Raw genomic sequence first — 55353 nt, forward strand, 5'->3', positions numbered from 1 at the left:
GTCTTCGGCATCATCAAGTCGGTACTCGGTTTTCGTCAGTTCTCGCTGCGCGGACTGAACCGGGTGAGCGGCGAATGGACGCTGGTGTGCCTGGCGTGGAATCTGAAACGCATGGCCGTATTGCGCCCGACATCCGCCCGAAAGGCCTGAAAAGCGAGCGGCAGGGTGCGTTTTCAGGATATTGGGCGTAAAAAGACGTCATTATGCGCCGCTGCGCACCATGCTGGTGCAAAAATCTGCCGGGGCGGGTCGCACGCCTCACCTGCCGACGGCAAGCCCGACAGGCTGCTAGAAAAATTTTTTCTTGAGCCAGCGATTTAAAGATTTAAAAATTTTGGGCGCAGCGGAGGCCAAGGCAGTGGCAGCGACTTCTTTCACCTCATCCCATGCACGACCGGCGAATTCTTTTATAGACTCCCACATGCCGGTCGCTGCTCCATCGATAGCGTATTCGCTTACTACATCTTCTTCAGCCTCTCGTGTGATTGAATACTTTTTTTCATTTGGAATCTTATCCACAATGAGATCCACAAGCTTTGTGATATTGTACTTTCTTCCTTTCTTGGATACTGCAACCGAGATGATGATGTTGGGAGAGATATCAAAGCGCCTTGCTACATCCAGTACTTTTCTATCAATGTTGACAACTTGAGTTCCGCCTGGTTGGTAGTTGTTTGTGTCCCAGTCGTCCATGTCATTGGTTTTATCAGCTTGAGTGATGACAATAAGTATAGGTGGTTTCTCTTTTATGTCAGTTTTTTTGAAGATTTCGTTATAAGCATCGAGGGCAGAAGCATAATTACGGTCGTCAGCTTTTATAAGCCAAAGTACAAAATCCAGATCAGCAAGATTGTTTTTATAATATCTCACGTATTCTTTTTGGCGCTCGGGGTCTTCACCTATGCCCGGCATGTCACGCAGGATGATGCCACCTGTCTGGCCTCTCTCACCTATTCGTATATCTTGGGCCTCTCTGGTACAACCCTCTACGTCGTCTACATTGGCAACATCTTTACCAAAAATTGCATTGCATAGGCTGGACTTGCCGACGCCTGAATTTCCGAAGAGCCCAACTGTTGGGGTGTAGTTTGTGATTTCTCTTATTTTTTCATTTATTTTATTTGAAATTTCTTCTTTGTTTTGGTGGTTCATGGATGTATTTCTCTGAGTCGCTTCTTGGTTATGATGATTCATGTAGCCCCCTTTTGTTGATAAACGTGAAATTTTGGAGAACTAGTGACTTTTATCCAAAAGTCGTTGCTTTGCAGAAAGAACAATACCAGTAATTCGGTTTCTTCTCATGCATCGTCCAGTTGCTGCAATTTGGACATTTCTTACCTTTTGCCATAATTAGCCTCGTTTTCGTAAAATTTCATTGCTTGGTTAAGATTGTCAAGAATCGTTACAGTCCACCTCGCCGGCTCATACACCCTGATATGGCTATTCAACCCGAACACCCACCACAGCGTCTCCTGATCATCCCTGACTTTCGCCCGTAACCGATGCCAGTCGCTATCCGGCAGTGTCTCGATCTGCTGTTCATGGCCAAGTGGGGTTTCCCTCAGAATCCACGCAATATCAGGTGATATATCGGCGACCAGCTCTACCTCCTTTAACGATCCGGGTGCGTTGAAGTTGCTGCTCAAAAAGTGGTCGATATCGAAGCAGGCATCGTTGTTGGCCGAGCTGTCCAGGCACTCGGCCTGTTGAATTCGGTGCAGCGCGAACTGGCGTCTGTCGTCGTAACCCTCGACGCTGGCAATCACATAGCTGATGGCGTGGCGTGTGATGAAGCCAAGGGGATGAAGCTCGAGTGTTTTGACCTCTTCCTTGCTGCGACTCAGGTAGTTGACGCGCAGGCGTTTGTGTTCCAGTAGCGCCGTCGACACCTGCTGCCATACCTCGCTGTCGATAGGTGCCGGCTGGAGCGCCTTGCCGTTGGGCAGGGTGCGCACGCGTCGCGCCCAGTCCGCCAGTTCGTTGCGCGCGGAGCAGTCAAGGTAGCCGCGGGCACGTCGAAACTGCGGTGCCAGCAGGTCGAAGACGCTCTGCGGTAGCACGGAGGCGAGGTGGCCTTCGGCCAGGTGAAGGGCCAGCGCCGTGGCCGGGTCCATGTCGCGTAGCTCGAGCGGTGCCCCCTGGGTAAGGCTCCAGCGGTAGGGGGTAATGCTCTCGTCGCACAGCAGCGAAAAGGGGACCGAAAGCCTGTTGAGATCGCGTTGCACGGTGCGCATGTCGATGGCGAAGCCGCGTTCGCGCAGTTTCTCCAGCAGGGTAGTGGTGGCGATATAGCCCGGATAGGTGGGTATCAGCCGCAGCAGGGCAAAAAGCCGTAAAAGGGTGTCCCTGTTCTGTGACATGCCATACCTCTGAACCTTGATGGGAGTATTTGGAAGCTATCAGTACGGGGCGACAATTTATGTCGCGCAATGAGCAGTAGCAGTACTCCCGGTTCGGCTTTAACGAAAATTTATGGCGACACCGGGTGCCGTCGAAAGGGTGTAGCGTGATGCTGTTACCTAACGTTACGTGGCATGATTGGAGGCTGAATCGATGAAAAAACAGAACGGCGTGGCGCTATCGGCCGGATTGCTGATGATAAGCGGTATGGTAGAGGCGCAATCCCCCTCGCTGGATGACGTATTCAACGGCGATATGTTGAATACCAACCTGCGCTATTTTGAATCGGCCGCGGGTATTGCGCGGGAGTCGTGGGGAGACCGTCATGTCTATCGAATAGTGGGGTGCCGACTGCCTGACGATGTGCGGCAACGCCTATGACCCCAGTGTATACGCCTACTGGGAGGGGCCGCGGGCCGCCGGTTTTATCAATATGGTGACTGGCGTCGAGCTGGTCGGCGATAAGGCGATTGCGGCTGCCGGCGAGTGGCAGCAGGTCATGGAGAGCCAAAGGGGTAGTGACTATGTCATTGACCTGGGCTTTGCCTGTGAATATACCTTCGATGAGGCGGCGGCGCGTCTTTTCCGCGATGTTCGTATCAGCCGGGTGATCATCGGCGGTGGCGTGGAAGGCCCGCAGTGCGGATAGACGATCACAGCCGGAACTCGTGCCCAAGATAGACATCGCGCACGTGCTGGTTGCCGAGGATGGCGTTGGCGTCGCCCTCGGCGATAATCAGGCCGCTGCCGACGATGTAGGCGTTATCGCAGATATCCAGCGTTTCGCGCACGTTGTGGTCGGTGATCAGTACGCCGATACCGCGGTTGCGCAGCTGGCGCACGATGCCCTTGATTTCGCCCACCGAGATGGGGTCGACACCGGCGAAGGGCTCGTCCAGCAGGACGAAGGCCGGCTCGATCGCCAGCGCGCGGGCGATCTCGACGCGCCGGCGCTCGCCGCCGGAGAGGCTCAACCCCTTGTTGTCGCGGATGTGAGTGATGCTGAACTCTTCCAGCAGCTGTGCCAGCCGCTCGCGGCGCCCGTGACGGTCGAGATCCTTGCGGGTCTCGAGAATCGCCATGATGTTGTCGGCCACCGACAGTTTGCGAAAGATCGAGGCCTCCTGCGGCAGGTAGCCAATGCCGGCGCTGGCACGTTGGTGCATGGGGCTCTTGCTCAGATCGTGAGCATCGATCGCCACGTGACCGGCATCGGCCTTGACCAGTCCGACGATCATGTAAAACGAGGTGGTCTTGCCGGCACCGTTGGGGCCGAGAAGGCCGACGATCTCGCCCTGGCGGATCGACAGGCTGATGTCCTGCACCACGCGCCGACCCTTGAAACTCTTGGCCAGATGGGAAGCGTGCAGTGTCTTCATTGTGCGCTGCCGTCCTGCTGCCCGGCCGGTGTCAGCTGCATGCGTACTCGTCCATCGCCGCCCTCGGACTGCTCGTTGCCTCGCGCATTGACCCGACGGGTATCCAGAAAATATTCAACATAGCCGCCCGTGAAGATGTCGCTGCCCTGATGCAGCTCGGCGTTGCCGATCAGCTCCACACGTCGTTCGCCGGCATGATAGACGATGCGGTTGCCCCAGCCACGCGCCAGCGGATCGTCGGGCGCCGGGCGCTGTTCGATGTAGGCGCGCCCGTCCTCGCCTCCGGTGGCGGTCATTTGCGACAGTCCGCCGCTCTCGGCGCGCTGCAGTTCGACCCGGTTGGCGCGCAGCTGCATGCTGCCCTGGTCGACTTCGACGGCACCGGTATAAACGGCGGTGCCGTCCTGGTCGCTGATTTCAAGGGCATCGGCGCTGATATTGATCGGCTGGTTGCGGTCACTCTCCAGTGCCAGCGCAGGCGTGCCGGAAAGCGCCAGCAGGGCGAGAGTGGAGCACAACAAAGAGCGCATCATGGCGGTTGTCCCTGGTTTGAAATGATGAAAAGCGGCAAACGCCTCAGGGCGTGGTGCCCGGGTAGTAGCCGTGCACGTTACCCTCGATATGCAGGCGGTCCTCGTCGAGCAGTGCCTCGAAGCGATCGCCGCGGGTACGCTGGCGGTTGTCGATAAAGGTCGATTCGCTGTCACTCCAGGCGCGGCGCTGGTCGAGATTATAGTGCAGCACATCGGTTTCCAGTCGCCACCCCTCGTCGGGCTGGTGCAGCACGGCGTTGCCGGCCAGCTGGAAGGTATTACCATCGGGTCCCAGCCTGGCTTGCTGACCGTCGGCCTGCCAGCGCCGCTGCTGGTCGTCGAGCAGTGTAAAGTGGGGCGTACGGGCGCGGGTGATATCATCGTTGGGCGTATGGGTCAGTCGTGGACTCTGCATGGTCTGTGCCGGCCTCCCCTGGGTGTCGAAGCGGGTATATTCCACGCCTTCCAGGTAGTAGTCCGGTTCGCCTTCACTGCTTTCGGGCACGGGAGGAGGTGACATCAGGTTGCCGCGCTGGTCGATCAGGGTGAGCACGCCGCCCAGCAGCAGTATCAGCAGGCCGAGTGCCAGCCGGTTGCGGGTGCGTACAGAAAAGGGTCGAAATCTGCCGATCATGAGACTTCCCGTGGCCTGTTCAATATGACTTTTGCTCAGCGTCGCTGTCCGCTGCTGTCTCGAAGCCGGCGATAATGTCATCCAGCTCGCCGCGCGCTGCCAGCAGCCATTCACACAGCTCGCGCACCGCGCCGCGACCGCCGCAGGCCGTCGTGACGATGTCGGCGCGTTGCTGAATATAGTCGGGGGCATCGGCCACCGTCACGCCCAGACCCGACAGCATGATGGCGCCCAGATCGGGCAGGTCGTCGCCGCAGTAGCAGGCGTGACGGGGCTCCAGACCACGCTCGTCGAGCAACGCGGTCAGCGCGGCGGCCTTGTCGTCGCGGCCCTGAATGACGCACTCGATGCCAAGTTCGCGGGCGCGGCGCTCGACTGCCGGTGAGCGGCGGCCGGTAATCAGGGCCACGTCGATACCCCGTGCCATCAAAAGTTTCAGCCCCAGGCCGTCGCGCACATGGAAGATGCGGTCACCACCCGGGTCGTTGCCGCCACCATCGTAGCGCAGTGCGCCATCGGTCAGTACGCCGTCGACATCGAGTGCCAGCAGGCGAATAGCGCGGGCATTTGTGGCTGCATCGGGTGGGACGGAAGACGTCGTCATGCCTGGATTGTCCTGTGTAATGAGCCTGGTGTGGTGTCCCACAAATATCATCCCATCATATCGGCCCATGGCGCCGCCATGCGGCGTTGCTCGTCGTTGCCATAGACCCCACCATGACGCTTCCTCGCGCCTTGCCTGACAACGCCATGCCGCCGATATGTCCTGGCGTTACTTGGGGGACACCACACTAGACGATGCCGCTGCGCAGCAGGTCGTGCATCTTCAGAATACCCTGCGGTCGCTGCTCGGTATCGACCACTACCAGCGTCGTAACGCGATGCTGCTCCATCACGCGTATGGCCTCGGCGGCGAGTGTATCGGCCTCGATGGTCAGGCCGCCAAAGGTCATGACTTCATCGATCGTCAGACGTCGCACATCGCCATGATGGTCTATAGTGCGGCGCAGATCGCCGTCGGTGTAGATGCCGCTCAGCCGTCCTTCGGCGTCGACAATGCAGGTAAAGCCGTGCCCCTTGCGGGTCATCTCGATCAGCGCGTCGCGCAGTGACGTGCCGTGGTTGACCAGCGGCAATTCTGCGCCGGTATGCATCAGATCTGCTACCTTCAGCAGCAGCCTTTTGCCAAGGGTGCCGCCGGGGTGTGAAAGGGCGAACTCTTCGGGACTGAAGTCGCGCGCTTCGAGCAGGGCAATGGCCAGCGCGTCGCCCAGTGCCAGGCTGGCAGTGGTCGATGAGGTGGGGGCGAGATCGAGCGGACAGGCTTCGCGCTCGACGCTGACGTCGAGGTGCGCGTCGGCATGGCGCGCCAGGGTCGAACCACTATGGCCGGTCATGGCGATCAACCTTGTACCCAGGCGCTTGAAAAGCGGTAGCAGGGCGGTGATTTCGGCAGTTTCGCCGGAGTTGGAGAGGGCCAGTACCAGGTCGCTTTCGACCACCATGCCCAGATCGCCATGGCTGGCCTCGCCGGCGTGAACGAAAAAGGCCGGCGTGCCGGTGCTGGCGAGCGTCGCGGCAAGCTTGCGGGCGATATGGCCGGATTTACCAATGCCGGTCACCACTACCCGGCCATGACAGGCCAGTATCAGCCGGCAGGCGTGCTCGAAGCTCGCATCGAGACGCGCCGCCAGCGCCGCCAGCGCCTGCTGTTCGAGGTCGAGGGTGCGTCGGGCGCTGGCAAGGAAGTCGTGATCGCTATCGGTCCGGGTTGTCATGGCGCCGATTCTGACCCCGGCAGCGATCCGGCACAAGTGCGAGTGAAGGCGCGATGCATTGACACATATTCACACACTGCCGAAAGGGTGGCGCCATCAAGGCTGGTGGTGCCGGAGTGAATTCGGATACGATGTTCGCTAACCTATTCCCGGTCTTTCAGACAGGAGTCGTATGGCCGACTCAACACTGGTAGAAGTCGACAATCTGCATTTTTTGCGGGGGGAGCGGCCGATCTTTTCGGGCGTCGACCTGGCGATTCCAAAGGGCAGGATTACGGCCATCATGGGGCCCAGCGGTACCGGCAAGACGACGCTTTTGAAGTTGATCGCCGGTCAGCTCACGCCCGATGAAGGGCGCATCAGGGTCGCCGGCGAGGATGTCCACCGGCTTTCCCGCCAGGCGCTGTTTCGTATGCGCCGGCGCATGGGGATGCTGTTCCAGAGCGGTGCGCTGTTTTCCGATCTGTCGGTTTTCGAAAACGTCGCTTTTCCGCTGCGGGTACACACCGAGCTGCCGGAGCAGATGATTCGCGACGTGGTGCTGATCAAGCTGCAGGCGGTGGGGCTGCGCGGCGCGCGCCATCTGATGCCCTCGGAGCTCTCCGGCGGCATGACCCGGCGCGTGGCGCTGGCGCGAGCGGTGGCGCTCGACCCCGATCTGATCATGTATGACGAGCCCTTCGTGGGCCAGGACCCGATCTCGATGGGTGTTCTGGTAACGCTGATCCGCAGTCTCAACAGCGCCTTCAACATGACGGCGATTATCGTCTCCCACGACATCAAGGAGACGCTGTCGATCGCCGACCATGTCTATGTCATCGCTGACGGACGGGTCATGGCCAGCGGCTCGCCGAGTTCGCTGCGCGATTCCGAGGATCCCAGGGTCAGCCAGTTCATTCGGGGCAAGCCGGATGGTCCGGTGCCCTTTCACTATCCGTCGGAGAGTTTTGCCGACGATATTTTTGCAGCTTCGGAGACGCCATGATGTCGCCCTTGATTGCACTGGGACGCCGGGCGCTCGATCTGTTGGAAGCGCTGGGACGCAGCGCGATCTTTCTGGTCCAGTCGCTTTGTTGCCTGCCGCGCCTGCAGGGTTTTCGGCTGTGGGCGCGGCAGATGTACTTCGTTGGCGTGCTGTCGCTGCCGATTATCGTGGTGTCGGGCCTTTTTATCGGCATGGTCATCGCGCTTCAGGGCTACCTGGTGCTGTCGGGCTTCGGTGCCGACGAGGCGCTCGGCCAGATGGTGGCGCTGTCGCTGCTGCGTGAGCTGGCACCGGTGGTCAGTGCGCTGCTGTTTGCCGGTCGAGCGGGCTCGGCGCTGACCGCCGAGATCGGCCTGATGAAGGCGACCGAGCAGCTCTCCAGCATGGAGATGATTGGTGTCGATCCGCTGCGCAGGGTGATTGCGCCACGGCTGTGGGCAGGGTTCGTGTCGATGCCGATTCTGACCGTGTTTTTCAGCGTGATCGGTATCATGGGCGGCTATCTTGTCGGTGTCGACTGGCTCGGCGTCGATGCCGGCTCTTTCTGGGGCAATATGCAAAACAGCGTGGCGTTTTTCGATGACGTCCTGAACGGCATGGCCAAAAGCGTTGTCTTCGGGCTGGTGGTGACCTGGATCGCGGTATTCCAGGGGTATGACCTGGTGCCCACATCGGAGGGTATTTCGCGTGCCACTACCCGCACCGTGGTGTTCGGCTCGCTGGCCGTTCTGGGGCTCGATTTCATTCTGACCGCAATGATGTTTGGAGATTTTTAATGAAGCGTTCCGGAACACTCGAGGCGGGCGTCGGCGCCTTTGTGCTGGCCGGCCTGCTGGGGCTGATCTTTCTCGGGCTGCAGGTGAGCGGGATGAGCTTCGGTCAGACCGATCGCAATTTCACCCTCTATGCCAACTTCAGCAATATTGGCGGTCTGCAGGAGCGCTCGCGGGTCACCATGTCAGGTGTCACCGTGGGCCGGGTGACCGATATTTCGCTCGATCCGAAGTGGCTCGATGCCAGGGTCACCATGCAGATCGATTCCGACGTAGGCAAGCAGCTGTCGCAGGACTCTTCGGCTGCTATCCTGACCTCGGGACTGCTGGGCGAGCAGTACATTGGCCTGACGACCGGTGGCGCCCCCGAAATGCTGAAAAGTGGCGATACCATTCGTGATACGCAATCGGCGCTGGTGCTGGAGCACCTGATCCAGCAGTTTGTGTCGAATATGTCCAAATAGTCGAACACCAACGAATCAAAGTGGTCCAATTCGGGTAGTCATGTTGGCGGCCGAAGTGGCCGCCTCATTCAAAGGAGAGGCAGGATGAAAAGGATATCCACCGCTATCGTCATGGCACTGTCGCTGATGTCGGCCGGCTTTACGGTTAATGCTGTCGCCGCCGACCAGAGTCAGCCGAATCAGTCAGGTCAGTCGAGCCAGTCACCGCAACAGCTGGTGCAGCAGAGCGTCGACAATCTGATGAGCAAGCTCGACAATCGCCAGCAGTACTACCGCAGCCACCCCGAGGAGCTCAAGCAGGTGGTGCGGGACAATATCGTGCCGCTGATCGACTGGCAGTATGCAGCTGCCAGCGTGATGGGCAAATATTTTCGCGCAGCGACGCCCGAGCAGCGCAGCCGCTTCCTGAATGTCTTCCGTCAGACGCTGGTCGATACCTACTCTCAGGGGTTGGTGACCTTCGACTATCAGAGCGTCAACGTGCTCAGTAGTGACCAGGATCAGCGCTACCAGGATCAGGCCAGCGTCGACATGGAGGTGGTCGGCACCGACGGTCAGCGTTATCCGGTCTCCTACACCCTGCGCCAGAGCAACGGGCAGTGGAAAGTGGTCAACGTGGTGGTCAACGGCATCAATCTGGGGCTGACCTTCCGCAATCAGTTCGAGCAGGCGATGCAGAACAATAACCGTAATATCGATGCGGTTATCAACGGTTGGGCACCGGAAGTCGATCTCGAAGAGGGTGGCAACCAGCAGGCGCAGGGCTGATGAGCGAACCGATCTATCAGGACGATGATACCGAGCTGACAGTCAGCGACGATACGCTTCGTCTGAAGGGGGCGCCTGCCTTCGATAACGCCGCGGCACTTGCCGCGGCGGGAGCGCGCTGGCTGGAGCGTCACCAGCAGGGTTCGGTCTCCTTCAACGCCTGTGACGTGCACGACGTCAGCAGTGCCACCCTGTCGGTCCTGCTGGAGTGGTTGCGCATTACCCGCCGCAAGGGCATCGAGGTGGACCGCATACGACTCTCCGACCGCATGCGCGAGCTTGTCGAGCTGGCCGAACTCAACGATGTTTTTCCTTCCCGCCATACCTCCTTCGAGTGCTCACCGGCCGTCGAGGCTGCGGCTTCCCGGTGACTTCACGCCATTCGCGCATGACGGCGTTTTTCATTTACCATTGCCGCTATTGAGATGGCACCTGCGAACCCTGCCCATGTCAAAAACGAGGGCAGGGTTTGCATGGCCTTCACCCAACGGTTAGTAAAAGGAGCCCTCATGCAGCCCGAAGACGTCAAACGCCTGTTGGAAGATCGCATTTCGGAGTGTGAATTCCACATTCAGGGAGAGGGATGCAATTTTCAGGTCACCGCTATCGGTGACATCTTTGCCGGCATGACGCCGGTCAAGCGTCAGCAGCTGATCTACTCTGCGCTCTCCGAGGAGATTGCCAGCGGCGCGCTGCATGCCATTACGATCAAAACCTTCACGCCGTCGCAGTGGGCCGAGACGGCCGATGCCGATCGCGCCTGACTGCTGCCGGAAACCCTCGAATGGATAAATTGATCATCAGCGGCGGTCGGCCACTCTCCGGCGAGGTCTGGAGTTCGGGCGCCAAGAATTCAGCGTTGCCGATTCTGGCCGCGACGCTGCTGGCCGACGAGCCGATCACTATCGGCAATCTTCCCCATCTGCAGGACATTACCACCACCCTCGAGCTGTTGGGCCGTATGGGGGTGGAGCCCATGATGGGCGAAAAGATGAGTATTCAGCTCGGCGGGCGGGTGACGCACTGTCATGCGCCCTACGATCTGGTCAAGAAGATGCGCGCCTCGATTCTGGTGCTGGGGCCGTTGCTGGCCCATTTCGGGACCGCCGATGTGTCGCTGCCCGGTGGCTGTGCTATCGGCTCGCGACCGGTCGATTTGCATATCAACGGTCTGCAGGCGATGGGTGCCGATATCCGTGTCGAGGGCGGCTACATTCGCGCCCGCACTGACGGTCGGCTCAAGGGCGCGCATATCGTCTTCGATACCGTGACCGTGACCGGTACCGAGAACCTGCTGATGGCGGCGACGCTTGCCGAGGGTCGTACCGTGCTGGAAAATGCCGCCCGCGAACCGGAAGTGGTCGATCTCGCCGAGTGCCTGATCGCCATGGGCGCGTCTATTCAGGGGCACGGTAGCGGCACCATCACCATCGACGGTGTCGAGCGGCTTCACGGCTGTCGCTACGATGTCATGCCCGACCGCATCGAGACCGGCACCTTTCTGGTCGCCGCTGCGGCAACGCGCGGGCGGGTGAAAGTGCGTAACGCACGGGCCGACATCATGGAAGCGGTACTGCTCAAGCTCGAGGAGGCCGGCGCCGAGATCGACACCGGCGACGGCTGGATCTCGCTCGACATGCAGGGTCGCCGGCCGCGGGCGGTCAACATTCGCACCGCGCCCTATCCGGCCTTTCCGACCGATATGCAGGCACAGTTCGTGGCGCTCAACGCCGTTGCCGAAGGCAGCGGCCGGGTGGTGGAAACCATCTTCGAGAACCGCTTCATGCACGTGCAGGAAATCAACCGCATGGGGGCGAATATCACGCTGGAGGGCAACACCGCCATGGTGACCGGCGTTGAGCAGCTTGGTGGTGCACCGGTCATGGCAACCGATCTGCGCGCCTCGGCAAGCCTTGTCATCGCGGCGCTGGTGGCTGAAGGCGAGACGGTGGTGGATCGTATCTACCATATCGATCGCGGCTATGAATGCATCGAGGAGAAGCTTCAGCTGATGGGTGCGCGGATTCGTCGCGTACCGCGCTGAGAGGTTCTGATTATCACCGACGCCGTGGCGTCGTTATCCGGCAGTTTTCGAGACCCCATGAGTAAACCCCTGATTCTGGCGCTCTCCAAGGGGCGCATTCTCAAAGAGACGCTGCCGCTGCTGGCCGAAGCCGGTATCGAACCGCTGGAGCCGCTCGACAAGAGTCGCAAGCTGCTGTTCGAGACCACTCTCGATAACGTCAGACTGGTGATACTGCGTGCCGTCGATGTGCCCACCTATGTCCAGATGGGCGCCGCCGACGCCGGGGTGGCGGGCAAGGATGTCCTGCTCGAGCACGGCGCTCGCGCGCTCTACGAGCCCCTCGATCTGAATATTTCGCGCTGCCGTCTGATGACGGCCGGCATCGAGGGTGTGACGCCTGATCGCGCCAGGCGCCGGGTCGCCACCAAGTTCGTCAATATCGCACGGCGCTACTATTCGGGGTTGGGCATCCAGGCGGAGGTCATCAAGCTGTATGGCGCCATGGAGCTGGCGCCGATGATGAATCTGGCCGACGAGATCGTCGATATCGTGGATACCGGCAATACCCTGCGCGCCAACGGCATGGTGGCGCGTGAACTGATCGCCGATATCAGCACCCGACTGGTGGTCAACAAGGCCTCGATGACGGTTCAGCACGCGCGGCTGGGGCCCTTGATCGAGCAGCTGCGCGAAGCCGTGACGCGGCGCAGCGGCGAAGCCACCGGGCCCTGAGCGGCAGCCTTTTCTTTCGACTTTTCGATCCGACCGCGGTGGAGTCGCGCCACCGATGAGGGAGTCAGCGGTGAGTACAGAGCAGGTTATTCGGCGTCTCGATGCCGGTCAGCAGGACTTCGAGCAGTGTCTTGACGCACTGCTCGACTGGGAAAGCGTCTCCAGCGCCGAGGTGCAGCGCAGCGTTGACGATATTCTCGACGCGGTGCGCCGCCGCGGTGATGCGGCGCTGATCGAGCTGACGCAGCGCTTCGACCGGCTGGCGGTGGAGAGTATGACGCAGCTGACGCTCGGCGCTGCACGGCTGGAGGCTGCCTGGCAGGCGCTGCCCGTCGAGCAGCGCGAGGCGTTGACGGTGGCTGCCGATCGCATCCGCGCCTATCACGAACACCAGAAGCCCGGCAGTTGGTCCTTTGAAGAGGCCGACGGCACCCTGCTGGGCCAGCAGGTCACACCCCTGGATCGCGTCGGTGTCTATGTCCCCGGCGGCAAGGCGGCCTACCCCTCGTCGGTGCTGATGAACGTCATTCCGGCGAAGGTGGCCGGCGTGGCCGATATCGTCATGGTGGTGCCCACACCCGACGGCGTGGTCAACGATCTGGTGTTGGCGGCGGCCCGCGCCGCCGGCGTCGACCGGGTGTTCACCATCGGCGGTGCCCAGGCGGTGGCGGCGCTGGCGTTTGGCACCGATACGGTGCCGGCGGTGGACAAGATTGTCGGCCCCGGCAATATCTACGTGGCAACCGCCAAGCGCGCCGTTTTCGGCCGTGTCGGCATCGACATGATTGCCGGCCCGTCGGAGATTCTGATTATCTCCGACGGCGATACCGACCCCGACTGGCTGGCGATGGATCTCTTCTCCCAGGCCGAGCACGACGAGGATGCCCAGGCGATTCTGATCAGCTGGGACGACGCTCACCTGGCTGCGGTGGAGGAGAGCATCGCGCGACTGCTGCCGACGCTTGAGCGTGCCGATATCGTGCGTGAGTCGCTCTCCCGGCGAGGTGCGCTGATTCACGTCGGCAGCGAGGCGCAGGCAGTGGCACTGGCCAACCGCATCGCCCCCGAGCACCTGGAGCTTTCGGTGGCCGAGCCGCAGCGGCTGGCCGAGCAGGTGCGGCACGCCGGCGCTATCTTCATGGGGCGCTATACTGCCGAGGCGCTGGGTGACTACTGCGCCGGTCCCAATCACGTCCTGCCCACCTCCGGCACGGCACGCTTCTCGTCGCCGCTGGGCGTATATGATTTCCAGAAGCGCTCGTCGCTGATTCAGTGCTCGCCGCAGGGCGCCTCGACGCTGGGCCGCACCGCCTCGGTGCTGGCGCGCGGCGAATCGCTGACCGCTCACGCTCGCTCGGCGGAGAGTCGTATCAGGGAGGAGTAGGGCATCCGCCAGCGGTAAGCGGTTCAGCTGTCGCTGTCGCTCGGTGTCGGCATCATCGAGCGTGCCGGGCGCTCGCCCACGGTGATGGTGACGCTCAGACGCTTGCCATCGCGATAGAGCTCGAGCGGCAGCTTTTCGCCCGGGGCGATATTGGCGATATCCACCATGGCGCTCTGGGCATCCAGCAGGGGGCGGCCATTGACCGATAGAATTACATCGCCGGTTCTGACCCCGGCCTGGTCCGCCGGGCCGCCCTCGACCACATCGGAGACCACCACGCCCCGTGGTGCATTGATGTTGAATGACGCCGGCAGACCGGGCGTGACCTCGCGCGCCTCGATGCCCAGCCAGCCGCGAATGACCCGCCCATGTACCACCAGGTCGTCGAGAATGTCGTGCGCCAGGTTGGTGGGTATGGCGAAGCCGATCCCCTGGGAGCCGCCGCTGCGCGAGAAGATGGCAGTATTGATGCCCACCAGCGCGCCGTCGGCGTTGACCAGCGCGCCGCCGGAGTTGCCCGGGTTGATCGCCGCGTCGGTCTGAATGAAATCCTCGTAGGCATTGAGCCCCAGGTGGCTGCGACCGGTCGCGCTGATGATGCCCATGGTCACCGTCTGGCCCACGCCGAAAGGGTTGCCGATGGCCAGCGCGATATCGCCGACGCGGCTGTTGTTGGAGTCCGTCAGCCCGATCACCGGCAGATTGTCGAGATCGATATGCAGCACCGCCAGGTCGGTCTCGGGGTCGGTGCCGATCACCGTGGCGATGGTCTCGCGGCCGTCGCGCAGCGCTACCTGGATTTCGTCGGCGCCGCTGATGACATGGTTGTTGGTAAGAATGTAGCCTTCTTCGCTGACGATAACGCCGGAGCCCAGGCTCGACAGCATGCGGCGCCGGCCCGACTGGCTGTTGCCGAAGAACTGCTCGAAAAAGGGGTCCGACATCAGCGGATGCTGGTCGCGCTCTACCAGTCGCGACGAGTAGATATTGACCACGGCAGGTGCGGCCTTTTCAACCGCGGTGGCGTAACTGGCGGCGCCTTCGCTGCGCTGCAGGGGCGGTGCGTCGCGGGTCGAGGGCGGATCACGTTCGACCGGCGTTGCCGGAAGCTGGACCGGTTCGACGACCGGGCGTTGGCTGACGGTTTCACCGCCACTGCGTTCGCCGCCACCGATCATGCTGGGCATGTAATCGAGCAGCACCAGGGCAAGCAGAACACCGCAGATGACGGGCCAGATCAGTGGCAGCAACAGTCGGCGCATGACACCATTTCCCCGCAGGGCGCTGAACCATGGCTCGGCGGGGAGTCTGCCGCCGTTCCCGGGCAGGCGCTCGGTCGCCGAGCGGTTCAGCACCCTGTATGTATGAATTGTCTTTCACAAGAACTTGTGCCGAAAGGGCATTGCTGCCCCGAAAGGCGTTGAGTCTATCACCCGGCCGGCTGCGCTGTCGTCGCGGGCCGGCACGGTTACTTCATGGAGGAGCACATGGCCGAGCGCGACACCCTGCTTGCCGATATGAACGGGTTGCTGACACCGCAGCGCTTTCGCGACTACACCGCCAACGGCCTGCAGGTCGAAGGCAGGGAGGAGATCAAGCGTATCATGAGCGGCGTCACGGCCTGTCAGTCGCTACTCGACGAGGCGGTCGCCTGGCGGGCGGATATGGTGATCGTCCATCACGGCTATTTCTGGAAGAACGAGCCGGTCGCGGTGACCGGCATGAAGCGCCGTCGACTGGCGACACTGCTTCAGCACGAGATCAACCTGGTGGCCTGGCATCTGCCGCTGGATGCCCACCCGAAGCTGGGTAACAACGCCCTGCTGGCCGAGCGCCTGGGCTGGCAGATCGAGGGCGTGCTGGATGGCGAGATGGGCCAGGGCCTGCTTTACCATGGCCGTGCCGGAGGCGTGGCCCATGACGCCCTGGCAGCGCGCATGACCGAGCGGCTGGGACGTCAGCCGCTTGTCATTGCCGCTCATGACCGACCCATAGAACGCATTGCCTGGTGCACCGGTGGCGCTCAGGACATGATTGCCGAGGCGGCACAGGCCGGTGTGGACGCCTTTGTGTCGGGCGAGGCCTCGGAGCGAACCACACACATGGCACGGGAGATGGGAGTCAGTTACTTCGCGGCGGGGCATCACGCGACCGAGCGTGACGGTATCAGGGCGCTGGGGCAGAGGCTGTCGGAACGCCACGGCGTCGAGCACCGTTTTGTGGATATTGACAATCCTGTCTAGGCTGCTGCCGGAAGGGCAGCAGCCGTTGTCGTTGGGTGTAACAGCAATCAATAGCGCTGTGTGCGGGAGGTCTCCTCCTCGCCTTGAGGCTTCTCCAGACCGTAGCGCTCATCGAGCGTGCCGTTGCCGTCGGCGTAATCCCGTGGTGCGTGCAGCGACTCGCTCGGGTCGCTGGTGCGGCGCTCGTGATCGGTCTCGGGATTGTGTTGCAGGACAGGCGCGGCCGTGTTGTTGCCGAATTTCACGAGGCTGCCGTGCAGACGCTGACGCAGCCTTTCGCTCTGGCGTGTCAGCTCATCGGCCAGCTCGGCGGCCTCGACCAGATGACGCCCGCTGCCTTCGCGCTGCTGTCTGAGTTCCAGCTCGGTTTCCGCCAGCCGCTGTTTGAGTCTCTTGTTGGTGGCCGCGCCACCGCTGCTCATGCGGTGAATCAGGATGCCGATGGCGACACCCGCCAGCAGTGCCACGGCTGCGATTACCCAGTCGATATTGCCTTCGTTCACCAGCCTTCCCCTGATCGGTTATGACGGCCACGCCGGCCGGCGTGGCAGTTTGGGTAAACGCTGCATAAATGCCTGCGCCAGCGAATCGCTGCGTTGCGTGGTACTGGTGCGCCAGCCCGGTCGAACACTCGCCCAACCCCATGTTATGTCTCGTGTTCTGTGTTCCACGCGCGTTGCGCTTCATCTCGCTCGTCGATTTATTCAGCGTTTCCCCGGGTACGCTATTATAGAGGGCGGTCGCGCGTTTCGGTCAATGCATGATGCTGGCCGTTCGCCGCCTTGATCGTTATACAATCAGACTTTTGCACACTTTTTTGCAAGGCACATCCCTCCATGTCCAGACTTCCACCGCTCGAGCAGTACAAAAAGGATCTGCAGCGCGACGATTTCCATTACGATCCGGCGCAGGAAAAAACGGTCGAGCATCTGCAGCGCCTTTACGATGAGCTGACCTCCAGGCCGCGCCCGCAGCCCTCGGTACAGGGCGCCGATGAGGGCGGCGGTCTGAAGTCGCGAATGTCGGGGCTTTTCGGCAAGCGTCAGGCACAGGCGCCCAGTGCCCCGCAACAGCCCGACATCAAGGGGCTCTATCTGTGGGGGGGGGTAGGGCGTGGCAAGACCTGGCTGGTCGATACCTTTCACGACAGTCTGCCGTTTGACGACCGCATGCGGATGCATTTTCACCGCTTCATGCAGCGCGTGCATCGCGAGCTGGACGTGCACAAGGGGCAGAAAAATCCGCTGACGCAGATTGCCGTCAAGCTGGCCGGTGAAGCGCGGGTGATCTGTCTCGATGAGTTTTTCGTCAAGGACATCACCGATGCCATGATTCTGGGCAATCTGCTCGATGCGCTCTTTGCCCAGAAAGTCGTACTGGTCACCACGTCCAATATTGTCCCCGACGAACTCTACAAAAACGGCCTGCAGCGCGATCGTTTTCTCCCCGCCATCGATCTGCTCAATCGCCACTGCGAGGTGATCAACGTTGATGGCGGTATCGATCATCGTCTGCGTACCCTGACCCGTGAGGAGATATTTCACACGCCCGCTGATGACGACGCCGAAAAAGCACTGGCAGAAAGCTTCGAGCGTATTGCGGGCGAGTCGGCGCAGGCCGCTTCGCTGCGCATCAACGGTCGCTCGCTTGCGGCAAAAGGGAGTCACAACGGCGTGGTGTGGTTCGATTTCGATACCCTGTGTGATGGCCCGCGCAGCCAGAACGACTATATCGAGCTGTCACGTGAGTATCACAGCGTATTGATCTCCGCTGTGCCGGTGATGGGCGCCAGCGTGGAGGACAAGTCACGCCGCTTCATCAATCTGGTCGATGAGTTCTACGATCGCGCGGTCAAGCTGGTGATGTCGGCCGAGGCGAGCCCCGAAGCGCTCTACAGCGGCGGCCAGCTCGAATTCGAATTCGAACGTACCGTTTCAAGGCTGCAGGAAATGCAGTCGAGCGAGTATCTGGCCCTTGCCCACAAGCCCTGAAGCAGCTTGTGTGGCGTGCAGCGGGGCTGTACAATGCGCGCTCGCTTATCGTTGTCACGTGCTGCGTGGCAACCAAGAAAAATAGGGATTGGCCGAACGAACCGCGTTCGCTTTCGTGCCACAACCATGGTGATTTACACATGAAAACCTTCAGCGCCAAGCCGCAGTCCGTGCAGCGCGACTGGTACGTCGTCGACGCTGCCGACAAGACCCTCGGGCGTCTGTCGACCGAGATTGCTCGTCGCCTGCGGGGCAAGCACAAGCCCGAATATACGCCGCACGTCGATACCGGCGACTACATCGTGGTCGTCAACGCCGAAAAGGTGCGGGTTACCGGCAAGAAGAGCTTTACCAAGCAGTACTATCGTCATACCGGCTATCCGGGCGGTCTGCGCTCGATGAACTTCGAGCAGATGATCGATCATGCTCCCGAGCGCGTCATCGAGATCGCCGTCAAGGGTATGCTGCCGAAGGGCCCGCTGGGTCGCGCCATGTATTCCAAGCTCAAGGTCTATGCCGGCAGTGAACATCCTCATGCCGCACAGCAGCCTCAGGCACTGAATCTTTAAAGGAACCCCGATCATGGCACAGCAGCAGTACTACGGCACCGGCCGCCGCAAGACCTCTACCGCGCGCGTTTTCCTGCGCCCGGGCAGTGGCAACATCATCGTCAATCAGCGTGAGCTCAACGAATACTTCGGTCGCGTGACTGCCCAGATGGTAGTGCGCCAGCCGCTGGAGCTGACCGAGCTGGGCAGTCAGTTCGACGTCTACGTCACCGTACAGGGCGGCGGCGGGTCGGCTCAGGCCGGCGCCATTCGCCACGGTATTACCCGTGCGCTGATCGACTACAACGCAGATCTGCGCGCACCGCTGCGCAGCGCCGGCTACGTGACGCGCGATGCGCGCATGGTCGAGCGCAAGAAAATCGGTCTGCGCAAGGCGCGTCGTCGTCCGCAGTTCTCCAAGCGTTAATACGCTGCGCTCCTCGCGTCAACGCCCGGGCTATATACCCGGGCGTTTTTGTATGTTCCATCAGGCGAACATTCTGCGGGCCGCTTTTGGCGTTCAGGACTGTTCCCGGCGATATCGTTTTTTGTGCGTTGCCGTCGAGACTCTCCGGGTATCGTAGCGGCGCTCGATGTCATGCTGTCAACGCACCGGAGTGCGGGGCCGTTCGGTCATCGTTGCAATTCGGCCCCGGAACGCCATGGCGGCGTGTTATCATCCGACTCGTGATCAAAGTGAGGAATCTATATGGGTGTTGTGGCCAAGCGATCGTCGATGACGTTCTATACCGGCAGTAACGACCATTACAGCCATCGGGTCAGAATCGTGCTGGCTGAAAAGGGGATCACCGTCGATATCGTCGAGGTGACCGATGAGAAGCGTCCCGCGGAGCTCGCCGATCTCAACCCCTACAACAGCGTGCCGACGCTGATCGATCGCGACCTCGTCCTCTACGAGTCAAAGGTCATGATGGAGTATCTCGACGAGCGTTTTCCGCATCCGCCGCTGTTGCCGGTTTACCCGGTGGCACGTGCCCAGAGCCGCCTGTGGATGCATCGTATCGAGCGCGAATGGTGCCCCATGGCCGAGACCATTCTCGCGGGCAGTGCCTCGAAGAAGGAGGTCGAGCAGGCGCGCAAGGAGCTGCGTGAAAGCCTTGTCGGTATCAGCCCTATCTTCGAGGATATTCCGTTTTTCATGAGCGAAGAGTTCTCACTGGTTGACTGCTGTCTGGCGCCTATCCTGTGGCGCCTGCCGCTGATGGGGATCGAACTTCCCGAGCAGCGTGTCAAACCGCTGATGAACTACATGCAGCGTCTTTTCGAGCGCGACGCCTTTCGCGCTTCGCTACTGGAATCCGAGCGCGAGCTTCGCGGCTGAGTGCGCAAGGGCGATGGCCTGACGGCTATAGTATGAAAAGCGTCGGACTTCGAACGACTCTGCCAGTATGCTTCAGTGAGGTAAGACCCTATGCAATCCAGCCGACCCTATCTGATTCGCGCCCTGTATCAGTGGCTGCTTGATAACGATAGCACGCCCTATGTGGTCGTCGATGCCGAGCAGCCGGGTGTGGTAGTGCCGGAACAGTTCGTGCAAAACGGCCAGATCGTGCTCAATATCGGCCCCGGCGCGGTGCGCGAGCTTTTCATGGAAAACGACATGGTGGCTTTCAACGCGCGCTTCAGCGGCCAGCCGATGACCGTCGAGCTGCCCATAGAGGCCATCGTGGCAATTTACGCGCGGGAAAACGGCGTGGGCATGGTCTTTGGCCAGGAGCCCGTAATGCCGGAAGGCGAGGCGACATCGGAGGGTGATGACGCCGGCGCGGGCGGCGAGGCGCATCTTGAGAGCGTCGAGCGTGCCGATGACGAAAAAAGTGGCGAAGAAGAAGACCATTCGGGCGACGATGATGGCTCGCGGCCGAAGAAAAAGCGTCCTTCGCTAAGGGTGATCAAGTAGCCCCCTGCCATGATGTTGCGTTACCAGCGGGCCCGTCTGTCGACGGGCCCGCTGCTGTTTGTCGCGTGGAAAGGCAGTGACGAGAGGCTCAGGCCTGGTCGATATACTGAAACACTCTGACGATACCTTCGACACCGCCGGTGTCTGACGCCAGGTTGACCAGATACTCCGCTTCGGCGGGGCGCACCAGCCCCATCAGATAAACAGTGGCGTTTTCGGTCATGATGCGCACGCGGTCGGGGTCAAGACGCCCGCCCGCGGCCAGCCGCGTTTTGATCCGGGCGGTAATCCAGGTGTCTCTCAGGCGGCGCTGGGTTGATGTGTTGGGGCCGACAGTCAGCTCATTGCGCAGATGACGCACGCCCTGGGTGTTGGCGGCCAGTTCGTCGGCGATCTGTTTCAGGCGCTCTTCCGGCACCTGGCCGGTCAGCAGGGTCAGGCCGTTGTAGACATCGACATTGATGTGGGCGTTGTCGAAGGCCTCGCTGTCGCGAATGCGATCCCAGAGTGCGCGAGCCGTCTCGGTATCCTGCGCGATGGCATAGTCGGTGCGGGTGCCATAACCGGAGCTGCCGGTGATCGAACTACAGCCGCCGAGCAGCAGCATCAGACCGAGAAGGAGGGTGGCGGAGGCGAATTTATTCATTGCTGCCGAAAAGCTGATGGTCGATCAGATCGCACAGGCAGTGAATGGCCAGTAGATGCACTTCCTGAATGCGGGCGGTGACGGTGGCCGGAACGCGAATCTCGCAGTCTTCCTGGCTCAGCAGCGAGGCCATGTTGCCGCCATCCCGACCGGTCAGGGCGATGACCACCATGTCGCGATCGTGGGCGGCCTGAATCGCCTGGATGACATTGGCCGAGTTGCCGCTGGTCGAGATGGCCAGCAGTACATCGCCGGGCTGGCCGAGAGCGCGGATCTGTTTGGAGAAAACATCGTTGTAGCTGTAATCGTTGGCGATCGAGGTGATCGTCGAAGTGTCGGTGGTCAGCGCCAGAGCGGGCAGGCTGGGCCGTTCACGCTCGAAACGATTGAGCAGCTCGGAGGAGAAGTGCTGCGCATCGCCGGCGCTGCCGCCATTGCCGCAGGCGAGAATCTTGCCGTCGTTGACCAGGCACTGGACCATGATCCGGCTGGCAGTCTCGATATGAGGCGGCAGCACTTCGCTGGACCAGGTCTTGACGTCGATACTGGCGTTGAACTGCTCGGTGATACGGGCCTGAAAATCCATGGAACCTGTCGTCGATGAGTGCGTTGAAAAGGCAGGGGGTGGGCATAACGGCCGCATTCGACAGGAGGGTGCTCTAGAAAGCGTCGAAGGCGCTTTTGACCCAGTCGAATGTCAGCCGGTCGGGCGGCTCGCCACTAACCCCCACCGCATCGAAACGGCAGGGGCATGATAACCCCGAGGCGAGCAGATATAAATGCGCCGTACGGATCAGTCGACGCTGCTTGGCGGCGGTAATGGTCTCCAGCGGACTGCCGTGACGCTGGGCAGCACGATAGCGAACCTCGACAAACACCATGAACTCGCCGTCACGCATGATCAGGTCGATCTCGCCGCCGCGGCTGCGAAAATTGGCGCTGACCGGTACGAGGCCCTGTCTTTCGAGCCAGCGCGCAGTCAGTGCCTCGATATCGTGGCCGCGCTGACGCGCACCCGGCCTGCGCGTGGCCATGGTGCGCCTCAGGGCAGCAGGCCATCGGAGAGCAGCGTCGGCCGGCCGTCGCGGAACTGCGCCCATGGCAGGATGCGTACGATTCGGCCATCGCTGCGCGGTGCCAGCTCGCCGGTGGCGCCGTGCATCTCGAAGCCGCCAATGGCGTTCATGACCGGCAGTCGCCGCGCCAGCTCGAAGGCATCGACGCCCATCGCCTCCAGCTTGAGCATATCCGGAGACTGTTCGTCGCTGCTCAGTAGACTCTCGCGGGTGGTATTGAAGGGCAGGGCCTCGACGCCGCCGCTGGCCGCTTCGGGAATCGCCCAGGGAATGTCGACGAACATGACACCGTCCAGATCGTGATCCAGCCGCGGTTGGGGAGTGCCTTCGTAGACGTGCGAGGTGGCGTAAACCGGCAGATCGGGGGCACCGTAATACTCGAGTGTTGGTGGCACCTGACGGGCATAGGCAGGCAGCGCCAGCATGAACAGCATATCGGGTGTGCCGCGACCGTCGCGCAGTGCACGGCGCACCGCTTCGGTCGCCGAGCCCGAGGGGGTGTAGTTGACCATGCTGACGACATCGCCCCCGGCCTGTCGGAAAGCGTTGTTGAAAGCGCCGGCAACCCGCGAGCCCCAGTCGTTGTCGGGCACCATGACGGCGGCACGGCTGTGGCCGTCGCGGCGTGCGCGTTCGGCCGCCTGGCGCGCTTCATCCTCGGCTGAAAGGCCATACTGGAACAGGTTGGCGGCACTGTTGCGCTCGTTGGTGCCGTAATTGAGCGCCAGCGTGGGCAGCGGCACCTCGCTACGGCTCTCCAGTTCGCTGACCTGCGCCTTTTCAAGCGGGCCGACCACGGCCTGGGCTCCGGCCATGGTGGCGCGCGCATAAAGGCTGTCCATCGACTGTCCCTGACTGTCGATCATTACCATTTGCGGCGGGTTGTCGCCGCGCTGACGCAGTGTCTCGGCCCGGGCCTGCATGCCGTTGCGCACCGCCGTGGCGATCGACGCCAGCGAGCCGCCCGAAGGCAGCAGCACGGCGATGCGGCTGATTTCCTGGCCGCGTAGCTGATCGAGCTGGCTGAGGTCGGTAGGCAGCCTTCTTGAAGCCGGATGGCGTGGATTGTTCGACTGCCACTGGCTGATGGCACCGGAGAGGGTGCTGATACTGCCGCCCTGACGGCGCTGCAGGCGCGCCAGTTCGACCCAGCCGGCAGCCAGCGTGCTCTGCTCGGCCAGCGCGCTCAGCTGGCGCTCGTCGAGATGGCCGAGCTGGCGCCAGATCATATCGTTAAGGCCCGGATCGTCGCTTCGCTGCTGTAGTTCGATCAGGGTGCCGGCGGCTTCCATGGGGCGGTTTTGCAGGCCCAATGCTTCACCGCGGCGTTGCTGCAGCACGATACGCTGATCCGGCGACAGGGCCATATTGCCATCGACAATCGAGGTCGCCTCCAGCGCGGTGGCGCCATCGTTTTGCTGCAGCGCCGCCTGTGAGGTGATCAGCGCCCAGCGTACCCGGGCATCGCCGCTCAGCGCCGAGCGGTCCAGGCGCTGTGCGACCTGCAGCGCCTCGGCGCTGTTGCCACGCTGGAGCAGTTGATTGGCGGCCTCCAGCCGGGTATTGGCGGCGGTGCTGCCCTGCTGCTGCTGCGCCTGGCGCAGCAGCTCATCGGGAGTAGGGCCGCTGTTGAAGCTGTCGATAACTCCTGAAGTGCCGGCGCAGCCTGCCAGGGTGACCATGATGGCCACGCAGGCCAGACTTTTTAATCCTTTTCGCATGCGTCTGCATCCTTCCTTGAGATCGATCCTGGTAGCGGCGTGGCAACGTAGCCGGGCGAGGCGTACCATGCCAGTGTCCCGGTGCCGTGAGAGTGGGTGCCATCGGCGTGCCGCCGTTTTGTTTTGATGTAGAGCGTAGTTCATGGCGGCTGTCGTGCCCGTTTTGACCGCCCCGGAACCCCGACAGACTTGAACAGTTTAAATAGTGTGACGACATGAGCGTTTCAGGCAAGGGCACATTATATGTTGTCGCCACCCCGATAGGTAATCTTGACGACCTGTCACCGCGCGCCGCCGCCATCCTTGCCGGCGCCGATCTGATCGCTGCCGAGGATACCCGCCACAGCGGCCGTCTGCTGGCCCACATTGGCGCACGGGTGGCACTCATCTCGCTGCACGAGCATAACGAGTCATCGCGCATCGCGCGCATCTGCCATGAACTCGACCAGGGACATCAGGTAGCGCTGGTCAGCGATGCCGGTACGCCGCTGATCAGTGATCCGGGCTATCGACTGATACGCGCACTGCGCGAAGGTGGTTACCGGGTGGTGCCGGTGCCCGGGCCCAGTGCGCTGGTGACGGCCCTGTGCGCCGCCGGGTTGCCTACCGAGCGCTTTCTGTTCGAGGGCTTTCTGCCGGCGAAGGGGAGCGCCAGGCGGCAGCGGCTACAGGCATTGGCGCATCAGCAGGTGACGCTGGTGTGCTATGAATCGCCGCATCGTATTGTGGCTCTGCTCACCGATATCGATGCCGTCTTCGCCGAGCGTCAGGTGGTATTGGCGCGCGAGCTGACCAAGACCTTCGAGACCTTTTTACACGGCAGTGGCGCGGCACTGCTGGCGCAACTCGAGGATGACCCCGATCAACAGCGCGGCGAGTTTGTGGTCATGATCGCGCCCGCCGAGCCGATAGACAGAGGCGATGCGCGAACTGTGGAGGGCGATGCGCTGCTCAGCGCCCTGTTGAGCGAGGCCGTCGGCGTCAAGCAGTGCGCCGCAGTAGTCGCGCGCCTGCTGGGGGGGCGTAAACGTGACTGGTACGAGCGGGCAATGGCGCTCAGAGACAGTACAGGCTGAAGACGACAACGGTTATCGCCCTGTAAAAAAAGCCGTGATGCATGGAGTAGCGTCGCGACAGCTGATATTCTTGCGCGCCTGGGAGTCGGCCGAACAGTCGCTGCCGGCCCGTACGGGTCGGGGGAGGAAAGTCCGGGCTCCAAAGGGCAGGATGCCAGGTAACGCCTGGGCGGCGCGAGCCGACGGAAAGTGCAGCAGAGAGCAGACCGCCCAAGCAGTACCGGCAACGGTACTGACGGCAAGGGTGAAAGGGTGCGGTAAGAGCGCACCGCGCGCCTGGTAACAGGTCGCGGCAAGGTAAACCCCATCCGGAGCAAGACCGAATAGGAACCCATTGGCGTGGCCCGCGTCGGGTTCGGGTAGGTTGCTTGAGGCGTTCGGTGACGAACGTCCCAGAGGAATGACTGTTCACGACAGAACCCGGCTTACAGGCCGACTCCCTTCCTGATCTCCGCGTTGAATTCTGATTCCGCGTTTGCCGAATAAAGTGTTTCCGAGCCTTCATGAAGCAAGCCCCAGGCGCTACCTCATCCCGCCACGGTCATGCCAGTGTTTTGCTGGAGGGTGCGGTTGATGCCCTCGTGCAGGATCCCGAAGGCGTCTATCTGGACGGCACCTTCGGCCGCGGAGGGCACTCTCGCGCCATTCTCGACCGGCTGGGACAACATGGCCGACTGATCGCCATCGATCGCGATCCCGAGGCGCTGGCGGCCGCCGAGACGATCGATGATCCGCGTTTCAGCATTTATCGCGCCACCTTCGCCGAACTGGGTGATATCGCCCGCGAGCTCGGTCTGCACGGGCGACTGTCCGGCGTGCTGCTTGATGTGGGGGTCTCCTCGCCGCAGCTCGACGATGCCGAACGCGGCTTCAGCTTCATGCGTGACGGCCCGCTGGACATGCGCATGGACCCCGACAGCGGTATCAGCGCCGCACAGTGGCTGGCCGAGGCCTCCGAGAGCGAGATGGCCGATATCTTCAAGCGCCTCGGCGAGGAGCGCCACGCGCGTCGGCTGGCGCGAGCGGTCGTCGCCTGTCGGCGTGAGACGCCGATTGAGCGCACTCACGATCTTGCCGAGCTGATCAAGGCCGCCCACCCTGCCTGGGAGAAGGGCAAGCATCCCGCCACCCGGGTATTTCAGGCCATTCGCATTCATCTTAACGACGAACTCGGCGAGCTCGAGCGCGCCCTCGATGCCGCCCACGATGCGCTGGCGCCGCAGGGCCGGCTGGTGGTGATCAGCTTCCACTCTCTCGAGGACCGCATGGTCAAGCGTTTCATTCGCGATCGTGAGCGTGGTGATCGTCACTTGCCGCGTGGTGTGCCACTGCGCGAGGATCAGATCGAGCGCACCATGGCAGCGGTGGGTCGTGCCATTCGTCCCGACGATCGGGAGACCGCCGATAACGTGCGCGCGCGCAGCGCTGTGATGCGCGTGGCGCGCCGACTGGACCAGCAAAGCGGGGGAAGCTGAGTGGCGAACGACAACCCTTCTCGACAGGGCGGACAGTGGCAGGTGCCCTTTCGCCTGCGCCTGCGCCCGCTGCACGGGGTCGTGCTGATACTGCTGCTGGCGGTGATGCTGTCGGCGCTGGCGGTGATCGGCAGCGCCTATCAGACCCGTGCCCAGTATGCCCGCCTGCAGCAGCTGGAGAGCGACCGCGACCGCCTGCAGACCACCTGGAGCCGGCTGCTGCTGGAGGAGAGTACCTGGTCGACGCCGTCGCGTATCGAGAATCTGGCGCGCCAGCGACTGGATATGCACGTTCCCGGCATTGAAAACACCCGAGTCATGCGACCATGAACGACGAACAGCGACGTGTGGGCAGTAATGCTCGTCGTGAGGGCCGGCCGGCCTCCAGCCACATGGCGGCCACGCCGGTATGGCGGCTGCGGTTGGTGCTGGGCATTATCTTTATCGCCATGGCGGTGCTGGTCGGGCGTATTGTCTATCTACAGGTCTTTGATCATCAGTTCCTGCAGGGGCAGGGCGATTCGCGTACCGTCCGGGTGCAGAGCATCGATGCCCACCGCGGCATGATCAGCGATCGTGACGGTGAGCCGCTGGCGGTTTCCACGCCGGTGGTAACGCTCTGGGCCAACCCCCGGCAGCTGCCGACGGACCCGCTGCAGCTGACTCGCCTCGCCGAGGCCCTGGGGCAGCGCCCGGCGGCGCTGATGGCGCGCATCGACGACAATCGCGACCGCGAGTTCATGTATCTCGAGCGACGCATGACGCCGGAACCTGCCCGGCGCGTGCTGGATCTCGATATTGCCGGTGTCTACGGACGGCGTGAATACAAGCGTTACTACCCGGCCGGCGAGGTCACCTCACAGCTGGTGGGCATGACCAACATCGACGATCACGGTCAGGAGGGGCTGGAGCTCGCCTACGATAACTATCTTTCCGGCGTGCCCGGCCAGCGGCGCGTGCTGCAGGATCGCAAGGGGCAGCTGGTGCGTGACCTGCATCTGATTCGCGAGGCGCGTCCGGGGGGTAACGTGACGCTCTCCATCAGCCTGCGCCTGCAGTATCTGGCCTATCGCGAACTGAAGGCGACGGTTACCGAGCACAACGCCGACAGTGGCACCCTGGTGATGATGGATGCCCACACCGGCGAGGTGCTGGCGATGGTCAGCCTGCCGTCCTACAACCCCAACAATCGCGCCAGTGTCGATCCCGCGGGGCTGCGCAACCGCGCCCTGACCGACGCCTTCGAGCCCGGCTCGGTGATGAAACCGCTGGCGATGAGCGCCGGCCTCGAGTCGGGTAAGTTTGCGCCCGATACGCCGATGGATACCTCGCCGGGGTGGATGGTGGTCGACGGTTACACCATCAAGGATGTACGCAATTTCGGTCAGCTCGACATGACCGGCGTGATCACCCACTCCTCCAATATTGGCATGACCCATATGGCGCTGGCACTGCCCGACGACGCCATCTGGAATGTCTACGACAGCATGAAACTGGGCCACCCCACTGGTCTGGGCTTTCCCGGCGAGGCGAGCGGCAGTCTGCCTTCGCCATGGGACTGGTCGAAGGCCAAACGTGCCACGCTCTCCTACGGCTATGGCCTGTCGCTCAATGCCGTGCAGCTGGCCAGCGCCTATACCGCCATTACCAACGACGGGGTGCAGCTGCCGCCTTCGCTGCTCAAGCTCAACGGCGCTCCCGAGGGGCACCGGGTAATGTCGGCCAAAACCGCCCATGAGCTGATCGAGATGATGGAGACGGTGATCACCCGGGGTGGCGGCTCGCGCGCCGCGTTGGAGGGTTACCGGGTGGCCGGCAAGACGGGTACGGTACGCAAGGTGGGCAGCAGCGGCTATCAGGAGGCCGCTTACCGCTCCAACTTTGTGGGCATTGCCCCCGCCAGCGACCCGCGCATTATCACCGTGATCAGTATCGACAACCCCAAGGGCAGCCAGTACTACGGCGGCCTGGTGGCTGCGCCGGTTTTTTCACGGGTGGCGGGTAATGCCCTGCGCCTGCTGGACGTGCCCCCCGATCAACAGAGCACCGAGGAGAGTGGCGGATCGTGACTGAAACCGTGAGGCCTGCTGCACCGCTGCATATCGCCGCCGCCCTCGAGGCGCTGTGGCCGGGCAGCGTCGTCCCGCAACTGGCCGAGAGTGCTCGGCTGGTGCTCGACTCACGCGATATCGCAAGCGGCGATGTGTTTGTCGCCGTGCCCGGTACTCGCGTCGACGGTCGCGACTATATCGACCGGGCGCGTGCGCGCGGCGCGGCACTGATCCTCGCCGAAGCGCCCTGCGACGACGGCGCCGAGGTGCTGGTACTCGATGCGCTGGGCGCCCGTCTGGGTGAGCTGGCGTCGCGGGCCTTCGACGTGCCCGATACGCTCGAGCAGATCGCCGTCACCGGCACCAACGGCAAGACCTCGGTGAGCCACTATGTAGCGGCATTGAGCGAAGCGCTCGGCACGCCCTGCGGGTTGATCGGTACCCTCGGTAGCGGCCGTCCCGGCGCGCTGGGCAGTGCCGGGCTGACCACCCCGGATGCTATCTCGCTGCAGGCAGGTTTGCGTTCACTGAGCGATGGTGGCGCACAGCGGGTGGCACTGGAAGCCTCTTCTCACGCCCTGGATCAACACCGCCTGAGCGGCTGCCGGGTGCGCGCGGCGATCTTTACCAATCTGACTCAGGATCATCTCGACTATCACGCCAGCATGGCCGCCTACGCTGCTGCCAAGGCGCGTCTTTTTCAGCGCCCGGAGCTGGCGGTCGCAGTGGTCAACGCCGACGATCCGCTGGCGCGACTGATGCTGGCCGGGGTGAAGGAGGGCGTATGCGTGCTGCGTGTCGGTGACGGCGAGGATAACGACTTTCGCGTACTGGCGTGGCACGGCAGCGTCGAGGGGCTGACGGCGCGCATCGCCACCCCCGAGGGCGAACGCGAGCTGTCGCCGGGGCTGCTGGGGCGCTTCAACCTGGATAACGTGCTGCTGGCGATCGCCGCGCTCTATGGCCTCGGCGCGCCGCTGGCGCCGCTGTTGAGCGCTGCCGCCGCGCTCGAAGCGGTGCCCGGGCGCATGCAGCGCCTTGTCGCCGAAGGTGCCCCCGCGGTAGTGGTCGACTACGCCCATACCCCTGATGCACTGGGCAAGGCACTGATGGCGCTGAGCGAACACGTTGCCGGGCGGCTGTGGTGCCTGTTCGGCTGCGGCGGCGAGCGCGACAGCGGCAAGCGTGCCCTGATGGGCGAACTGGCGGCGCTGATGGCCGACCGGGTGGTGGTCAGCGACGACAACCCGCGCGGCGAATCGGCTGCCGCCATTCGCGCCGCCATCATGGCGGGTAGCGGCCGCCCGGCGCACGTCGAAGAGATCGCCGGGCGCCGCGCGGCGATCGAATACGTCGTGGCCCACGCCGACCCCGACGACGTCATTCTGATCGCCGGCAAGGGTCACGAGAACTATCAGGAGATCGACGGCGTGCGTCATCCCTTTTCCGATGTCGATGCTGCCTGGCAGGCCATCCGGGAGCGTTCTCGTGGCTGACTCTGTGGCACAGATACTTGACGCCCTGGCGCTTGATGACAGCGCCCTCTACGACCCCGAGGGGCGGCTGGCCGCGGCTGACGCCCTGCGTATCGAGACCGATACGCGCCGGCTGGCGCCGAATGACCTGTTTGTGGCCCTGCGCGGCGAGCGTTTCGACGGCCACGACTACCTGCAGACGGCCGCCGAGCGCGGGGCCGCCGGCGCGCTCGTCGAGCGCCGCGTGGCGTCATCGCTGGCGCAGATCGTCGTCGCCGATACCCGCCTGGCGCTGGGATTGCTGGCGCGCGCGCATCGGCTGCACTGGGGCGGGCGGCTGGCCGCCATCACCGGCAACAGTGGCAAGACCACGGTGCGCGCCCTGTGTCAGTCGATTCTCTCTCGCCATGCACCGACGCTGGCAACGCGTGGCAACCTCAACAACGACATCGGTGTGCCGCTGACCCTTTTGCAGCTTGGCGACGAGCATCAGCTGGCCGTCGTCGAACTGGGCGCCAACCACAGCGGTGAGATTGCATGGACCAGCGCGCTGGCGCGTCCTGATGTCGCCCTGATCAACAACGTTACCGACGCTCATGTGGGGGAGTTCGGCGGCTCCGCCATGATCGCCCGCGCCAAGGCCGAAATTCTCACCGGGCTGGCGCCCGACGGCGTCGCGGTGCTCAACCGCCACGACCGCTTCTATCCCGACTGGTGCGCGCTGGCGCGTCCCCATGAGGTGATCGACTTTGCCCTCGAGGCGCCGGCCCGGGTGCAGGCGCTCGATCTGCACCTCAGCGAGGGCCGTTACGCCTTCCGGCTGGTGCTGGAGGGTCGCGATGCGGGGCCGATAACACTGCCGTTGTTGGGGCGCCATAACGTGCTCAATGCGCTGGCGGCTGCCGGTGTCGCTCACGCGCTGGGCTGCGACTCTGCTACCATCCGTTCCGGTCTCGAACAGGTCACCGCTGTGGCGCGGCGCATGCTGCCGCTGGCCGGGCTGCGTGGCAGCCTGTTGATCGACGACAGCTACAATGCCAACCCCGGCGCCATGCGCGCTGCGCTGGAGAGCCTGGCAGAGCACCGCGCGCCGCGCTGGTGTCTGCTCGGCGCCATGGGTGAGCTGGGCGATTATGCCGAAGCCGCGCACCGCGAGGTCGGCGAGTATGCCGCGGCGCTGGATATCGACGCCGTGGTCAGCGTCGGGAATGGGGCCGCCGCCCTGTCGTACGCCGCGGGCGAGCGCGGACACCACTTTGACGATCGCGACGCGGCGCTGGATTTCGTGCGTGCCCGCCTGCCGGCGGGTGCGACTGTACTCATCAAGGGCTCGCTGAGCGCCGGCATGGATCGGTTGGTCGAGGCGCTGCGAGCGGACACCATCGGGTGAATGTGAATAATGCTGCTTTTTCTTGCCGAACTGCTTAGCCAATTCCAGGCCAGCTTCAATGTCTTCGGCTATCTGACCCTGCGCATGATTCTCGCCGCGTTGACGGCGCTGCTGCTGTCGCTGGCCATCGGGCCGGTGGTGATTCGCCGACTGGTCGAGAAACAGATTGGCCAGGCGATCCGCGATGACGGCCCCCAGTCGCACCTCTCCAAGGCCGGTACGCCGACCATGGGGGGGGTGATGATCCTCATCTCGATGGCGGTTTCGACGCTTTTATGGGCCGATCTGAGCAACCACTACGTGTGGCTGGTGCTGCTGGTAACGCTGGGCTTCGGCGCCATTGGCTGGGTCGATGACTACCGCAAGGTGGTAGAGAAAAATCCCCGCGGTCTGCCGGCCAAATGGAAATATCTGTGGCAGTCGGTAATCGGTCTGGTGGTCGGCGTATCCCTCTACGCGACCGCCGCGGCGCCGGTCGAGACCAGTCTGATCGTGCCCTTTTTCAAGAGCGTGGTGATTCAGCTGGGGCCGCTTTTCATCCTGCTCACCTATCTGGTGATCGTCGGCAGCTCCAACGCCGTCAATCTCACCGACGGCCTCGATGGCCTGGCGATCATGCCCACCGTACTGGTGGCGATGGGGCTGGGGGTGTTCGCCTACGCCAGCGGCAACGCCATGTTCGCCGAATACCTGCATATCCCCTCGATTCCCGGTGCCGGTGAAATGGCGGTGTTCTGCGGCACCATTATCGGCGCCGGGCTCGGTTTTCTGTGGTTCAACACCTATCCCGCCCAGGTCTTCATGGGCGACGTCGGCGCGCTGGCGCTGGGGGCCGCGCTGGGCATGGTGGCGGTGGCGGTGCGCCAGGAGGTGGTGCTGTTCATCATGGGCGGGGTGTTCGTGATGGAAACGGTATCGGTGATGCTGCAGGTCGCTTCCTACAAACTGACCGGGCGCCGTATCTTCCGCATGGCGCCGCTGCATCACCACTTCGAACTGATGGGCTGGCCGGAGCCGCGAGTGATCATCCGCTTCTGGATCATCACCGTGGTGCTGGTACTGCTGGGGCTCGCCACCCTGAAGCTGCGCTGATGACTATCGTCACCGCCGAACAGACGCTGGTGGTAGGGCTGGGCCGCTCCGGGCTGGCGATCGCCGCCCATCTGAGTGCCCGCGGTGAGCCCTTCGTAATGGCCGACACCCGTGCCGAACCGCCCGGCGAGGCCGCTTTTCGCGCCGCTTACCCGCAGGTGACGCTGCACTGCGGGCCGCTGACGGCGATCGATTTGCGCTACGCCCGGCGGGTGGTGCTGAGCCCCGGCGTCGATCCCCGCAGCCCGGGCCTCGAACAGGCTGCCGCGCCGCCGGTGGGTGAGATCGCGCTGTTTGTCGAGGCGCTGACGGCGCTGCCATCCCGGCCGCAGCTGATTGCCGTGACCGGCTCCAATGCCAAATCGACCGTTACCACGCTGATCGGCGAGCTGGCCACGGCCTGTGGGGTCGATGCCGCAGTGGGCGGCAATCTCGGCACCCCGGCGCTGACCCTTGTGCATCAGCGCCCGGAGGCCGACTGCTTCGTGCTCGAACTCTCCTCCTTTCAGCTCGAGACCACGCCGCGGCTGGGCGCCGATATCGCCCTGCATCTCAACCTCAGCGATGATCATCTCGACCGTCATGACGGCATGGCGGGCTATGCACGCGCCAAGCAGCGCATTTTCGAGGGCGCCGGCACGGCGATCCATAATCGTGACGATCCCGCTACCCGGCCGCAGACGGCAGATATCGCCCGGCTGGTGTCGTTTGGTGCCGACGCCCCGGCGGCAGGCCAGTGGGGGCTCGGGGAGCGCGACGGCGCGCCCTGGCTCTGCCAGGGTGACGCGGCGCTGCTGGCCGCCGAGCGGGTGCGCATGCCGGGCCGGCACAATCGCCTCAACGCGCTGGCGGCGCTGGCGGCGGGCCGTGAAGCGGGCTGGCCGCTGGCGCCGATGCTCGACGTGCTGGCCGAGTTCTCCGGGCTGGCGCATCGCGCTCAGCTGATTGCCGAGCGCGGCGGCGTGTGCTGGATCAACGACTCCAAGGGTACCAATGTGGGCGCCACCCTGGCGGCGATCGAAGGGGTCGGGGCGACGCTCGCGGGCCGCCTGATTCTGCTCGCCGGCGGCGTCGGCAAGGGCGCCGATTTCTCTGCGCTGGCTGCCCCACTGGCACGCTACGCTCGCGCTGTGGTGCTTTTCGGCCGCGACCGTCACCTGCTCGAAGCGGCGCTCTCGGCGCAGGTGACCACCCATGTCGTGGACACTCTCGATCAGGCGATGCAACATGCTGATGAACTGGCGCGCCCGGGAGACGGCGTGCTGCTGTCGCCGGCCTGTGCCAGTCTGGATCAATTCGCCAACTTCGAAGCGCGGGGTGAGGCCTTCTGCGCCTGGCTCGAGCAGCATCCGGAGTCGTCATGCAAGCGCTGAGTGAACGTTTTTCGACCCGCCACCACCCCATCGACGGCTGGCTGGTGCTCGCCGCCCTGGGACTGATGATACTGGGCTGGGTTATGGTGACCTCGTCGTCGACCGAGATCGCCAACAGTCAGACCGGCAACCCCTGGTACTACAGCATCCGCCACGGGGTGTTTCTGATCGTCGCACTGGTCGCTGCGGCGCTTACCATGCGGGTGCCCTCTGCCTGGTGGCGGGCGCAGGGGCCGACCCTGCTGCTGCTGGCGGCCATTCTGCTGGCGGCAGTGTTGATCCTGGGGCGTGAGGTCAACGGCGCGCGGCGCTGGATTCATCTGGGGCCGATCAACCTGCAGGCCTCTGAAATCGCCAAGTTCTGTCTGATCGTTTATGTGGCCGGCTATACCGAGCGCCATTTGACTCGCCTGCGGCGCAGCTGGTGGGGGTTCATGGCGCCGCTGGCGATCACCTTCGCGCTCTGCGTGCTGCTGATTCTGGAGCCCGACTACGGCGCTACAGTGGTGATGCTGGCTACCACCATGGGCGTGCTGCTGCTGGCCGGGGCGTCGCTGTGGCGCTTCATTCTGCTCAGCGGCGCGGTGGTGGCACTGGGCGGCATGGTCGCGATCGCCGAGCCCTACCGGCTGCAGCGCATCGCCAGCTTCATGGACCCCTGGGCCAATCAGTACGGTTCAGGCTATCAGCTCACCCAGGCGCTGATCGCTTTCGGCCGTGGCGGCTGGGAGGGTATGGGACTGGGCAACAGCGTGCAGAAGCTGTTCTACCTGCCCGAGGCCCATACCGATTTCGTCTTCTCGGTGCTCGCCGAGGAGCTGGGGTTGTTCGGTGCGTTGGGGGCGGTGGCGCTCTTTACCCTGCTGGTCTATCGCTGTTTTCGTATCGGCCGCAATGCCGAAGTGAGCGGCCATATGTTCGCAGCCTGGGTGTGCTACGGGATCGGCATTATCTTTGCCTCCCAGTCGTTCATTAACGTGGCGGTCAACGCCGGGCTTTTGCCCACCAAGGGGCTGACGCTGCCGCTTTTGAGCTATGGCGGCTCCAGTCTGATTGTCAGCGGTGCCATGGTGGGGGTGCTGATGCGCGTCGATGGCGAAAATCGTGGGCGCTTGCGTGCGGCGCGCAAGAGAAGTCGGAGTAGCCCGGAGGTGAACGAGTGACGCAGCGCAGGGTTCTGATCATGGCCGGCGGTACCGGCGGTCACGTGGTGCCGGCGCTGTCGCTGGCGCGGGCGCTGGTGGCGGAAGGCATCGAGGTGCACTGGCTGGGCACGCCGCGTGGTATCGAGAATACGCTGGTGCCGGCCGCCGGTCTGCCGCTGCATCACGTCTCCATCGCCGGTTTGCGCGGTCGCGGTACGCTGGGATGGCTCAGGGCCCCATGGCGGCTGTGGCGCGCGGTGCGCCAGGCGCAGCGGATCATCACCGAACTGGAGGTCTCGCTGGTGGTCGGGCTGGGCGGCTTTGCCAGCGGCCCCGGCGGACTGGCGGCGCGCAGGCTGGGCATCCCGCTGCTGATCCATGAGCAGAATGCGCTGCCGGGGCTGACCAATCGGGTGCTGGCCCGGCTGGCGACGCGGGTTTATGCCGCCTTCCCGGGCGCCTTTGCCGAGTCGCGCCGGCCGCAGGTGATCGGCAATCCGGTGCGCGACGAGATCGCCGCCATCGGCACTCGTCCCCCTGCTGCCGAGGCGCTTGCGGGTCGGGCGCCGCGACTGCTGGTGGTGGGGGGCTCGCTGGGCGCGCAGGTACTCAACCAGCGCCTGCCCGAGGCGCTGGCGCTGCTCGAGCCAGGAATTCGCCCCGAGGTGCGCCACCAGGCCGGACGCGACAAGGAACAGGCGACCGTCGAGGGTTATCGCAGCGCCGGCGTCGAGGCCCGCGTCAGCGCCTTTATCGACGACATGGCGGAGGCCTACGAGTGGGCCGATCTGGTAGTCTGTCGCAGCGGAGCGCTGACGGTTACCGAGCTGGCGGCTGCCGGGCGCGCGTCACTGCTGGTTCCCTTTCCGCATGCGGTTGACGATCACCAGACGATCAATGCGCGCTTTCTGGTCGATGCCGGCGCGGCTGAGCTGCTGCCGCAGTCGCAGATGAGCGCCGAGCGCCTTGCCGATACGCTGCAGGCGCTGCTCGACCCCGAGCGGCTGGTCGCCATGAGTCATCATGCCCGCAGCCGGGCGCAGCTGTCGGCCACCGGCGCGCTGGTGCAGGGCTGTCTGGAGATCGGTTTTGAACGATAGGCGTACCATCCTGAGTCACAGGTATTCGGTTTTGAGTGATAAATGTCAGGCGCGAAGCGGCATGCGCCGTATCCGCCGCATCCATTTCGTGGGTATCGGCGGTGCCGGCATGTGCGGTATCGCCGAGGTGCTGGCCAATCAGGGCTTTCAGGTCAGCGGCAGTGATCTGCGTGAGTCGCCGGTGGTCGCCCACCTGCGTCGCTGCTGTGCGCAGGTGGTGATTGGCCACCATCAGGACAACGTCCGTGACGCTGATGTGGTGGTCATCTCGAGCGCGGTCGATTCGGACAATCCCGAGGTTCGCTACGCCCGCGAGCACCGCATTCCGGTGGTGCGCCGTGCCGAGATGCTGGCCGAGCTGATGCGTTTTCGTGACGGCATTGCGGTGGCCGGTACCCACGGCAAGACCACCACGACCAGCCTGACCGCCACTGTGCTGGCCGAGGGCGGCCTCGATCCCACCTTTGTGATCGGCGGGCGACTGACCAGTGCCGGCAGCAACGCCCGGCTGGGCGAGGGGGAGTATCTGGTCGCCGAGGCCGACGAGTCGGATGCGTCCTTTCTGCATCTGCAGCCGATGAGTGCCATCGTCACCAATATCGATGCCGACCACATGAGCACCTACGAAGGGGATTTCGGTCGACTGCAGGATACCTTCATCGAGTTTCTGCACAATCTGCCTTTCTATGGGCTGGCGATTCTCTGTCTCGACGATCCGGTGGTGCGCGAGCTGCTGCCCAGGGTGCAGCGTCACTTCGTGACCTATGGCTTCGACGAACAGGCGGACTATCGTATTCGTGATTTCAGCCAGCAGGGTGGGGCGATCAGTTTTACCGCCGAGCGCGGTGCCGAGCGCAAGCCGCTGCCTGTCCAGCTGGCAATGCCGGGCCGTCACAACGCCCAGAACGCCATGGCGGCGATCGCGGTGGCCACCGACGCCGGTGTCGACGATGACGCCATTGTCGCGGCGCTGGCCGGCTTCGCCGGGGTAGGGCGGCGTTTTCAGGTGCAGGGCAACTTCCGTCTGCCGCAAAGCGCGGCGGATGCCGCACCGGTCATGCTGGTCGATGACTACGGCCACCATCCCCGCGAGGTCGAGATGGTGATTCGCGCGGTGCGTGAAGGCTGGCCGCACCGCCGGCTGGTGATGATCTATCAGCCGCACCGCTATTCGCGCACGCACGAACTCTACGAGGATTTCGTGAGGGTGCTCTCCAACGTTGATCTACTGCTGCTGCTGGATGTTTACAGTGCCGGTGAGGCGCCGCTGCCGGGCGCCGACTCGCGCTCGCTGGCGGGGTCGATTCGCAGTCGTGGCCAGACCGATCCACTCTTTATCGAAAGCCGTGAGGCGCTGCAGAGCGTGCTGGGTCATGTGCTGCGTGACGACGATATCCTGATCACCCAGGGAGCCGGCGATATCGGTGGCATCAGTGCTGCGCTGGCAGAGGCGGCGCTGCAGTTTTGCGCCGAACGGTCCTGATGGCCTTTATGCCGGTGAAGTCAGGATGAGCAGTGCAACGTCCAACCGCCTGCTGGGGCTCATACTGATTGTCGCGCTGCTGGGGGCCGGCGGGCGAACACTCTGGCTATGGCTGGACCGTCCCATTGAGCGGGTGACCATCGACGGCGATCTTCAATACGTCAACGCCGACTATTTACGCAGTCGCCTGGCGCCGCTGATCGTGGGTGAAAGCTGGCTGTCGGTCAATCTTGACCGACTGCGTGACGAGGCGCTGCAGATTCCCTGGCTCAAGGATGTGCGGCTGGCCCGTCACTGGCCTGATGAACTCGGTTTCGAACTCACCGAACAGCGCCCTGTGGCGTGGTGGAATGATCATCAGTTGCTCAATGTCAGCGGTGAGCCCTTTGACGTCGGCCCCATTGCCAGCGTCGGCGACAGGCCCCACCTGGCTGGCCCTCGCGGCAGTGGCAGTGAGGTGCTGGCCTATTACGATGCGCTGGAAAAAACGCTCGCCGCATCGGCACTCGAGGTTACCAGGTTGCGGCTGGAACCGCGTGGGGCCTGGCGCATGCAGCTTGATAATGCGTTCTGGGTTATCCTGGGGCGTACCGATCTCGACATGCGTCTTGAGCGCTTTAAAACGGCCTGGCAGCGCGGCCTTTCCGAACGCCGTGACGAGATCGACCATATCGATCTGCGCTATCCCAACGGGGTGGCGGTCACCTGGCGCGAGGAGGAAGATAATGTATCGGCCGGGCAGGATGAGTAGAGTCCGAGGGTAATATTGAGTAAAACTGCCTGAATACGGCCATCAAGGTGTTTCTTTCACTCCGGAATAGCCGTATTCTCGGAAACACTTTTATTAATGTTATTGGTTTTTAATCAAACCGAACCTTTTGCCATTTCGGCGCCGTCAGGAAAGTTGGCGCCTTGCATGAACACAATGATCAGGAGCCGGTCCGACCTATGGCAGGAGAATCCAACGCTTCCAATATGGTTGTCGGGCTTGATATTGGAACATCCAAGGTGGTTGCCATCGTCGGTCAACCGACCGACGATGGCGGCCTTGAAATCGCAGGTATTGGTTCTCACCCCTCGCACGGTATGAAAAAGGGGGTGGTGATCAATATCGAGTCGACAGTGCACTCCATTCAGCGCGCTGTCGAGGAGGCCGAGCTAATGGCCGGTTGCGATATTCATTCGGTTTATGTCGGCATTGCCGGTAGCCATATCAGCTCGATGAATTCCGATGGTGTGGTCGCCATTCGCGAGCGTGAAGTCGCCCCTTCGGATATCGAAAGGGTGATCGACTCCGCTCGTGCCCGCGCCATTTCGGAAGGGCAGCGCGTTCTCCATGTGCTGCCTCAGGAGTATGCCATCGACACCCAGGAGGGGATTCGCGAACCGCTGGGCATGTCGGGAGTGCGCCTTGAAGCGCGCGTTCATCTGGTGACCGCGGCGCTCAATGCGGTACAGAATATCGAAAAATGCGTGCGCCGTTGCGGGCTGGAAGTCGACGACATCATCCTTGAGCAGCTTGCCTCGAGCTATGCGGTATTGACCGAGGACGAGCGCGAGCTGGGCGTCTGCATGGTGGATATTGGCGGGGGGACGACCGATATTGCCGTGTTTACCGAGGGGGCGATTCGCCACACCGCGGTGGTGCCGATCGCCGGTGATCAGGTCACCAATGATATCGCCATGGCGCTGCGTACGCCGACCCAGTATGCCGAGGATATCAAGGTCAAGTATGCCTGTGCGCTGACCCAGCTGGCTTCCAGTGATGAGCTGATCAAGGTGCCCAGTGTCGGTGATCGCCCGGCTCGCGACCTGTCGCGCCAGACGCTTGCCGAGGTGGTCGAGCCGCGCTACGAAGAGCTTTTTACGCTGGTGCGCGAGGAGCTGCGGCGCAGTGGCTACGAGGACCTGGTCGCGGCCGGTATCGTATTGACCGGCGGCACGTCGCGCATGGAAGGGGTGGCCGAGCTGGCCGAGGAGATCTTCCATATGCCGGTTCGCATCGCCTGCCCGCAGAACGTGCGTGGATTGGCCGATGTCGTGCGCAACCCGATTTATTCGACCGGGGTCGGTTTGTTACTCTACGGTATGAGAAACTCGCGATATTCGCGTGCCACGGCCCAACCCCGCCGGGATGAGCATGGAAGACGCCACTCGTCCGACCGTTCGGGCAGTGATCGACTTTCCTCGACAATGACGCGGATCAAGGGCTGGTTAAAAGGAAATTTCTGACAGGACCGCCGGGGTGGTCCAGGAGACGGGGTTTATGTTCGAGCTAGTAGACAATGCACCTTCCAGCAGTGCAGTCATCAAGGTCATCGGCGTGGGCGGCGGCGGTGGCAATGCCGTCAACCACATGGTTGAAAGCAACATCGAGGGCGTCGAATTCATCTGCGCGAATACCGATGCGCAGGCGCTCAAGCGGGTTGCGGCCAGAACCGTGCTGCAACTGGGCAGTGAAATTACCAAGGGGCTCGGCGCCGGTGCCAACCCCGAGGTCGGCCGCCAGGCGGCCATGGAAGACCGTGAGCGCATTGCCGAGCTGCTGCAGGGCGCCGATATGGTCTTCATTACCGCCGGTATGGGGGGCGGTACCGGTACCGGCGGTGCCCCGGTGGTGGCTCAGGTGGCCAAGGAACTGGGCATTCTGACCGTGGCGGTGGTCACCCGTCCTTTCCCCTTCGAAGGGCCCAAGCGTCAGCGTGCGGCCGAAGAGGGCATGAAGGAGCTCTCCGAGTATGTCGATTCGCTGATCACCATTCCCAATGAAAAGCTGCTGACGGTACTGGGCAAGAATGCCAGTCTGCTGACCGCTTTCAGCGCCGCCAATGACGTGCTGCTGGGGGCGGTGCAGGGTATCGCCGAGCTGATCACCAGCCCGGGTATCATCAACGTCGACTTTGCCGACGTGCGTACGGTGATGTCCGAAATGGGCATGGCAATGATGGGTACCGGTACTGCGATGGGAGAAAATCGCGCCCGCGAAGCGGCCGAAAAGGCGATTCGCAGTCCGCTGCTGGAAGATATCGACCTCAACGGGGCGCGCGGCATTCTGGTCAATATCACGGCCGGCCCGGATCTCTCCATCGGCGAGTTCAACGACGTGGGGGCGACGGTGCAGGAGTTCGCCTCCCAGGATGCCACCATCGTGGTGGGCACCGCCATCGACATGGAGATGAGCGACGATCTGCGCGTTACCGTGGTGGCTGCGGGTCTCGATGGTCGCATGGAGAAGGCTTCTTCTACCCAGACACGTACCTCGCGGGGCGAGCAGTCACAGGCCGATGCCCGTCGTCCGGCACGCCAACCGGCGGTTGCACGGCAACAGGCCACCACGCGTGAAAAAGAGAACGAGCGCGAAAAGGAGAAGGCCTCTCGCGAGCGTCGCCAGAAGTCGCAGGACATGGATGACTATCTGGATATTCCGGCCTTTCTGCGCCGTCAGGCCGACTGACGCAGTAGAGGGTGGCGGCTTCCGGTCGCCACTTTTCCATGACAGTTGCAGAAAATAACGATATTCATCGACTAATCGAACAGTGTTCGTTGTTGAATTGGCGGGGAGCTGTTACCATTGACACAATTGTTTTAATTTTACCTGCTCCTGGCAGCCAGATTATATGATCCGTCAAAGAACACTACAGAACACGATCCGTGCTACCGGCGTGGGTCTGCACTCGGGAAAGAAGGTGTATCTGACCCTGCGTCCGGCGTCGGCCAACAGCGGCATCACCTTCGTGCGTACCGATCTCGAACCGGCCGTGAGCATTCCGGCACATCCCGAAAACGTTCACTTCACCACCATGTGCACCGCCGTGGCCGTCGATGGCTATCGCGTGGCGACCGTCGAGCATCTGATGTCGGCCTTTGCCGGTCTCGGTATCGACAACGCCATTGTCGAGCTCAGTGAGCCTGAAGTGCCCATCATGGACGGTAGTGCCGGCCCTTTCGTATTCCTTATCCAGTCGGCCGGTATCGTCGAGCAGGAAGTGGCCAAGAAGTTTATCCGCATCCGCCGCGAAGTGACTGTCACCGACGGTGACAAATACGCTACTTTTCTGCCCCATAACGGCTTCAAGGTCAGCTTCGCGATCGACTTTGACCACCCGGTGTTTGCCAGTCAAAAGCAGACGACCAGCGTCGATTTCTCGACCACCTCCTTTGTCAAGGAGGTCAGTCGCGCGCGTACCTTCGGTTTTATGCGCGATATCGAGTTTCTGCGTTCGCAGGATCTGGCTCTCGGCGGCAGTCTCGATAACGCTATCGTGGTGGATGAATACCGCATTCTCAATGAAGACGGCCTGCGTTACGAAGACGAATTCGTGCGCCACAAGGTGCTCGACGCCATCGGTGATCTCTACCAGTTGGGGCACAGCCTGATCGGCGAATTCCGCGGCTACAAATCGGGGCACGGTCTCAACAATCAGCTGGTTCGCGCGTTGCTCAAGCAGCAGGACGCATGGGAAATCGTGACCTTCGAGGATCGTGATACCTCGCCGATCTCCTATTCCGAGCCCGCCATGGCGATGTAGGCTATGGTGGCTGACTCATATTGACTGACCCATGCCAGCAAAGGGCGCCGTTCGGCGCCCTTTGTGCTTTTTTATGGAAACTCTTCAGCTTTTGTCCCGACTGTCATCGGCATGAGAGGCCAGCCGCTCCAGAGAGCGGCGCAGGCCATCGTGTTGGGTATCGCTGGCACAGTCGCGCAGGTGTGAGGCTGCTTCTTCGGGAAGGTGGCGGACTCGCGGTTGCGGTATATAGACCGGACGGATGGGGCGCACGCGAAAGTCCAGTTCGCGCACTTTTTCGAGCCCCGCTACCGACTGCAGAAGCGTCAGCAGACGGGCGCGCTCGAAGCGCAGCCAGGTCAGCCATACGGCGCGATCGGTTATCAACGTCAGTCGACCGTCGCGATAGCCGCCCACACGCAGGTGGTCGGCCAGCTCATCAGGCAGCGAGGTCTGCAGCTGGCGCTGTGCTCGCTCGATCAGCTCGGCAGTATGCACCAGCCTGGTCAGCGAGCCGCCGCGTTGGAGCAATTGCCCGACGGGCTGGGCGCGTCTCGTTTTAGCCTTTATACTCATGCCCCTGCTGCGCGTTCCATGGGCACAGTGCCCCGCAATGGAAAGAGCGCCAATCTATCACGGCCAATCCCGTTATTGACAGCATGAGCACTGCTTCACGCACATTTGGACTGCCTCGTCGCCTGGTGACGCGCTGGTGGCTGGCGGGCATTCTTATCGGCTGTTTATTGCCGATAGGGATGGCCGACGGACGCGCGACGCTGAGCACGGCTCAACTGATCCGCATCTGTTTTCACTCGCCTGCCCATATTCGCGCCGAGTCGCGTCGCCGCTGTCGCCGTTCACGTCCAGGCATAAGCGCTCCGGTGCGGCAAACCCTGGCGGCACTGAAGCACGTGCTGCGGCGGCCGCTGCCGCGTCTTGCGCTTCCTGCGGTGTCGGTCGGCCACGACACCCTGTCACGTCGCGGTCCGCCAGCGCCGTGCTACGCCTGCTCAATCGCGACGTAACACGACGACAAAGGACCGAAAACGATGCTCAATAATCTCTTACGCAAGGTGGTCGGCAGCAAGAACGACCGCGAAATCAGACGCATGCGCAAGACGGTGGCGCAGGTCAACGCCCTCGAGGAGTCGATCGGCGCCCTCGAGGACGCCGAGCTGCAGGCGCAGACCCAGCGCTTTCGCGAGCGCCTGGCCGGCGGCGAGGCGCTGAACAAACTCCTTCCCGAGGCATTTGCCACGGTGCGTGAGGCGACCCGTCGGGTGATGGGCATGCGCCAGTTCGACGTGCAGATGCTCGGTGGCATGGCGCTGCATGAAGGTCGCATCGCCGAGATGAAGACCGGCGAGGGCAAGACACTGGTCGCCACCCTGGCGGTCTATCTCAACGCCCTGCCGGGCGAGGGCGTGCACGTGGTAACGGTCAACGACTATCTGGCCAGCCGTGATGCCGACTGGATGCGACCGCTCTACGAATTTCTCGGTCTCTCGGTGGGCGTGATCTTTGCCGGTCAGCAACCAGCCGACAAGCGCACCGCCTACGGCTGTGACATTACCTACGGCACCAACAACGAGTACGGCTTCGATTACCTGCGCGACAACATGGCCTTCTCGATGGGTGACAAGGTACAGCGTTCGCTGCACTACGCCATCATCGACGAGGTCGACTCGATTCTGATCGACGAAGCGCGTACGCCGCTGATCATCTCCGGTCCGGTAGATGAAAACATCGATATCTACCGCACCATCAACCGGCTGGTAACGGGGCTGGTACCCAGCGAGGATGAGGACGATCCCGAAAGTGGCGACTTCGTGCTCGATGAGAAGCAAAAGCAGGTCGAGCTGACCGAGCGCGGTCACAACGCCATCGAACAGATCATGCGCGATTCGGACATGCTGGCCGAGGATGATTCGCTCTACGCCGCCCAGAACCTGGGGCTTTTGCATCACGTCAATGCCGCCCTGCGGGCGCGTCATCTGTTCCAGCGCGACGTCGACTATGTGGTCACCAATGGCGAGGTGGTGATTGTCGACGAACACACCGGCCGTACCATGGCGGGGCGTCGCTGGTCCGAGGGGCTGCACCAGGCGGTCGAGGCCAAAGAGAACGTCGAGATCCAGAAGGAGAGCCAGACGCTCGCCTCGACCACCTTTCAGAATTACTTCCGCCTCTACGACAAGCTTGCCGGCATGACCGGTACCGCCGATACCGAGGCGTTCGAGTTCCGCCAGACCTACGATATCGACGTGCTGGTGGTGCCGACCAACAAGCCCCGCGCGCGGCAGGACCTCAACGATCTGGTCTACATGTCGACCACCGAAAAGTTCGAAGCGATCATTGAGGATGTGAAGACCAAACGCGCCGAGGGCCGTCCGGTGCTGGTGGGTACCGCCTCGATCGAGAGCTCCGAGGTGCTGTCGGCGATGCTGCGCAAGCAGAAGATCGAACACAGTGTGCTCAATGCCAAGCAGCATGACAGTGAGGCGGAAATTATCGCCCAGGCGGGGCGACCGGGCGCGATCACCATCGCCACCAACATGGCCGGTCGTGGCACCGACATCGTGCTGGGCGGCAACTGGGAGTCCGAAGTAGCGGCGCTCGAAGAGCCGGATGCGGCGACCGTCGAGTCGATCAGGGCCGACTGGCAGCAGCGCCACGACGCCGTGATCGCCGCCGGCGGTCTGCACGTGGTGGGCTCCGAGCGCCACGAATCGCGGCGCATCGATAACCAGCTGCGCGGCCGCTCAGGGCGTCAGGGCGATCCCGGTTCGACGCGCTTTTTCCTGTCGCTGGAAGACAATCTGATGCGCCTGTTCGGCTCCGAGCGGGTGCAGAAGATGATGGGTGTGCTGGGCCTCGAACACGGCGAGGCGATCGAGCACAAGATGGTCAGCAACGCCGTCGAACGTGCCCAGCGCAAGGTCGAGGGGCGCAACTTCGACATGCGCAAGCAGCTGCTTGAATACGACGACGTCGCCAACGATCAGCGCAAGGTGGTGTACAACCAGCGCGACGGCATCCTGGCTTCCAATGATGTTTCCGATAACGTCCAGGAGCTGCGCGTCGAGATGCTGGATGACGCCATCTCCGGATATGTGCCGCCCCAGAGTCTCGCCGAACAGTGGGATCTGCCCGGCCTCGACGAGCATCTGCGGCAGGATTTCAATCTGCATGCGCCGGTGGTCGAGTGGGCCCGTGAAGACGAGAACTTCCACGAAGAGCTGCTGCGCGAGCGCCTGCAGGAGCAGCTGCGCATGGCCTGGGCGGCCAAGGAAGAGGCGGTGGGCAGCGACACCATGCGTCGCTTCGAGAAACAGGTGATGTTGCAGGTGCTGGATACCCGCTGGAAGGAGCATCTGCAGTCGATGGACCACCTGCGCCGCGGTATCCACCTGCGCGGCTATGCGCAGAAAAACCCCAAGCAGGAGTACAAGCGCGAGTCCTTCGAGCTGTTCCAGGGCTTTTTGCACAATATCAAATCCGACGTGGTGCGCATTCTCAGCCACGTTCAGGTGCGTCAGCAGGCCGATGCCGACAACCTCGAGCGCGAGCGACGTGAAAGCCTGCGCCGCGAGCAGGAGTCGAGTCGCATGACCCGTGAGGACGATGCCCACGAAGGGGCGCCGGCGCCCGGTGTCAGCGAGGAGGCGGTAGAGGCCGCCGAGGCGGTGAGCAATCCCACCGTGCGGCGTGAGCAGCCCAAGGTGGGGCGCAACGATCCCTGCCCCTGCGGCTCGGGCAAAAAGTACAAGCACTGCCACGGCAGTCTCGGTCAGCAGGGCTGAGTCTTCCTTCAGCCGCTCGGCCGGCGTATCGGTCGGGCACTTTTACCTATCGCGCGGAGAGCAGTTTCATGGCGACCGGCAAGGCTCACTTTCCCGACATGCCCCCTATCGATGGCCTGCGCATTGGTGTGGCGCGCGCCGGTATTCGCAAGCCCGGCCGCCGCGACCTGGTGGTATTTGAAATCGCCGAAGGCAGCCATGTTGCCGCTACCTTCACCCGCAACGCCTTCTGCGCCGCGCCGGTGCAGCTGGCACGACGTCACCTGAGCGCTGCCACGCCGCGCTATCTGCTGATCAATACCGGCAATGCCAACGCCGGCAACGGTGAGCAGGGTATGCAGGATGCGCTGGCCTGCTGCGCGGCGCTTGCCGAACGCAGCGGTGCCGTGGCACAGGAGGTACTGCCCTATTCGACCGGCGTGATTGGCGAGCGGCTGCCGGTCACCCCGCTGTGTAATGGTCTCGATGCGGCGCTGGCCGATCTCGATGGTGGTCACTGGCACGCCGCCGGCGAAGGCATCATGACCACCGACACGCGCCCCAAGGGGGCGACGCGCACGGTGGCCATCGACGGCAGGCAGGTGACGCTCAACGGCATCGCCAAGGGTGCCGGCATGATTCGCCCCGACATGGCCACCATGCTGGCCTTTGTGGCGACCGACGCGGCTATCGATCAGGACGATCTGGCACGCCTGCTGCGCGGCGGTGTGGATGCCAGCTTCAATCGCATCACCATCGATTCCGACACCTCGACCAACGACGCCTGCACGCTGGTGGCAACCGGTCGCGGCGCGCGGCTGGCGAGCGACGAGGCGCTGTCGGCGTTTGCCGCGGCGCTCGATGAGGTGCTGCTGGAACTGGCGCAGGCGATCGTGCGCGACGGCGAGGGTGCCAGCAAATTCGTCAGTATCAGCGTCGGTGAGGCGGCCAGTCGCGATGAAGCCCTCGAGGTGGCCTTCAGCGTCGCCCACTCGCCGCTGGTCAAGACCGCGCTTTACGCCGGCGATGCCAACTGGGGGCGGCTGCTGATGGCGGTCGGCAAGGTACCCATCGAGGCGTTCGATGTGGGTCGCGTGGGTATCGATATCAACGGCGTGACCATTGCCGAGCAGGGCGGTCGGGCCGCCGGCTACCGTGAAGAGGCCGGTGCGGCTGCCATGGCCGATGAAGACATCGCGATTACCATTCGTCTTGGCCGAGGTAACGCCACAGAGACGGTCTGGACCTCCGATCTATCCCATGACTATGTCTCCATCAACGCCGACTATCGCAGTTGAATCCGCGCTGTGCGCAAAATATCCAGAGTGTAATAACGCCGATATGAAGGGTCATGCCAGCATGCCGAAGAGAAGAGTCCACGTCGCCGCGGCGGCGATCTTCAACGATCAGGGCAAGGTACTGATCGCAAGGCGACCGTCGATCGCCGATCAGGGCGGCCTGTGGGAGTTTCCCGGGGGCAAGCTGGCGCCTTTCGAGACCGGCCTGGAGGCGCTCAAGCGTGAACTGCGCGAGGAGCTGGGCGTGTCGATTCTGCGCGCCCAGCCGCTTATCCGGGTACATCATGAGTACCCTGATAAACATATCCTGCTCGATGTGTGGGAGACCCGTCACTTCGAGGGCGAGCCCTGGGGGCGCGAGGGACAGGCGGTACGCTGGGTGGCGCCGGCGGAGCTGCAACGCTACTCCTTCCCGGAGGCCAACGGGCCCATCGTGAGCGCGGTCACCCTGCCGCATGACTATATGATTACCGGTGAAGAGCAGGACGAGCAGCGCTTCGACCATATGCTCGAGCGCGCCCTGGTCGAGGACGGTATACGGCTGGTGCAGCTGCGTGCTCACGGGCTCGACGAGGTTGCCTATCGAGCGCGGGCCGAACGAGCGCTGGAAAAATGCCACGCTCATAGTGCAGAGCTGATTATCAACGGCTCGCCCGAGACCTTCCATGCCGTTGGGGCCGACGGTCTGCATCTGCCCAGCCGTGCGCTGATGTCACTCAATCACCGGCCGATCGGCAACGACCAATGGCTGTCGGCGTCGACTCACAACCTTGAGCAGATTCAGCAGGCCCAGCGTATCGAGTGCGATTTCGCCACTCTGTCGCCGGTGCGCGAAACGCCCAGCCATCCGGGCGCGGTCACCATTGGCTGGCACGATCTGCAGCAGATGGTCGAGCGTGTCACCATGCCGGTCTATGCTCTTGGCGGCACGCGCCACGTGGATAGTGACCGGGCGCGTGCGGTGGGCGCTCAGGGTATCGCCTCTATTCGTGAGTTCTGGCACGAATAAGAGACAGGAGCGAGGATTCCGGGCAATCTGCTCCCGGCGCGAGGGCTCGGTTTCAGGACGTATACTTACCGCCTGTCGTTGTCGCCTCGCTCGAGGCGTTCCATCAGCTCTTCAATATTGGCCTCGTCAAGCGCCGGCTCGCCGGCGATACGATGCGACTCGTCGGCCCAGGCGCCCAGGTCGAGGGTTCGACAGCGTTTCGAACAGAAGGGGCGCCATGGATTGTCGCTGGTCCAGTAGAGCCGCTTGCCGCACTGCGGGCAGGGCACTTCCGGTGTTGTGGAAAAATCACTCATGGTGGATCGGTTTTATCGATAATGACCCGCTGTTTCGGCAGCTCACGGGTCAGCGTTGAGTTGCTGCGCCAACTGACGATAGAAATGATCGAGCCGATCGACCCGGGTCTCGACCACCTGAAAGCTGCCTACATTGTCGATAACGTCGTCGGCGCTGGCAAGGCGTCGGTTTCTCGACATCTGCGCCTCGACGATAGCGCGTGCCTGCGCCTCGCTGACGTTGTCACGCTGGCGGGTGCGGCGTACCTGCTCTTCGGGCGGCACGTCGATCACCAGAATGCGCTGTACCAGCTGGTGCTGATCGGTCTCCAGCAGCAGCGGTGACACCAGCAGCCCGTAGGGGCCCGGCAGCGCCTCCAGCCGTGCCGTCAGCCGCTTGCGCACACGCGGGTGGATGATGGCTTCCAGATCGCTGCGCGCGCTGGAATCGGCAAACACCTGCTCGCGCAGAGCGCGGCGATCGAGCTCGCCGTCCGCGCTCATCACCGACTTGCCAAAGCGCTTATAAATCTCTTCCAGTGCCGGCTCGCCCGGCGCCACTACTTCTCTGGCCAGCTGGTCGGCGTCGACCCAGCCCGCGCCGCGTCTTGCGAAGGCGCGGGCGATCGTACTTTTACCGGCGGCGATGCCGCCCGTCACGCCGATGATCAACATAAATCCTCTCGTGCCCGAATCTACACAGCGCCCTCGCGGGCGAATCAATAACCTGCCGGAGCGCCCAGCAGGGTGTTATAAAGCGCCATCAGAGCGTCGCCTTCGATCACCATCAGCACGCCCGCCGCACCCAGAAAGGGGCCGAAGGGCAGCGGCGCACCGCGCAGACGCGGCAGCGCCAGTTGAATGGCGATACCGACTATCGCGCCAACCCCTGCCGACAGCACCAAAAGCAGCGGCAGCGCCTGCCAGCCGCACCAGGCGCCCAGCGCCGCCAGTAGCTTGAAATCGCCGTAACCCATGCCTTCGCGCCCGGTCATCAGCCGAAACAGCCAGTAAAAGCTCCAGCAGAATAGATAGCCCGCCGCAGCGCCGACCACCGCGGCGCTCAGCGCCTGTGGCTGCCAGATCAGCTGATAGAGCAGCCCGGCCCACAGCAGCGGCAGAGTCAGCGCATCCGGCAGCAGCCGGGTGTGCAGGTCGATCACCGCCAGCGCCAGCAGCGTCAGGCACCCACCCAGCAGGGCGGCGGATTCGACACTCACGCCCTGAGCCAGCGTCAGCCACAGGGCGAGCCCCATGGCGGCCAGCTCGACCAGCGGGTACTGCACGCTGATGCGGCTGCCGCAGCCGGCGCAGCGTCCGCGCCGCTTGAGATAGCCCAGCAGCGGCAGGTTATCGTGCCAGGCGATGGGCGTTCGGCAGTGGGGGCAGTGCGAACGCGGGACCGCCAGGTTGAAGGTCTCGTTCACCTCGTTTTCGGCGCTCAGCGACAGCGTCTCGCGCGCCTGGGCGCGCCAGTCGCGCGCGATCATCACCGGCAGCCGCGCGATCACCACGTTGACAAAACTGCCCAGTACCAGCCCCAGGGCGGCCACCAGCAACAGCAACAATGGGGTCAAGAGTCTCTCCCTGCCTTGCCACAAGCCTGCGGCGCTACAGCGCGCCGCCGAATTCAAATACCGGCAGATACATGGAGATCACCACGCCGCCCACCAGACTGCCCAGCACCACGATGATCAGCGGCTCCATCAGGCTGGTCAGGCTGTCGACGCGGTTCTCCACCTCGCTTTCGTAGAAATCCGCCACCTTGTTGAGCATTGTCTCCAGCGAGCCCGCCTCCTCGCCGATGGCGATCATCTGCATCGCCATGGCGGGAAACAGCCCGGTATTGCGCAGCGCAAACTGCAGTGACTGGCCGCTGCTGACGTCCTGGCGGACCCGTTCGATAGCGCGCTCATAGACCAGATTGCCGCATACGCTGCCTGCCGTCTCCAGCGCCGACATCAGCGGTACGCCGGCGGCAAAGGTCGTCGCCAGGGTACGGGTGAAGCGGGCGATGGCGGCATGGCGTTGAATAACGCCGAGAATCGGTAGTTTAAGTATCAGGCGATGAACCTGAAAGGCCACCCGCGGCGAGCGCCGCATCGAGCGCCGCAGCAGCACAATGCCGCCCACCAGAATCAGCAGCACCTGCCACCAGCTGCTCTGCGCCGCCTCGGAAAGGGCAATGGTGACCCGTGTCGGCCCCGGAAGCTCGGCGTCCACATTGGCGAACATGCGCTCGAACTGTGGTACCACCTTGACCAGCAGCAGAGCCGTGACGCCCAGTCCTATGGCGACCACCGCCCCCGGGTAGTACATCGCCTTGACGACGCGCGCGCGCAGCGCATCGGTGCGCTCCTTGTGGGTGGCGATGCGCTCCAGCATGCTGTCCAGCGCGCCGGCCTGCTCGCCGGCCTCCACCAGGTACACGAACAGCGCGCCCACCAGGTGGCGATGTGACTGCAGCGCCCGCGAGAAGCTCATGCCGCTGGCGACATCGCGCTTGAGGGCTTCGATGAAGTGGCTCAGGGCCGGCCGGCCGGCGCCACCGCCGATGGCTTCCAGCGACTGCAGAATGGGCACCCCGGCGCGGATCATGGTGGCCATCTGGCGGGCGAAAAGGGTGATATCGCGGCTTTTGAGACGGTTGCCGAAGCTCGCCAGGCTGCGCTTGCGGCTGATCCGGCGGACGGTCACGCCCTGGCCCGAAAGCTGTTGGCGCACCTCCTGCTCGCTGAAGCCGCGCGATTCGCCGCGCACGCGCTCGCCGCGGCCGTTGCGTCCCAGCCAGCGGAAGGTGGCGGGCGCTTTCAGGCTGCTGCCGGCGGCGCTGGAGGAGGTGGCCATCGCTTACTCCTTGATAATGCGGTTGAGTTCTTCGAGCGTGGTCACCCCCGCCAGCACCTTGCGCAACCCGCTGCGGCGCAGGTTCTCGTGCCCTTCGCGGGCGGCCTGGTCGGCCAGCGCGATGGCGTCGGTGCCCTGCATGATCAGCCGGCTCATGTCGCGGGATACCGGCACCATCTCATAGATACCGATACGGCCGCGGTAGCCGTTGGTGCAGCGCTCGCAGCCTACCGCGCGGTAGAGCGTGGCGCTGTCGATCTCCGCCTCGGTAAGGCCCTGCTCGCGCAGCACCGCAGCAGGCAGCTCGGTGGGCTGGCGGCAGTGCCTGCACAGCCGGCGGGCGAGGCGCTGGGCAATGATCAGTGACACCGAGGTGGCGATGTTGAACGACGCCACTCCCATGTTGCTCAGCCGGGTGAGGGTCTCGGCGGCGGAGTTGGTGTGCAGCGTCGACAGTACCAGGTGGCCGGTCTGGGCGGCCTTGATCGCTACCTCGGCGGTCTCCAGATCGCGCACCTCGCCGACCATCACCACGTCCGGGTCCTGGCGCAGGAAGGCGCGCAGCGCGGCGGCGAAGTCGAAGCCGATGCGCGGGCGCACGTTGACCTGGTTGATACCCTCCAGCTTGATCTCTACCGGATCCTCGGCGGAGGCGATATTGCGCGCCTCGGTATTGAGGATATTGAGCGCGGTGTAAAGTGTGACCGTCTTGCCGCTACCGGTGGGGCCGGTGACCAGGATCATCCCCTGGGGGCTGGCAAGCGCACGCTCGAAATGCTCGCGCTGAGTGGGTTCGAAGCCCAGCGCATCGATACCCATGCGTGCGCTCTCGGGGTCGAGCAGACGCATGACGATCTTCTCACCGTAGAGGGTGGGCAGCGTATTGACGCGAAACTCGACGCTGCGCCGGTTGGGCAGGCGAATGTTGACGTTGCCGTCCTGCGGCAGGCGGCGCTCGGAAATATCCAGCTGCGTCATCACCTTGATGCGGGTGACGATGCGCTGGCGCAGATGCGCCGGCGGGCGCGAGGCCTCGAGCAGAATACCGTCGATGCGAAAGCGGATGCGAAAGCTCTCTTCGTAGGGCTCGAAGTGAATATCCGAGGCGCCGCGACGAATGCCATCGAGCAGGGTCTGCTTGACGAAGCGTACCACCGGGGCGTCGCTCTCCTCGTCGATATCGTCGTCCGCTCTGCTGTCGTCCTCCTCCATTTCGAGGCTGTCCAGCGCCCCTTCGTCACCCAGCAGCGCCAGTGCCCCCTCGCCCTTGAGCTGCAGATAGTGCTCCAGCTTGCTGTCGAGCTGGTCGGCCGGTACCAGCACCCCTTCAACGCTCATACCGCTGACGAACTGCAGTTCGTCCAGCACCGACAGCCGCGCGGGGTCGTCGATGGCGACGATCAGCCGGTGCGCGTGGCGCGACAGCGGCAGCGCCCGGGTGCGCCGGATCAGCGCCTCGGAGAGCTTCTCCAGCGGCGGCAGGGCGGTGGCCGGGAAGGCGTCGAGGTCGACGCACACCAGGCCAAAGGCGTGGGAGGCGGCCAGCGCCGCGTCGCGCGGCGCTACCAGCTCACGCGCCACCACCATTGCCAGCAGCGACTCCTCCTTCTGCTGCGACTCCTTGAGCAGCGCACTGACCGTCTGCTCGTCGAGCAGGCCGTCATCGACCAGCTGCCGGGCGAGGCCGCGCAGCGGTGAAGCGGTAGAGGGGGAAGCAGCGTCGGACATGAGGCGTCGGGGTCTCCGTATGGGAAGCCGTTGCCTCATCTATCGGCCGATCATGATGGAACTAAAGTTTTGCTGCCCACTGACGTTAAGGGCTAAAGGAGAGGAAAAACAGGGCAGGGTGCCCTTTATGCCGCCAGCCTGCGGGGCGCAGGGAGAGGCGGTTAATCGGAATCGGCAAACAGCATGAGGAGCAGGATGATGTCAAGCAGGCAGGGCGGTTTTACACTGATCGAGCTGATGATCGTGGTGGCGATTATCGGCGTGTTGGCGGCGATTGCGGTGCCGCAGTATCAAAGTTATGTTGCGAGATCTGAGGCCGCTTCGGGACTTGCATCACTGCGTGCCTATCAAACTGGTGTTGAGGAAAGGATTGTTTCTGCAAATCTTCCGTCGCCCGCTACAGATGGCACTATCGGCGATGCTTTAGAGGGCCAACTGGGTATACCCGGTGATTCTCCTATAAGTATTACTATAACTACGCAAGATGGAAATAATTCGGCTGCAACAGGAGCTGCGACAATGACTTATAGCTTTCAGGGTGGAGGTGGTCTTTCCGGCCAATCCCTGTCTTTGAATCGCACAGAAGACGGAGTCTGGAGTTGCACCACTACCCTTGATGATGATTTAAGTCCTGGTGATTGCTAAGCTAATGGCTTCAAAGCCGGCCCGGCGCCGGCTTTCATCTTTTTTCCCACCTATTCCACCTCGCCCACCGGCTGCACCTCTTCGCCCGAACCGCTATAGTAGCGCCCACCTGACACCGACCGACGAAGAACTGCATGACGCGCTTTTCCGCCTCATCTTCCGCGACGCTGCCGCGCCCGCTGCGCATTCTGCGCAACCCCATCGGCATGGGCCCGATACTGCGTATTCTGGGCGTGCTGCTGCTGGTGCTGGCGCTGATCATGTTGATTCCGCTGGCGCTGCTGGCCATCGAAGGAGATGGCCAGTTGTGGTCATTCGCACTGGCCTTCGCCATCACCTTCGGCACCGGCGCGGCGCTGGTCGGCATCACCCTGGGCATGCCCATCGAACTGCGCCCCAGGCAGATGTTTATCCTCACCACCGCCAGCTGGGTGGTGATGTCGACATTCGCCAGCCTGCCGATGCAGCTGGGCGCACCGCGGCTGTCGGTGGCCGATGCGGTGTTCGAGTCGGTCTCGGCGATTACCACCACCGGCGCCACCGTGCTGGTGGGCATCGACGATCTTTCCGACGGTCTCAAGCTGTGGCGCGGCCTGATGCAGTGGATGGGCGGGGTGGGGATCATCGTCATGGCAATTGCCGTGCTGCCCTTTCTGCGCGTCGGCGGCATGCGTCTTTTTCAGACCGAATCCTCCGACTGGTCGGACAAGGTGCTGCCCCGCGCCGGCACCGTCGCCAAGGCGATCGGCCTGGTGTATGTCGGCTTTACCCTGGTCTGCATGGCGAGCTACTGGCTGGCGGGCATGACGCCGCTGGATGCGGTGGTGCACGGCATGACGTCGGTGGCCACCGGTGGTTTCGCCAACTACGACGCCTCCTTTGGCCACTATGACGACCAGCCGCTGATTCTTTGGCTGGGGGTGCTGGGCATGCTGACCGGGGCGCTGCCCTTCGTGCTCTACATCCGCATGGTGCGTGAGCGCTCCGGGGCGCTGTGGCAGGATCAGCAGGTGCGCGGCCTGTTCGCGCTGCTGACGGTGGTCATCCTGCTGCTGAGTCTCTACCGCACGCTCAATGGCATACCCTTTTTCGAGGCTCTCACCGAGGTCGCTTTCAACGTGGTATCGGTGGTGACCACCACCGGCTACGCCTCCAGCGACTATTCCGCCTGGGGGCCGCTGTCGGCGGTGGCCTTTTTCTATCTGATGTTCGTCGGCGGCTGCTCTGGCTCCACCAGCGGCGGCATGAAGATATTTCGCTTCCAGATCGGGCTGATCATGCTGGTCAACCAGCTGCGCTACCTGGTGCACGCCAGCGGCGTTTTCGTGCAGCGCTACAACGGCCGCCTGCTGACCGACGACCAGGTGCGCGGCGTTATCGCCTTTTCGTTTTTCTACTTCTTTACCGTGGCGGCGCTGGCGCTGGGCCTGGCGGCGATGGGGCTCGATCTGATTACCGCGCTCTCCGGTGCGGTGACGGCAGTCTCCAACGTGGGCCCGGGGCTGGGGGAGACCATCGGACCTTCGGGAACCTTTGCCTCGCTGCCGGACGCCGCCAAATGGATGCTGAGTCTGGGCATGCTGATGGGGCGTCTCGAGA

Annotated in this window: 57 protein-coding genes and 1 other RNA gene (1 of these 58 only partly in view); 39 read left to right on the forward strand and 19 right to left on the reverse strand. The window is 63.1% G+C overall.

From position 1 onward, the window contains the following. Nucleotides 1-150: transposase (locus H146_RS20765; protein ID WP_019952230.1), on the forward strand; the 150-nt coding region annotated here is incomplete at its 5' end. Nucleotides 151-288: 138 nt separating this feature from the next. On the opposite strand, the gene H146_RS20770 is transcribed toward H146_RS20765, so the two are convergent. Both H146_RS20770 and H146_RS0112575 read right to left on the reverse strand, forming a co-directional pair. Further along, nucleotides 289-1194, reverse strand: a complete 906-nt coding sequence (locus H146_RS20770; protein WP_083920870.1) for a GTPase family protein — start codon at nucleotides 1192-1194, stop codon at nucleotides 289-291. 140 nt (nucleotides 1195-1334) lie between these two features. Then, entirely contained in the window at nucleotides 1335-2360 is a 1026-nt protein-coding gene (locus H146_RS0112575; protein WP_019952232.1) for a helix-turn-helix transcriptional regulator, read from the reverse strand. A 193-nt stretch (nucleotides 2361-2553) separates the two neighbouring features. Between H146_RS0112575 and H146_RS21435 the strand changes: the two genes are divergently transcribed. Both H146_RS21435 and H146_RS19335 read left to right on the forward strand, forming a co-directional pair. Beyond that, nucleotides 2554-2781 (forward strand): hypothetical protein, encoded by a 228-nt coding sequence (locus H146_RS21435; protein WP_156826806.1) that lies wholly within the window; start codon nucleotides 2554-2556, stop codon nucleotides 2779-2781. Beyond that, nucleotides 2762-3049 (forward strand): hypothetical protein, encoded by a 288-nt coding sequence (locus H146_RS19335; protein WP_019952233.1) that lies wholly within the window; start codon nucleotides 2762-2764, stop codon nucleotides 3047-3049. The genes H146_RS21435 and H146_RS19335 overlap by 20 nt, the downstream gene beginning before the upstream one ends. Before the next feature lie 4 nt (nucleotides 3050-3053). On the opposite strand, the gene lptB is transcribed toward H146_RS19335, so the two are convergent. From lptB to H146_RS0112605, 5 genes are all read right to left on the reverse strand, one after another. Then, a complete protein-coding gene (lptB, locus tag H146_RS0112585; protein WP_019952234.1) occupies nucleotides 3054-3779 on the reverse strand; it encodes an LPS export ABC transporter ATP-binding protein in 726 nt (241 codons plus the stop codon). Next, a complete protein-coding gene (gene lptA, locus H146_RS0112590) occupies nucleotides 3776-4312 on the reverse strand; it encodes a lipopolysaccharide transport periplasmic protein LptA (protein ID WP_019952235.1) in 537 nt (178 codons plus the stop codon). The genes lptB and lptA overlap by 4 nt, the downstream gene beginning before the upstream one ends. A gap of 43 nt (nucleotides 4313-4355) precedes the next feature. Then, entirely contained in the window at nucleotides 4356-4946 is a 591-nt protein-coding gene (lptC, locus tag H146_RS0112595) for an LPS export ABC transporter periplasmic protein LptC (RefSeq protein WP_019952236.1), read from the reverse strand. 19 nt (nucleotides 4947-4965) lie between these two features. Then, nucleotides 4966-5550: a KdsC family phosphatase gene (locus H146_RS0112600; protein WP_019952237.1), complete on the reverse strand. Its 585-nt coding sequence runs from the start codon at nucleotides 5548-5550 to the stop codon at nucleotides 4966-4968. A 187-nt stretch (nucleotides 5551-5737) separates the two neighbouring features. Then, nucleotides 5738-6724, reverse strand: a complete 987-nt coding sequence (locus H146_RS0112605; RefSeq protein ID WP_019952238.1) for a KpsF/GutQ family sugar-phosphate isomerase — start codon at nucleotides 6722-6724, stop codon at nucleotides 5738-5740. A 172-nt stretch (nucleotides 6725-6896) separates the two neighbouring features. Between H146_RS0112605 and H146_RS0112610 the strand changes: the two genes are divergently transcribed. The 9 genes from H146_RS0112610 (at nucleotide 6897) to hisD (ending at nucleotide 13856) form a co-directional block, all read left to right on the forward strand. Next, complete coding sequence (locus H146_RS0112610; RefSeq protein WP_019952239.1) at nucleotides 6897-7709, forward strand: ABC transporter ATP-binding protein; 813 nt, start codon at nucleotides 6897-6899, stop codon at nucleotides 7707-7709. After that, nucleotides 7709-8485: a lipid asymmetry maintenance ABC transporter permease subunit MlaE gene (gene mlaE / locus H146_RS0112615; protein WP_019952240.1), complete on the forward strand. Its 777-nt coding sequence runs from the start codon at nucleotides 7709-7711 to the stop codon at nucleotides 8483-8485. The genes H146_RS0112610 and mlaE overlap by 1 nt, the downstream gene beginning before the upstream one ends. Further along, a complete protein-coding gene (gene mlaD / locus H146_RS0112620; RefSeq protein ID WP_019952241.1) occupies nucleotides 8485-8946 on the forward strand; it encodes an outer membrane lipid asymmetry maintenance protein MlaD in 462 nt (153 codons plus the stop codon). The genes mlaE and mlaD overlap by 1 nt, the downstream gene beginning before the upstream one ends. A gap of 84 nt (nucleotides 8947-9030) precedes the next feature. Further along, nucleotides 9031-9714: an MlaC/ttg2D family ABC transporter substrate-binding protein gene (locus H146_RS0112625; protein WP_019952242.1), complete on the forward strand. Its 684-nt coding sequence runs from the start codon at nucleotides 9031-9033 to the stop codon at nucleotides 9712-9714. Beyond that, entirely contained in the window at nucleotides 9714-10085 is a 372-nt protein-coding gene (locus tag H146_RS19340) for an STAS domain-containing protein (RefSeq protein WP_019952243.1), read from the forward strand. Before H146_RS0112625 ends, H146_RS19340 begins: the two co-directional genes overlap by 1 nt. Before the next feature lie 138 nt (nucleotides 10086-10223). Continuing rightward, nucleotides 10224-10478: a BolA family protein gene (locus H146_RS0112635; protein ID WP_019952244.1), complete on the forward strand. Its 255-nt coding sequence runs from the start codon at nucleotides 10224-10226 to the stop codon at nucleotides 10476-10478. A 20-nt stretch (nucleotides 10479-10498) separates the two neighbouring features. Continuing rightward, nucleotides 10499-11758 carry a UDP-N-acetylglucosamine 1-carboxyvinyltransferase gene (murA, locus tag H146_RS0112640; protein ID WP_019952245.1) on the forward strand — a complete coding sequence of 420 codons (1260 nt, stop codon included), beginning with the start codon at nucleotides 10499-10501 and terminating at the stop codon, nucleotides 11756-11758. Nucleotides 11759-11815: 57 nt separating this feature from the next. Then, nucleotides 11816-12472 (forward strand): ATP phosphoribosyltransferase, encoded by a 657-nt coding sequence (hisG, locus tag H146_RS0112645; protein WP_019952246.1) that lies wholly within the window; start codon nucleotides 11816-11818, stop codon nucleotides 12470-12472. Nucleotides 12473-12527: 55 nt separating this feature from the next. Continuing rightward, a complete protein-coding gene (hisD, locus tag H146_RS0112650; protein ID WP_026351958.1) occupies nucleotides 12528-13856 on the forward strand; it encodes a histidinol dehydrogenase in 1329 nt (442 codons plus the stop codon). Between the two features lie 23 nt (nucleotides 13857-13879). Here hisD and H146_RS0112655 read toward each other — a convergent pair whose 3' ends face one another. Next, the gene (locus H146_RS0112655; protein ID WP_019952248.1) at nucleotides 13880-15118 is read right to left on the reverse strand and encodes a Do family serine endopeptidase; all 1239 of its coding nucleotides are present in this window, start codon (nucleotides 15116-15118) and stop codon (nucleotides 13880-13882) included. A 225-nt stretch (nucleotides 15119-15343) separates the two neighbouring features. Here H146_RS0112655 and H146_RS0112660 point away from each other — a divergent pair, with 225 nt between their 5' ends. Continuing rightward, complete coding sequence (locus H146_RS0112660; protein WP_019952249.1) at nucleotides 15344-16099, forward strand: Nif3-like dinuclear metal center hexameric protein; 756 nt, start codon at nucleotides 15344-15346, stop codon at nucleotides 16097-16099. Between the two features lie 47 nt (nucleotides 16100-16146). On the opposite strand, the gene H146_RS0112665 is transcribed toward H146_RS0112660, so the two are convergent. After that, complete coding sequence (locus H146_RS0112665) at nucleotides 16147-16602, reverse strand: Z-ring associated ZapG family protein (protein WP_019952250.1); 456 nt, start codon at nucleotides 16600-16602, stop codon at nucleotides 16147-16149. Between the two features lie 333 nt (nucleotides 16603-16935). Here H146_RS0112665 and zapE point away from each other — a divergent pair, with 333 nt between their 5' ends. From zapE to H146_RS0112690, 5 genes are all read left to right on the forward strand, one after another. Then, nucleotides 16936-18090, forward strand: a complete 1155-nt coding sequence (zapE, locus tag H146_RS0112670; RefSeq protein ID WP_019952251.1) for a cell division protein ZapE — start codon at nucleotides 16936-16938, stop codon at nucleotides 18088-18090. 140 nt (nucleotides 18091-18230) lie between these two features. After that, complete coding sequence (rplM, locus tag H146_RS0112675) at nucleotides 18231-18659, forward strand: 50S ribosomal protein L13 (protein WP_019952252.1); 429 nt, start codon at nucleotides 18231-18233, stop codon at nucleotides 18657-18659. A gap of 13 nt (nucleotides 18660-18672) precedes the next feature. Continuing rightward, nucleotides 18673-19065 carry a 30S ribosomal protein S9 gene (gene rpsI, locus H146_RS0112680; protein ID WP_019952253.1) on the forward strand — a complete coding sequence of 131 codons (393 nt, stop codon included), beginning with the start codon at nucleotides 18673-18675 and terminating at the stop codon, nucleotides 19063-19065. A 282-nt stretch (nucleotides 19066-19347) separates the two neighbouring features. Continuing rightward, nucleotides 19348-19980, forward strand: coding sequence for a stringent starvation protein SspA (sspA, locus tag H146_RS0112685; RefSeq protein WP_019952254.1), 633 nt, complete (start codon nucleotides 19348-19350; stop codon nucleotides 19978-19980). 90 nt (nucleotides 19981-20070) lie between these two features. Then, nucleotides 20071-20559, forward strand: a complete 489-nt coding sequence (locus H146_RS0112690; protein WP_019952255.1) for a ClpXP protease specificity-enhancing factor — start codon at nucleotides 20071-20073, stop codon at nucleotides 20557-20559. Nucleotides 20560-20647: 88 nt separating this feature from the next. Here the strand turns inward: H146_RS0112690 and H146_RS0112695 are convergent, their stop codons facing one another. From H146_RS0112695 to H146_RS0112710, 4 genes are all read right to left on the reverse strand, one after another. Further along, entirely contained in the window at nucleotides 20648-21205 is a 558-nt protein-coding gene (locus H146_RS0112695; protein ID WP_033195709.1) for a BON domain-containing protein, read from the reverse strand. Beyond that, the gene (locus H146_RS0112700) at nucleotides 21198-21791 is read right to left on the reverse strand and encodes a phosphoheptose isomerase (protein ID WP_019952257.1); all 594 of its coding nucleotides are present in this window, start codon (nucleotides 21789-21791) and stop codon (nucleotides 21198-21200) included. The genes H146_RS0112695 and H146_RS0112700 overlap by 8 nt, the downstream gene beginning before the upstream one ends. A gap of 73 nt (nucleotides 21792-21864) precedes the next feature. Further along, nucleotides 21865-22239: a YraN family protein gene (locus H146_RS0112705; RefSeq protein WP_019952258.1), complete on the reverse strand. Its 375-nt coding sequence runs from the start codon at nucleotides 22237-22239 to the stop codon at nucleotides 21865-21867. Nucleotides 22240-22247: 8 nt separating this feature from the next. Continuing rightward, nucleotides 22248-24002, reverse strand: coding sequence for a penicillin-binding protein activator (locus H146_RS0112710; RefSeq protein WP_026351960.1), 1755 nt, complete (start codon nucleotides 24000-24002; stop codon nucleotides 22248-22250). Nucleotides 24003-24217: 215 nt separating this feature from the next. Between H146_RS0112710 and rsmI the strand changes: the two genes are divergently transcribed. The 16 genes from rsmI to lpxC all read left to right on the forward strand — a co-directional run bounded on the left by rsmI (nucleotide 24218) and on the right by lpxC (nucleotide 42191). Beyond that, nucleotides 24218-25078 (forward strand): 16S rRNA (cytidine(1402)-2'-O)-methyltransferase, encoded by an 861-nt coding sequence (gene rsmI, locus H146_RS0112715; protein WP_019952260.1) that lies wholly within the window; start codon nucleotides 24218-24220, stop codon nucleotides 25076-25078. Nucleotides 25079-25159: 81 nt separating this feature from the next. Next, nucleotides 25160-25522, forward strand: an RNA gene (gene rnpB / locus H146_RS20305) — RNase P RNA component class A. A gap of 59 nt (nucleotides 25523-25581) precedes the next feature. Beyond that, the gene (rsmH, locus tag H146_RS0112720; RefSeq protein ID WP_026351961.1) at nucleotides 25582-26553 is read left to right on the forward strand and encodes a 16S rRNA (cytosine(1402)-N(4))-methyltransferase RsmH; all 972 of its coding nucleotides are present in this window, start codon (nucleotides 25582-25584) and stop codon (nucleotides 26551-26553) included. After that, a complete protein-coding gene (gene ftsL / locus H146_RS0112725) occupies nucleotides 26554-26883 on the forward strand; it encodes a cell division protein FtsL (protein WP_019952262.1) in 330 nt (109 codons plus the stop codon). After that, complete coding sequence (locus tag H146_RS0112730; RefSeq protein WP_019952263.1) at nucleotides 26880-28622, forward strand: peptidoglycan D,D-transpeptidase FtsI family protein; 1743 nt, start codon at nucleotides 26880-26882, stop codon at nucleotides 28620-28622. The genes ftsL and H146_RS0112730 overlap by 4 nt, the downstream gene beginning before the upstream one ends. Further along, complete coding sequence (locus H146_RS0112735; protein WP_019952264.1) at nucleotides 28619-30100, forward strand: UDP-N-acetylmuramoyl-L-alanyl-D-glutamate--2,6-diaminopimelate ligase; 1482 nt, start codon at nucleotides 28619-28621, stop codon at nucleotides 30098-30100. The genes H146_RS0112730 and H146_RS0112735 overlap by 4 nt, the downstream gene beginning before the upstream one ends. After that, complete coding sequence (locus H146_RS0112740) at nucleotides 30093-31469, forward strand: UDP-N-acetylmuramoyl-tripeptide--D-alanyl-D-alanine ligase (protein ID WP_019952265.1); 1377 nt, start codon at nucleotides 30093-30095, stop codon at nucleotides 31467-31469. The genes H146_RS0112735 and H146_RS0112740 overlap by 8 nt, the downstream gene beginning before the upstream one ends. Before the next feature lie 9 nt (nucleotides 31470-31478). Further along, nucleotides 31479-32561 (forward strand): phospho-N-acetylmuramoyl-pentapeptide-transferase, encoded by a 1083-nt coding sequence (mraY, locus tag H146_RS0112745; RefSeq protein WP_019952266.1) that lies wholly within the window; start codon nucleotides 31479-31481, stop codon nucleotides 32559-32561. Then, nucleotides 32561-33934, forward strand: a complete 1374-nt coding sequence (gene murD / locus H146_RS0112750) for a UDP-N-acetylmuramoyl-L-alanine--D-glutamate ligase (RefSeq protein WP_019952267.1) — start codon at nucleotides 32561-32563, stop codon at nucleotides 33932-33934. Before mraY ends, murD begins: the two co-directional genes overlap by 1 nt. Next, nucleotides 33922-35097, forward strand: coding sequence for a putative lipid II flippase FtsW (gene ftsW / locus H146_RS0112755; RefSeq protein WP_019952268.1), 1176 nt, complete (start codon nucleotides 33922-33924; stop codon nucleotides 35095-35097). The genes murD and ftsW overlap by 13 nt, the downstream gene beginning before the upstream one ends. A 20-nt stretch (nucleotides 35098-35117) precedes the next feature. Continuing rightward, complete coding sequence (gene murG / locus H146_RS0112760) at nucleotides 35118-36179, forward strand: undecaprenyldiphospho-muramoylpentapeptide beta-N-acetylglucosaminyltransferase (RefSeq protein WP_033195717.1); 1062 nt, start codon at nucleotides 35118-35120, stop codon at nucleotides 36177-36179. 61 nt (nucleotides 36180-36240) lie between these two features. Continuing rightward, a complete protein-coding gene (murC, locus tag H146_RS0112765; protein ID WP_019952270.1) occupies nucleotides 36241-37662 on the forward strand; it encodes a UDP-N-acetylmuramate--L-alanine ligase in 1422 nt (473 codons plus the stop codon). A 25-nt stretch (nucleotides 37663-37687) separates the two neighbouring features. Beyond that, a complete protein-coding gene (locus H146_RS0112770; protein ID WP_019952271.1) occupies nucleotides 37688-38413 on the forward strand; it encodes a cell division protein FtsQ/DivIB in 726 nt (241 codons plus the stop codon). Between the two features lie 197 nt (nucleotides 38414-38610). Beyond that, nucleotides 38611-39894, forward strand: coding sequence for a cell division protein FtsA (gene ftsA, locus H146_RS0112775; protein ID WP_019952272.1), 1284 nt, complete (start codon nucleotides 38611-38613; stop codon nucleotides 39892-39894). A gap of 34 nt (nucleotides 39895-39928) precedes the next feature. Next, nucleotides 39929-41116, forward strand: a complete 1188-nt coding sequence (gene ftsZ, locus H146_RS0112780) for a cell division protein FtsZ (protein ID WP_019952273.1) — start codon at nucleotides 39929-39931, stop codon at nucleotides 41114-41116. Nucleotides 41117-41279: 163 nt separating this feature from the next. Beyond that, nucleotides 41280-42191 carry a UDP-3-O-acyl-N-acetylglucosamine deacetylase gene (gene lpxC, locus H146_RS0112785; RefSeq protein ID WP_026351964.1) on the forward strand — a complete coding sequence of 304 codons (912 nt, stop codon included), beginning with the start codon at nucleotides 41280-41282 and terminating at the stop codon, nucleotides 42189-42191. 84 nt (nucleotides 42192-42275) lie between these two features. On the opposite strand, the gene H146_RS0112790 is transcribed toward lpxC, so the two are convergent. Next, the gene (locus tag H146_RS0112790; protein ID WP_033195710.1) at nucleotides 42276-42746 is read right to left on the reverse strand and encodes a DUF721 domain-containing protein; all 471 of its coding nucleotides are present in this window, start codon (nucleotides 42744-42746) and stop codon (nucleotides 42276-42278) included. Between the two features lie 473 nt (nucleotides 42747-43219). On the opposite strand from H146_RS0112790, the gene secA reads away from it, so the two are divergent. The 3 genes from secA (at nucleotide 43220) to H146_RS0112805 (ending at nucleotide 48259) form a co-directional block, all read left to right on the forward strand. Further along, complete coding sequence (gene secA / locus H146_RS0112795) at nucleotides 43220-45973, forward strand: preprotein translocase subunit SecA (RefSeq protein WP_019952276.1); 2754 nt, start codon at nucleotides 43220-43222, stop codon at nucleotides 45971-45973. A gap of 68 nt (nucleotides 45974-46041) precedes the next feature. Then, nucleotides 46042-47250, forward strand: coding sequence for a bifunctional glutamate N-acetyltransferase/amino-acid acetyltransferase ArgJ (gene argJ / locus H146_RS0112800; RefSeq protein WP_019952277.1), 1209 nt, complete (start codon nucleotides 46042-46044; stop codon nucleotides 47248-47250). 61 nt (nucleotides 47251-47311) lie between these two features. Then, nucleotides 47312-48259, forward strand: a complete 948-nt coding sequence (locus H146_RS0112805) for a Nudix family hydrolase (protein WP_026351965.1) — start codon at nucleotides 47312-47314, stop codon at nucleotides 48257-48259. A gap of 65 nt (nucleotides 48260-48324) precedes the next feature. On the opposite strand, the gene H146_RS0112810 is transcribed toward H146_RS0112805, so the two are convergent. Genes H146_RS0112810 through pilB form a run of 5 tightly spaced genes read right to left on the reverse strand, consistent with a single transcriptional unit; the run spans nucleotide 48325 to nucleotide 53109 of the window. Continuing rightward, nucleotides 48325-48555 (reverse strand): DNA gyrase inhibitor YacG, encoded by a 231-nt coding sequence (locus H146_RS0112810; RefSeq protein WP_019952279.1) that lies wholly within the window; start codon nucleotides 48553-48555, stop codon nucleotides 48325-48327. Nucleotides 48556-48597: 42 nt separating this feature from the next. After that, nucleotides 48598-49209 carry a dephospho-CoA kinase gene (gene coaE / locus H146_RS0112815; RefSeq protein ID WP_019952280.1) on the reverse strand — a complete coding sequence of 204 codons (612 nt, stop codon included), beginning with the start codon at nucleotides 49207-49209 and terminating at the stop codon, nucleotides 48598-48600. Between the two features lie 44 nt (nucleotides 49210-49253). Further along, complete coding sequence (locus tag H146_RS0112820; RefSeq protein WP_156826808.1) at nucleotides 49254-50111, reverse strand: prepilin peptidase; 858 nt, start codon at nucleotides 50109-50111, stop codon at nucleotides 49254-49256. A gap of 34 nt (nucleotides 50112-50145) precedes the next feature. Beyond that, nucleotides 50146-51381, reverse strand: coding sequence for a type II secretion system F family protein (locus H146_RS0112825; RefSeq protein ID WP_019952282.1), 1236 nt, complete (start codon nucleotides 51379-51381; stop codon nucleotides 50146-50148). A 3-nt stretch (nucleotides 51382-51384) separates the two neighbouring features. Beyond that, nucleotides 51385-53109, reverse strand: a complete 1725-nt coding sequence (gene pilB, locus H146_RS0112830) for a type IV-A pilus assembly ATPase PilB (protein WP_019952283.1) — start codon at nucleotides 53107-53109, stop codon at nucleotides 51385-51387. 198 nt (nucleotides 53110-53307) lie between these two features. Here pilB and H146_RS22170 point away from each other — a divergent pair, with 198 nt between their 5' ends. Both H146_RS22170 and H146_RS0112840 read left to right on the forward strand, forming a co-directional pair. After that, a complete protein-coding gene (locus tag H146_RS22170) occupies nucleotides 53308-53754 on the forward strand; it encodes a pilin (protein ID WP_033195718.1) in 447 nt (148 codons plus the stop codon). 134 nt (nucleotides 53755-53888) lie between these two features. Beyond that, nucleotides 53889-55353: the 5' portion of a TrkH family potassium uptake protein gene (locus H146_RS0112840; protein WP_019952284.1), read on the forward strand. The gene runs 47 nt beyond the window's last position; 1465 of the gene's 1512 nt are visible here — the first part of the coding sequence; the start codon lies at nucleotides 53889-53891; its stop codon lies off the right edge, out of view.

Origin of the sequence: Kushneria aurantia DSM 21353 (assembly GCF_000382245.1) — a bacterium.
Taxonomy (GTDB): Bacteria; Pseudomonadota; Gammaproteobacteria; order Pseudomonadales; family Halomonadaceae; genus Kushneria; species Kushneria aurantia.

Coding starts and splice junctions, on each gene's coding strand:
- lpxC (WP_026351964.1), top strand. CDS start 41,280: ATGATCCGTCAAAGAACACTACAGAACACGATCCGTGCTACCGGCGTG.
- murA (WP_019952245.1), top strand. CDS start 10,499: ATGGATAAATTGATCATCAGCGGCGGTCGGCCACTCTCCGGCGAGGTC.
- H146_RS0112625 (WP_019952242.1), top strand. CDS start 9,031: ATGAAAAGGATATCCACCGCTATCGTCATGGCACTGTCGCTGATGTCG.
- lptC (WP_019952236.1), bottom strand. CDS start 4,946: ATGATCGGCAGATTTCGACCCTTTTCTGTACGCACCCGCAACCGGCTG.
- rsmI (WP_019952260.1), top strand. CDS start 24,218: ATGAGCGTTTCAGGCAAGGGCACATTATATGTTGTCGCCACCCCGATA.
- H146_RS0112610 (WP_019952239.1), top strand. CDS start 6,897: ATGGCCGACTCAACACTGGTAGAAGTCGACAATCTGCATTTTTTGCGG.
- mlaD (WP_019952241.1), top strand. CDS start 8,485: ATGAAGCGTTCCGGAACACTCGAGGCGGGCGTCGGCGCCTTTGTGCTG.
- rpsI (WP_019952253.1), top strand. CDS start 18,673: ATGGCACAGCAGCAGTACTACGGCACCGGCCGCCGCAAGACCTCTACC.
- H146_RS0112660 (WP_019952249.1), top strand. CDS start 15,344: ATGGCCGAGCGCGACACCCTGCTTGCCGATATGAACGGGTTGCTGACA.
- lptB (WP_019952234.1), bottom strand. CDS start 3,779: ATGAAGACACTGCACGCTTCCCATCTGGCCAAGAGTTTCAAGGGTCGG.
- H146_RS20770 (WP_083920870.1), bottom strand. CDS start 1,194: ATGAATCATCATAACCAAGAAGCGACTCAGAGAAATACATCCATGAAC.
- rplM (WP_019952252.1), top strand. CDS start 18,231: ATGAAAACCTTCAGCGCCAAGCCGCAGTCCGTGCAGCGCGACTGGTAC.
- H146_RS22170 (WP_033195718.1), top strand. CDS start 53,308: ATGTCAAGCAGGCAGGGCGGTTTTACACTGATCGAGCTGATGATCGTG.
- hisD (WP_026351958.1), top strand. CDS start 12,528: ATGAGGGAGTCAGCGGTGAGTACAGAGCAGGTTATTCGGCGTCTCGAT.
- H146_RS0112770 (WP_019952271.1), top strand. CDS start 37,688: ATGAGCAGTGCAACGTCCAACCGCCTGCTGGGGCTCATACTGATTGTC.
- H146_RS0112810 (WP_019952279.1), bottom strand. CDS start 48,555: ATGAGTGATTTTTCCACAACACCGGAAGTGCCCTGCCCGCAGTGCGGC.
- murD (WP_019952267.1), top strand. CDS start 32,561: ATGACTATCGTCACCGCCGAACAGACGCTGGTGGTAGGGCTGGGCCGC.
- H146_RS21435 (WP_156826806.1), top strand. CDS start 2,554: ATGAAAAAACAGAACGGCGTGGCGCTATCGGCCGGATTGCTGATGATA.
- zapE (WP_019952251.1), top strand. CDS start 16,936: ATGTCCAGACTTCCACCGCTCGAGCAGTACAAAAAGGATCTGCAGCGC.
- H146_RS0112575 (WP_019952232.1), bottom strand. CDS start 2,360: ATGTCACAGAACAGGGACACCCTTTTACGGCTTTTTGCCCTGCTGCGG.
- H146_RS0112655 (WP_019952248.1), bottom strand. CDS start 15,118: ATGCGCCGACTGTTGCTGCCACTGATCTGGCCCGTCATCTGCGGTGTT.
- H146_RS0112600 (WP_019952237.1), bottom strand. CDS start 5,550: ATGACGACGTCTTCCGTCCCACCCGATGCAGCCACAAATGCCCGCGCT.
- H146_RS0112700 (WP_019952257.1), bottom strand. CDS start 21,791: ATGGATTTTCAGGCCCGTATCACCGAGCAGTTCAACGCCAGTATCGAC.
- ftsW (WP_019952268.1), top strand. CDS start 33,922: ATGCAAGCGCTGAGTGAACGTTTTTCGACCCGCCACCACCCCATCGAC.
- H146_RS0112710 (WP_026351960.1), bottom strand. CDS start 24,002: ATGCGAAAAGGATTAAAAAGTCTGGCCTGCGTGGCCATCATGGTCACC.
- H146_RS0112825 (WP_019952282.1), bottom strand. CDS start 51,381: ATGGCCACCTCCTCCAGCGCCGCCGGCAGCAGCCTGAAAGCGCCCGCC.
- H146_RS0112605 (WP_019952238.1), bottom strand. CDS start 6,724: ATGACAACCCGGACCGATAGCGATCACGACTTCCTTGCCAGCGCCCGA.
- H146_RS0112690 (WP_019952255.1), top strand. CDS start 20,071: ATGCAATCCAGCCGACCCTATCTGATTCGCGCCCTGTATCAGTGGCTG.
- mlaE (WP_019952240.1), top strand. CDS start 7,709: ATGTCGCCCTTGATTGCACTGGGACGCCGGGCGCTCGATCTGTTGGAA.
- secA (WP_019952276.1), top strand. CDS start 43,220: ATGCTCAATAATCTCTTACGCAAGGTGGTCGGCAGCAAGAACGACCGC.
- ftsA (WP_019952272.1), top strand. CDS start 38,611: ATGGCAGGAGAATCCAACGCTTCCAATATGGTTGTCGGGCTTGATATT.
- H146_RS0112730 (WP_019952263.1), top strand. CDS start 26,880: ATGAACGACGAACAGCGACGTGTGGGCAGTAATGCTCGTCGTGAGGGC.
- H146_RS19340 (WP_019952243.1), top strand. CDS start 9,714: ATGAGCGAACCGATCTATCAGGACGATGATACCGAGCTGACAGTCAGC.
- H146_RS0112695 (WP_033195709.1), bottom strand. CDS start 21,205: ATGAATAAATTCGCCTCCGCCACCCTCCTTCTCGGTCTGATGCTGCTG.
- murC (WP_019952270.1), top strand. CDS start 36,241: ATGCGCCGTATCCGCCGCATCCATTTCGTGGGTATCGGCGGTGCCGGC.
- hisG (WP_019952246.1), top strand. CDS start 11,816: ATGAGTAAACCCCTGATTCTGGCGCTCTCCAAGGGGCGCATTCTCAAA.
- murG (WP_033195717.1), top strand. CDS start 35,118: ATGGCCGGCGGTACCGGCGGTCACGTGGTGCCGGCGCTGTCGCTGGCG.
- sspA (WP_019952254.1), top strand. CDS start 19,348: ATGGGTGTTGTGGCCAAGCGATCGTCGATGACGTTCTATACCGGCAGT.
- mraY (WP_019952266.1), top strand. CDS start 31,479: ATGCTGCTTTTTCTTGCCGAACTGCTTAGCCAATTCCAGGCCAGCTTC.
- rsmH (WP_026351961.1), top strand. CDS start 25,582: ATGAAGCAAGCCCCAGGCGCTACCTCATCCCGCCACGGTCATGCCAGT.
- H146_RS0112805 (WP_026351965.1), top strand. CDS start 47,312: ATGCCGAAGAGAAGAGTCCACGTCGCCGCGGCGGCGATCTTCAACGAT.
- argJ (WP_019952277.1), top strand. CDS start 46,042: ATGGCGACCGGCAAGGCTCACTTTCCCGACATGCCCCCTATCGATGGC.
- H146_RS19335 (WP_019952233.1), top strand. CDS start 2,762: ATGTGCGGCAACGCCTATGACCCCAGTGTATACGCCTACTGGGAGGGG.
- H146_RS0112790 (WP_033195710.1), bottom strand. CDS start 42,746: ATGAGTATAAAGGCTAAAACGAGACGCGCCCAGCCCGTCGGGCAATTG.
- coaE (WP_019952280.1), bottom strand. CDS start 49,209: ATGTTGATCATCGGCGTGACGGGCGGCATCGCCGCCGGTAAAAGTACG.
- pilB (WP_019952283.1), bottom strand. CDS start 53,109: ATGTCCGACGCTGCTTCCCCCTCTACCGCTTCACCGCTGCGCGGCCTC.
- H146_RS0112705 (WP_019952258.1), bottom strand. CDS start 22,239: ATGGCCACGCGCAGGCCGGGTGCGCGTCAGCGCGGCCACGATATCGAG.
- lptA (WP_019952235.1), bottom strand. CDS start 4,312: ATGATGCGCTCTTTGTTGTGCTCCACTCTCGCCCTGCTGGCGCTTTCC.
- H146_RS0112635 (WP_019952244.1), top strand. CDS start 10,224: ATGCAGCCCGAAGACGTCAAACGCCTGTTGGAAGATCGCATTTCGGAG.
- ftsZ (WP_019952273.1), top strand. CDS start 39,929: ATGTTCGAGCTAGTAGACAATGCACCTTCCAGCAGTGCAGTCATCAAG.